The organism is Flavobacterium sp. CFS9, assembly GCF_041154745.1.
Classification (GTDB): domain Bacteria; phylum Bacteroidota; class Bacteroidia; order Flavobacteriales; family Flavobacteriaceae; genus Flavobacterium.
This window is the reverse complement of the sequence record NZ_AP031573.1, coordinates 1,958,832-2,016,502: the sequence shown is the minus strand read 5'-3', so window position 1 is coordinate 2,016,502 and position 57,671 is coordinate 1,958,832. Positions and strand designations below refer to the sequence as shown.

General features: G+C 36.1%; 57 protein-coding genes (2 of these 57 cut by a window edge). 41 read left to right on the top strand and 16 right to left on the bottom strand.

The window, feature by feature from the left end; all coding sequences use genetic code 11:
• From ACAM30_RS08900 to ACAM30_RS08890, 3 genes are all read left to right on the top strand, one after another.
• Positions 1-320 carry the 3' portion of a 50S ribosomal protein L25/general stress protein Ctc gene (locus ACAM30_RS08900; RefSeq protein WP_369618165.1) on the top strand. Its footprint begins 292 nt before the window's first position, so the window shows 320 of its 612 coding nt (coding positions 293-612); the start codon falls outside the window, past its left edge; the stop codon is at positions 318-320.
• A 258-nt stretch (positions 321-578) separates the two neighbouring features.
• Complete coding sequence (gene pth, locus ACAM30_RS08895) at positions 579-1,205, top strand: aminoacyl-tRNA hydrolase (RefSeq protein ID WP_369618164.1); 627 nt, start codon at positions 579-581, stop codon at positions 1,203-1,205.
• A 138-nt stretch (positions 1,206-1,343) separates the two neighbouring features.
• Positions 1,344-1,952, top strand: a complete 609-nt coding sequence (locus ACAM30_RS08890) for a superoxide dismutase (RefSeq protein ID WP_369618163.1) — start codon at positions 1,344-1,346, stop codon at positions 1,950-1,952.
• Positions 1,953-2,045: 93 nt separating this feature from the next.
• Here ACAM30_RS08890 and ACAM30_RS08885 read toward each other — a convergent pair whose 3' ends face one another.
• From ACAM30_RS08885 to ACAM30_RS08860, 6 genes are all read right to left on the bottom strand, one after another.
• The gene (locus ACAM30_RS08885; RefSeq protein WP_369618162.1) at positions 2,046-2,390 is read right to left on the bottom strand and encodes a hypothetical protein; all 345 of its coding nucleotides are present in this window, start codon (positions 2,388-2,390) and stop codon (positions 2,046-2,048) included.
• Between the two features lie 617 nt (positions 2,391-3,007).
• Positions 3,008-4,906 (bottom strand): amidophosphoribosyltransferase, encoded by a 1,899-nt coding sequence (locus ACAM30_RS08880; protein ID WP_369618161.1) that lies wholly within the window; start codon positions 4,904-4,906, stop codon positions 3,008-3,010.
• Positions 4,907-4,989: 83 nt separating this feature from the next.
• Entirely contained in the window at positions 4,990-5,913 is a 924-nt protein-coding gene (locus ACAM30_RS08875; protein WP_017494535.1) for a PfkB family carbohydrate kinase, read from the bottom strand.
• Between the two features lie 301 nt (positions 5,914-6,214).
• Complete coding sequence (locus ACAM30_RS08870; protein ID WP_369618160.1) at positions 6,215-7,132, bottom strand: alpha/beta hydrolase family protein; 918 nt, start codon at positions 7,130-7,132, stop codon at positions 6,215-6,217.
• A gap of 9 nt (positions 7,133-7,141) precedes the next feature.
• Positions 7,142-7,537, bottom strand: coding sequence for a hypothetical protein (locus ACAM30_RS08865; RefSeq protein ID WP_369618159.1), 396 nt, complete (start codon positions 7,535-7,537; stop codon positions 7,142-7,144).
• Between the two features lie 4 nt (positions 7,538-7,541).
• The gene (locus ACAM30_RS08860) at positions 7,542-8,108 is read right to left on the bottom strand and encodes an RNA polymerase sigma factor (protein ID WP_369618158.1); all 567 of its coding nucleotides are present in this window, start codon (positions 8,106-8,108) and stop codon (positions 7,542-7,544) included.
• Between the two features lie 308 nt (positions 8,109-8,416).
• On the opposite strand from ACAM30_RS08860, the gene ACAM30_RS08855 reads away from it, so the two are divergent.
• Entirely contained in the window at positions 8,417-8,764 is a 348-nt protein-coding gene (locus tag ACAM30_RS08855; protein ID WP_369618157.1) for a DUF6249 domain-containing protein, read from the top strand.
• A gap of 69 nt (positions 8,765-8,833) precedes the next feature.
• Here ACAM30_RS08855 and rnhA read toward each other — a convergent pair whose 3' ends face one another.
• Complete coding sequence (rnhA, locus tag ACAM30_RS08850; RefSeq protein ID WP_070906155.1) at positions 8,834-9,310, bottom strand: ribonuclease HI; 477 nt, start codon at positions 9,308-9,310, stop codon at positions 8,834-8,836.
• 166 nt (positions 9,311-9,476) lie between these two features.
• Positions 9,477-10,040, bottom strand: coding sequence for a phosphoribosylglycinamide formyltransferase (gene purN, locus ACAM30_RS08845; RefSeq protein ID WP_369618156.1), 564 nt, complete (start codon positions 10,038-10,040; stop codon positions 9,477-9,479).
• 175 nt (positions 10,041-10,215) lie between these two features.
• On the opposite strand from purN, the gene ACAM30_RS08840 reads away from it, so the two are divergent.
• From ACAM30_RS08840 to ACAM30_RS08800, 9 genes are all read left to right on the top strand, one after another.
• Positions 10,216-10,452, top strand: a complete 237-nt coding sequence (locus ACAM30_RS08840) for an acyl carrier protein (protein ID WP_007137004.1) — start codon at positions 10,216-10,218, stop codon at positions 10,450-10,452.
• A gap of 245 nt (positions 10,453-10,697) precedes the next feature.
• A complete protein-coding gene (gene fabF / locus ACAM30_RS08835; RefSeq protein WP_369618155.1) occupies positions 10,698-11,951 on the top strand; it encodes a beta-ketoacyl-ACP synthase II in 1,254 nt (417 codons plus the stop codon).
• Between the two features lie 9 nt (positions 11,952-11,960).
• Positions 11,961-12,701, top strand: coding sequence for a ribonuclease III (rnc, locus tag ACAM30_RS08830; RefSeq protein ID WP_369618154.1), 741 nt, complete (start codon positions 11,961-11,963; stop codon positions 12,699-12,701).
• Between the two features lie 124 nt (positions 12,702-12,825).
• Positions 12,826-13,314 (top strand): IPExxxVDY family protein, encoded by a 489-nt coding sequence (locus tag ACAM30_RS08825; protein WP_017496944.1) that lies wholly within the window; start codon positions 12,826-12,828, stop codon positions 13,312-13,314.
• A gap of 5 nt (positions 13,315-13,319) precedes the next feature.
• Positions 13,320-14,753 (top strand): pyruvate kinase, encoded by a 1,434-nt coding sequence (pyk, locus tag ACAM30_RS08820; RefSeq protein ID WP_369618153.1) that lies wholly within the window; start codon positions 13,320-13,322, stop codon positions 14,751-14,753.
• Between the two features lie 333 nt (positions 14,754-15,086).
• The gene (locus ACAM30_RS08815; protein ID WP_369618152.1) at positions 15,087-15,665 is read left to right on the top strand and encodes a DUF4136 domain-containing protein; all 579 of its coding nucleotides are present in this window, start codon (positions 15,087-15,089) and stop codon (positions 15,663-15,665) included.
• A gap of 352 nt (positions 15,666-16,017) precedes the next feature.
• Positions 16,018-17,214 (top strand): aminopeptidase C, encoded by a 1,197-nt coding sequence (locus ACAM30_RS08810; protein ID WP_369618151.1) that lies wholly within the window; start codon positions 16,018-16,020, stop codon positions 17,212-17,214.
• 239 nt (positions 17,215-17,453) lie between these two features.
• Positions 17,454-18,128: a hypothetical protein gene (locus ACAM30_RS08805; protein WP_369618150.1), complete on the top strand. Its 675-nt coding sequence runs from the start codon at positions 17,454-17,456 to the stop codon at positions 18,126-18,128.
• A 24-nt stretch (positions 18,129-18,152) separates the two neighbouring features.
• Positions 18,153-19,670, top strand: a complete 1,518-nt coding sequence (locus tag ACAM30_RS08800) for a Dyp-type peroxidase (RefSeq protein WP_369618149.1) — start codon at positions 18,153-18,155, stop codon at positions 19,668-19,670.
• Positions 19,671-20,191: 521 nt separating this feature from the next.
• Here ACAM30_RS08800 and ACAM30_RS08795 read toward each other — a convergent pair.
• On the bottom strand, positions 20,192-20,593 hold the full coding sequence (locus ACAM30_RS08795) for a helix-turn-helix domain-containing protein (protein WP_369618148.1): 402 nt from the start codon (positions 20,591-20,593) through the stop codon (positions 20,192-20,194).
• Between the two features lie 166 nt (positions 20,594-20,759).
• Between ACAM30_RS08795 and ACAM30_RS08790 the strand changes: the two genes are divergently transcribed.
• Together ACAM30_RS08790 and ACAM30_RS08785 are read left to right on the top strand one after the other, a co-directional pair.
• The gene (locus tag ACAM30_RS08790) at positions 20,760-21,038 is read left to right on the top strand and encodes a hypothetical protein (RefSeq protein WP_369618147.1); all 279 of its coding nucleotides are present in this window, start codon (positions 20,760-20,762) and stop codon (positions 21,036-21,038) included.
• A 132-nt stretch (positions 21,039-21,170) separates the two neighbouring features.
• Positions 21,171-21,854: a hypothetical protein gene (locus tag ACAM30_RS08785; RefSeq protein ID WP_369618146.1), complete on the top strand. Its 684-nt coding sequence runs from the start codon at positions 21,171-21,173 to the stop codon at positions 21,852-21,854.
• Positions 21,855-21,932: 78 nt separating this feature from the next.
• Here the strand turns inward: ACAM30_RS08785 and ACAM30_RS08780 are convergent, their stop codons facing one another.
• The 5 genes from ACAM30_RS08780 to ACAM30_RS08760 form a co-directional block, all read right to left on the bottom strand.
• Entirely contained in the window at positions 21,933-22,394 is a 462-nt protein-coding gene (locus ACAM30_RS08780; protein ID WP_369618145.1) for an OsmC family protein, read from the bottom strand.
• Between the two features lie 357 nt (positions 22,395-22,751).
• Positions 22,752-23,978: a DUF4374 domain-containing protein gene (locus ACAM30_RS08775; RefSeq protein ID WP_369618144.1), complete on the bottom strand. Its 1,227-nt coding sequence runs from the start codon at positions 23,976-23,978 to the stop codon at positions 22,752-22,754.
• Between the two features lie 25 nt (positions 23,979-24,003).
• Positions 24,004-26,364: a TonB-dependent receptor gene (locus ACAM30_RS08770; RefSeq protein WP_369618143.1), complete on the bottom strand. Its 2,361-nt coding sequence runs from the start codon at positions 26,362-26,364 to the stop codon at positions 24,004-24,006.
• 120 nt (positions 26,365-26,484) lie between these two features.
• Complete coding sequence (locus tag ACAM30_RS08765) at positions 26,485-27,144, bottom strand: hypothetical protein (RefSeq protein ID WP_369618142.1); 660 nt, start codon at positions 27,142-27,144, stop codon at positions 26,485-26,487.
• Between the two features lie 13 nt (positions 27,145-27,157).
• Positions 27,158-27,745, bottom strand: a complete 588-nt coding sequence (locus ACAM30_RS08760; RefSeq protein WP_369618141.1) for an RNA polymerase sigma-70 factor — start codon at positions 27,743-27,745, stop codon at positions 27,158-27,160.
• Between the two features lie 691 nt (positions 27,746-28,436).
• On the opposite strand from ACAM30_RS08760, the gene ACAM30_RS08755 reads away from it, so the two are divergent.
• Positions 28,437-29,126, top strand: coding sequence for an NUDIX domain-containing protein (locus ACAM30_RS08755; protein WP_017496929.1), 690 nt, complete (start codon positions 28,437-28,439; stop codon positions 29,124-29,126).
• A 47-nt stretch (positions 29,127-29,173) separates the two neighbouring features.
• On the opposite strand, the gene ACAM30_RS08750 is transcribed toward ACAM30_RS08755, so the two are convergent.
• The gene (locus ACAM30_RS08750; RefSeq protein WP_369618140.1) at positions 29,174-30,172 is read right to left on the bottom strand and encodes a GntR family transcriptional regulator; all 999 of its coding nucleotides are present in this window, start codon (positions 30,170-30,172) and stop codon (positions 29,174-29,176) included.
• A gap of 101 nt (positions 30,173-30,273) precedes the next feature.
• Between ACAM30_RS08750 and ACAM30_RS08745 the strand changes: the two genes are divergently transcribed.
• The 6 genes from ACAM30_RS08745 to ACAM30_RS08720 all read left to right on the top strand — a co-directional run bounded on the left by ACAM30_RS08745 (position 30,274) and on the right by ACAM30_RS08720 (position 39,889).
• A complete protein-coding gene (locus ACAM30_RS08745; RefSeq protein WP_369618139.1) occupies positions 30,274-31,329 on the top strand; it encodes an aldose epimerase family protein in 1,056 nt (351 codons plus the stop codon).
• 54 nt (positions 31,330-31,383) lie between these two features.
• Positions 31,384-32,547 carry a galactokinase gene (galK, locus tag ACAM30_RS08740; RefSeq protein ID WP_369618138.1) on the top strand — a complete coding sequence of 388 codons (1,164 nt, stop codon included), beginning with the start codon at positions 31,384-31,386 and terminating at the stop codon, positions 32,545-32,547.
• A 17-nt stretch (positions 32,548-32,564) separates the two neighbouring features.
• The gene (locus ACAM30_RS08735; RefSeq protein ID WP_369618137.1) at positions 32,565-33,620 is read left to right on the top strand and encodes a UDP-glucose--hexose-1-phosphate uridylyltransferase; all 1,056 of its coding nucleotides are present in this window, start codon (positions 32,565-32,567) and stop codon (positions 33,618-33,620) included.
• A 247-nt stretch (positions 33,621-33,867) separates the two neighbouring features.
• Entirely contained in the window at positions 33,868-35,553 is a 1,686-nt protein-coding gene (locus ACAM30_RS08730; RefSeq protein ID WP_369618136.1) for a sodium/sugar symporter, read from the top strand.
• Between the two features lie 423 nt (positions 35,554-35,976).
• Entirely contained in the window at positions 35,977-38,826 is a 2,850-nt protein-coding gene (locus ACAM30_RS08725; protein WP_369618135.1) for a T9SS type A sorting domain-containing protein, read from the top strand.
• Between the two features lie 457 nt (positions 38,827-39,283).
• Positions 39,284-39,889 (top strand): hypothetical protein, encoded by a 606-nt coding sequence (locus ACAM30_RS08720; protein WP_369618134.1) that lies wholly within the window; start codon positions 39,284-39,286, stop codon positions 39,887-39,889.
• 124 nt (positions 39,890-40,013) lie between these two features.
• On the opposite strand, the gene ACAM30_RS08715 is transcribed toward ACAM30_RS08720, so the two are convergent.
• Positions 40,014-41,264 (bottom strand): NAD(P)/FAD-dependent oxidoreductase, encoded by a 1,251-nt coding sequence (locus tag ACAM30_RS08715; protein WP_070906173.1) that lies wholly within the window; start codon positions 41,262-41,264, stop codon positions 40,014-40,016.
• 101 nt (positions 41,265-41,365) lie between these two features.
• Between ACAM30_RS08715 and hutH the strand changes: the two genes are divergently transcribed.
• From hutH to ACAM30_RS08620, 19 genes are all read left to right on the top strand, one after another.
• Complete coding sequence (gene hutH, locus ACAM30_RS08710; protein WP_369618133.1) at positions 41,366-42,886, top strand: histidine ammonia-lyase; 1,521 nt, start codon at positions 41,366-41,368, stop codon at positions 42,884-42,886.
• Between the two features lie 39 nt (positions 42,887-42,925).
• The gene (locus ACAM30_RS08705) at positions 42,926-44,161 is read left to right on the top strand and encodes a WG repeat-containing protein (protein ID WP_369618132.1); all 1,236 of its coding nucleotides are present in this window, start codon (positions 42,926-42,928) and stop codon (positions 44,159-44,161) included.
• Positions 44,162-44,245: 84 nt separating this feature from the next.
• Positions 44,246-44,977, top strand: coding sequence for a 3-oxoacyl-ACP reductase FabG (gene fabG / locus ACAM30_RS08700; protein WP_017496917.1), 732 nt, complete (start codon positions 44,246-44,248; stop codon positions 44,975-44,977).
• A 141-nt stretch (positions 44,978-45,118) separates the two neighbouring features.
• A complete protein-coding gene (locus ACAM30_RS08695; RefSeq protein ID WP_369618131.1) occupies positions 45,119-46,354 on the top strand; it encodes a beta-ketoacyl synthase in 1,236 nt (411 codons plus the stop codon).
• Positions 46,347-46,601, top strand: coding sequence for a phosphopantetheine-binding protein (locus ACAM30_RS08690; RefSeq protein WP_264531846.1), 255 nt, complete (start codon positions 46,347-46,349; stop codon positions 46,599-46,601). Before ACAM30_RS08695 ends, ACAM30_RS08690 begins: the two co-directional genes overlap by 8 nt.
• Complete coding sequence (locus tag ACAM30_RS08685) at positions 46,601-47,479, top strand: lipid A biosynthesis acyltransferase (RefSeq protein WP_369618130.1); 879 nt, start codon at positions 46,601-46,603, stop codon at positions 47,477-47,479. Before ACAM30_RS08690 ends, ACAM30_RS08685 begins: the two co-directional genes overlap by 1 nt.
• A gap of 350 nt (positions 47,480-47,829) precedes the next feature.
• Positions 47,830-48,732, top strand: coding sequence for a dialkylrecorsinol condensing enzyme DarA (locus tag ACAM30_RS08680; RefSeq protein ID WP_369618129.1), 903 nt, complete (start codon positions 47,830-47,832; stop codon positions 48,730-48,732).
• Positions 48,733-48,748: 16 nt separating this feature from the next.
• Positions 48,749-49,882: a beta-ketoacyl-ACP synthase III gene (locus ACAM30_RS08675; RefSeq protein WP_369618128.1), complete on the top strand. Its 1,134-nt coding sequence runs from the start codon at positions 48,749-48,751 to the stop codon at positions 49,880-49,882.
• Entirely contained in the window at positions 49,882-50,313 is a 432-nt protein-coding gene (locus ACAM30_RS08670; protein ID WP_369618127.1) for a hypothetical protein, read from the top strand. The genes ACAM30_RS08675 and ACAM30_RS08670 overlap by 1 nt, the downstream gene beginning before the upstream one ends.
• 10 nt (positions 50,314-50,323) lie before the next feature.
• A complete protein-coding gene (locus tag ACAM30_RS08665) occupies positions 50,324-50,788 on the top strand; it encodes an ABC transporter permease (RefSeq protein WP_369618126.1) in 465 nt (154 codons plus the stop codon).
• 23 nt (positions 50,789-50,811) lie between these two features.
• On the top strand, positions 50,812-51,216 hold the full coding sequence (locus ACAM30_RS08660) for a hypothetical protein (protein ID WP_369618125.1): 405 nt from the start codon (positions 50,812-50,814) through the stop codon (positions 51,214-51,216).
• On the top strand, positions 51,216-52,214 hold the full coding sequence (locus tag ACAM30_RS08655) for a BtrH N-terminal domain-containing protein (RefSeq protein ID WP_369618124.1): 999 nt from the start codon (positions 51,216-51,218) through the stop codon (positions 52,212-52,214). The genes ACAM30_RS08660 and ACAM30_RS08655 overlap by 1 nt, the downstream gene beginning before the upstream one ends.
• 7 nt (positions 52,215-52,221) lie before the next feature.
• Positions 52,222-52,974, top strand: a complete 753-nt coding sequence (locus ACAM30_RS08650; protein ID WP_369618123.1) for an ABC transporter ATP-binding protein — start codon at positions 52,222-52,224, stop codon at positions 52,972-52,974.
• Complete coding sequence (locus ACAM30_RS08645) at positions 52,964-54,253, top strand: ABC transporter permease (protein WP_369618122.1); 1,290 nt, start codon at positions 52,964-52,966, stop codon at positions 54,251-54,253. The genes ACAM30_RS08650 and ACAM30_RS08645 overlap by 11 nt, the downstream gene beginning before the upstream one ends.
• Positions 54,228-54,677 (top strand): thioesterase family protein, encoded by a 450-nt coding sequence (locus ACAM30_RS08640; RefSeq protein WP_017496905.1) that lies wholly within the window; start codon positions 54,228-54,230, stop codon positions 54,675-54,677. Before ACAM30_RS08645 ends, ACAM30_RS08640 begins: the two co-directional genes overlap by 26 nt.
• A 136-nt stretch (positions 54,678-54,813) precedes the next feature.
• The gene (locus ACAM30_RS08635; protein WP_369618121.1) at positions 54,814-55,992 is read left to right on the top strand and encodes a beta-ketoacyl synthase; all 1,179 of its coding nucleotides are present in this window, start codon (positions 54,814-54,816) and stop codon (positions 55,990-55,992) included.
• A 61-nt stretch (positions 55,993-56,053) separates the two neighbouring features.
• Entirely contained in the window at positions 56,054-56,671 is a 618-nt protein-coding gene (locus tag ACAM30_RS08630) for a 3-oxoacyl-ACP synthase (protein WP_369618120.1), read from the top strand.
• Positions 56,672-56,673: 2 nt separating this feature from the next.
• Positions 56,674-56,931, top strand: a complete 258-nt coding sequence (locus tag ACAM30_RS08625; protein ID WP_017496902.1) for a phosphopantetheine-binding protein — start codon at positions 56,674-56,676, stop codon at positions 56,929-56,931.
• Between the two features lie 142 nt (positions 56,932-57,073).
• Positions 57,074-57,671 carry the 5' portion of a beta-ketoacyl-[acyl-carrier-protein] synthase family protein gene (locus ACAM30_RS08620; protein WP_369618119.1) on the top strand. Its footprint extends 605 nt past the window's final position, so the window shows 598 of its 1,203 coding nt (coding positions 1-598); the start codon lies at positions 57,074-57,076; the stop codon falls past the right edge of the window.

Here is a 57,671-nt window from a genome sequence, read left to right as displayed (position 1 = left end):
AAGAAATCACAATGGAAGTTCCTGTAAAAATCGTTGGTACATCTAAAGGTGTTCTTGCGGGAGGTGTTTTACGTTTGAACCAACGTAAACTAAAAGTTAAAGCTTTACCTAAAAATCTTCCTGATTTTGTTGAAGCTGACATTACTCCACTTGAAATGGGTAACAAATTATACGTTACTAAAGTTGGTTCTCCGGAATACAAAATTATGCACCCGGACAACACTGTAGTTTGTCAGGTAAGAATCTCTCGTGCTGCTATGAAAGCTGCTCAAGAGGCTGCAAAAGCTGCAAAAGCTCCTGCAAAAGGAAAGAAAAAATAATTTTTTTCAATTCAAAATACAAAGCATCAATCGAAAGGTTGGTGCTTTTTTTTTGAGCTGCTGAGGCACTAAGATACTGAGTCGCTAAGGTTCTGAGATTCTAAGCTCCCCCGGCGGAAGTACAGCCACTATTGAAACTGTATTTAAAACATTATCTCATTTCCTAATTATCTAATTATCTAATCGCCCCATCCCCAAATTACCTAATTATTCAATCGACTCATTTTCTAATTCCCTAATTAACCTTACTTTTGCCAAATGATAAAATGGATGACAAAACTGTTTTCATCAACACAAAAAGAAGAGAACACTGATTATATGAAAAAATATTTAATCGTTGGATTAGGCAATATTGGTGCCGAATACGTAAATACACGACACAACATAGGCTTTAAAGTACTTGATTTTTTAGCAAAAAAAGAAAGCCTTTCTTTCGAAACCGTAAAACTGGGCGCTTTGGCCGAATATAAATTTAAAGGAAGAACCTTTTTTCTGCTCAAACCAAACACCTATATGAACCTGAGCGGTAAAGCCGTAAAGTACTGGATGGACAAAGAAAACATTCCATTAGAAAACATCTTGGTAATTACTGACGACCTAAACCTTTCTTTCGGAACTATCCGAATCAAACCAAAAGGCAGCGACGGGGGACACAACGGACTTAAAAACATCAATTTAATCCTAAACACACAACAATATACCCGTTTTAGATTTGGGATCAGCGATCAGTTCAAAAAAGGACAACAGGTAGATTATGTTTTAGGAGAATGGGACGAAGAAGAAAAAGCAAAATTACCGGAACGTTTAGAAGTCGCCTCAGAGATCATTAAATCTTTTGGCACCGCCGGTTTAGAAAATACCATGACTACTTTCAACGGAAAATAAAGAACCGCAAGCAGTTAAGATTCTAAAAAGCGAATCATCAATTAATCAAATAGAATAATAACAAAATAGTATTTTCTATTCCAAAGTTAAATGTCTAAATTTGGAATAAATAATTATAAATCATAAAATCATAATATCATGGCTTTTGAATTACCTCAATTACCTTATGCATATGATGCATTAGAACCACATATTGATGCCCGTACAATGGAAATTCACCATTCAAAACATCATAATGCTTACACTACAAATCTTAACGCAGCGATCGCCGGAACAGATTTAGAAGGTAAAACTATCGAAAACATCTTAATCAACCTAGATAAATCAAACGCAGCAGTTCGTAACAATGGTGGAGGTTTTTACAACCACAACTTATTCTGGACTGTAATGTCTCCAAATGGCGGTGGATTACCAACAGGAGATTTACTTGCTGCTATCGAAGCTTCTTTTGGAACTTTTGAAGAATTTAAAGCAAAATTTGCTAAAGCCGGTGCTACACAATTTGGTTCAGGATGGGCTTGGTTATGCGTACAAAAAGGTGGAAAATTAGACGTTTGCGGAACTCCAAATCAAGACAATCCATTAATGCCGGAAGTTGGCTGTGGTGGAACTCCAATCTTAGGAATGGACGTTTGGGAGCACGCTTATTACCTAAACTACCAAAACAGAAGACCTGATTATATCGAAGCTTTCTTCAACGTAATCAACTGGACAGAAGTTGCAAGAAGATTTGCTTTAGAGAAATAGTCGAAAATAGAGTACAGAATAAAGAGAAAAGACGAATGACCCAACGGTTATTCGTCTTTTTTTATCATTTAATTTTCCGTTGAACACTTCAATTTACATAATACTGGATATAACCAGCATGTAGATCAGCAGTGCCATAAAAAATAATATCAAATTAATATTACGCAATTCTTCCTCTTTCTTTATTTGCAAAGCTATGGTTTCAGCAAACATAAATGCAAACCATATCATCGGAGCAAATATACTAAGCAACAGAAATTCAAACTCATTTCTTTTACTCAAATTAAGAAGTGACAATAGCAGAAATGGTCCTCCTGCAATAATGACCAAAATTATAATTCGCACAAGTAAATGCCTGGCTACACTTTTTTCTTTTAACATTACATTATTTGAATTTGTGTTATCAGCCGCTGAAGATCTATTAAGTTTCTGATTCATTTTTTTCGAGCTGATCTTATTCTTTTTATTATTTACACAAGAAGCTTTTCGTTTCTAATTGAGCCCTAATATACTCCCAGAAACAGCAATAAAAAAATTACAAAAAATGAAATATGTGAAAACTAACCAGTTTTATGGTTTGACTTAATTCTGAGTAGAATCAATTTTAGAGTGTACTTGTCCAATTGTTAAAACCCTACACCTTTTTAAACAGAAGAAATCGCTTAAGATCCTGGAAGAATTCCCAGACTTTAATCCAATAAAAAAGGCGGAATCACTTCCACCTTTTTTGCCCCAAATCTACCATAAACTTAACCTACTAATGTTATGGTACTGTAAAGGTATGGCAGCTATTCGAATGAAAAAAACTTTCTAGACGAATGGCAAATATATCCGATAAAGTGAATGTAAAGTGTTACTTTAGAAATACTTGAGTTTATTCCAATAAAAAAGGTGGAATTACTTCCACCCTTTTTGCCCCAAATCTACCATAAACTTAACCTACTAATGTTATGGTATTTCAAAAGTATTGTAGCTTTCCAATTTCACCAAACAAATAAGACGAACGGCAAAAAAAATCGATGAACTGCACAATTTAACCTTTTGTTAGTATTTTATTAATACGCTCTCGCGTCTTTTCCTTCGTAAAAATTCATGAATGCTCTGTTAACCACACGGTTCCCTCCAGGAGTCGGATAATCTCCTGTAAAGTACCAGTCTCCTAAATTTTTCGGACAAGCAATATGCAAATCTTCTACTTTTTGGAAAATGATTTTTACTTCAGCGTTAATTTCAGGTGAACTTAACATCTCTGCTATTTTATCTGAAATTTCTTCAGGAGTAAACTGATCGTAAATTGCCGTAACGTAGTTTACAACATCAGTATCTACATAATTCTCCTGAGCTTTACACTTCGCATAAACCTCGTCAACAATATGATATAAATTTCGTTCTTTCAATAAAGCCAGAGCTGCTCTAAAAGCCACAAGACCTTCCAGCTTCGCCATATCGATTCCGTAACAATCAGGATAACGAATTTGTGGTGCCGACGAAACAATTACGATACGTTTAGGCTTCAAACGATCCATCATTTTTATGATACTCATCTTTAAAGTAGTACCACGAACAATACTGTCATCTATAATAACCAGATTATCTGTTGGCTTAATTACTCCGTAAGTAACATCATAAACATGAGCCACTAAATCATCACGACTACTGTCTTCTGTAATAAAGGTTCTTAGTTTAGCATCTTTGATCGCCACTTTCTCTGTACGAATCTTTACAGCCAATAATTCCTGTAAAGTTTCAGCAGTAAGTGTATTTCTGTTGGCTAAAATATAATTGTTTTTTCTTTGATTTAAAAAATCCTGAGCAGCTTCAACTAAACCGTAAAATGAGGTTTCTGCAGTATTCGGAATATAAGAGAATACCGTATTATCTGTATCACTGTCAATTGACTCCAGAACAGCAGGCAAAATTAATTTTCCTAAATTTTTACGCTCCTGATAAATTTCAGCATCACTTCCTCTTGAGAAATAGATTCTTTCGAATGAACATGCTTTTTTAACAGTTGGCTCTAAGATTTGATTCATAGAAACTTTTCCGCTTTTCTTAATAATCAAAGCATTTCCGGGTTCAATTTCCTGTACACTTTCAAAAGGGACATTAAATACGGTTTGAATAACCGGTCTTTCAGAAGCTACAACTACTACTTCATCATCCTGATAGTAATATGCCGGACGAATTCCTGCAGGATCTCTAAAAACAAAAGCATCACCATGGCCTAATAATCCGGCCATTGCATATCCTCCATCTAAGTTTTTAGCAGAGCGGGTTAAAATTTTTGCAATATCCAATCGCTCTGCAATTACCGGAGAAGCCTCTCTCTTAGAATACCCTTCGAGTTTGCAATCCTGATAAAGCTGCATCACCTCTTTGTCTAAGAAGTGTCCAATTTTCTCCATTACAGTAACAGTATCCGCCATTTCTTTTGGATGCTGGCCTAATTCTACTAAGTTCTCAAAAAGCTCCTTAACATTGGTCATGTTGAAGTTACCTGCCAAAATTAGATTACGGTGCATCCAGTTGCTTTGGCGCAGGAATGGATGTACACTTTCAATACTATTCTTTCCAAAAGTTCCGTAGCGAACATGTCCCAGAAACAATTCTCCTATATAAGGTATATTTGCTTTTTGTTTGGCAACATCCTCTGCATATTCCGGATGAGAACTCATCTCTTCATTAATACGCTCATTGATTTGCTTGAAAACATCCTGAATGGGCTGTGAATGATTGGAACGAACTCTGCTGATATAACGTTCACCGGGAGCCACATCTAATTTAATGCTGGCAAAACCGGCTCCGTCCTGTCCACGGTTGTGCTGCTTTTCCATCATCAGGTACATTTTCTGTATCCCGTAAAAAGCTGTTCCGTATTTTTCTTTGTAATATTCAAGCGGTTTAAGAAGTCTAACCAAAGCTATACCACATTCGTGTTTTAAAGCGTCGCTCATTGTGTTGTGTATTTTGTGTTGTTGTAAGTTGTGTGTATAAACGTAATAAAAAAAGCCCCGTTATTATTCGAGGCTTTTGGGCATTATATTTCTATGTCAAACTGAGTTAACGACTTAAACTGTTGTAATCGAATCGCTACTTCAGCTTTGCTTAAGCTTTCCATCCTTTCTGTTCCAAATTTCTCTACACAGAATGAAGCTAAATTTGAACCGTAGATTATCGCATTTTTCATATTGCCAAACGAAATGTTTTCACTTTGTGCAATGAATCCTGAAAAACCACCTGCGAAAGTGTCTCCTGCTCCTGTTGGATCAAAAACATCTTCTAATGGTAATGCCGGAGCAAAGAATACTTCTCTGTTGTGGAATAAAAGTGCACCATGCTCACCTTTTTTAATCACCACATATTTAGGTCCTAATTCCTGAATTTTGGCTGCCGCTTTTACTAAGGAATATTCTCCTGAAAGCTGTCTTGCCTCTTCATCATTGATAGTGATTACGTCAACACGTTTGATCACGTCTAATAATTCAGGTAAAGCACAGTCCATCCAGAAGTTCATAGTATCTAAAACTACTAATTTTGGTTTTTTCTCTAACTGATCCAAAACACTGCTTTGTACTAATGGGTGTAAGTTTCCTAACATCACCACATCGGCATCTTTATAGTTTTGAGGAACTTTTGGCTGGAAATCAGCCAATACATTAAGTTCTGTCACTAAAGTATCTCTGGAATTTAGATCATTGTGGTACAAACCGCTCCAGAAAAATGTTTTACCGCCTTTTACAATTTCGATACCTGAGATATCAATATTTTTTGAAGTCAGTAAATCCAAATGTTCTTGAGGGAAATCGTCTCCAACTACAGAAACAATAGCCGATTGCAGGTTGAAAAAAGATGCTGATAAACCAATGTAAGTCGCAGCACCACCTAATATTTTATCTGTTTTTCCGAAAGGAGTTTCAATCGCGTCGAAAGCAACCGTTCCAACAATCAATAATTTATTCATTTTATGAATTTCGAATTAGGGTGCAAAGATACTTCATAAGTTACAATATTGCAACGGTTTAGCTTCTCAAAATTTTCATAAAAAAACAGCCCCGATTCAAGAGTAAAGCTATTGTAAATGAACATATTAAAAATGATTTTTCAGATTTGAGATGCAACTTTTTTAAGAATAACTTTAATTATTTCACATCACATACCCTATCTTCTTTTTTTTAATAAAGATATTTTTTTGAATTCGGAATAAATTAGACGATCCTCAATCTGTCTTAGCAGGAATTAGCACTCATGCGCTTCTCTTTTTTTTACTTGCGATTCTTTCGCTCGCTTGTATTTTTAATCCAGTTGACAGCATCTTTCATAGGCTCTTCAGAGTCCGAAAATGCTGTATTGTGACCCAAATTTGGAAACAATTTATATCCGTACAACTTTCCTTTATGTTCTAAAACAGTAAGATGCTCAATCGATAAATTTACAGGAACCTGGATGTCCTTACCTCCGAAAATCCATAATCCGGGAATGGATAATTTAGACAGAACATCTATCGGATCTGTATCTATAAATTCATACCTGTCTTTATCATTCAATATATGCTTTCTTGCATCTTCTTCCGAGTGGGTATCCCAAAACTTTTTATCCCCATTAGTATAAAACTGAAATCTCAATTGCTCTTTAACCGTTATCAATGCTCCGCTAAATATTGTCATAAATTTAACTTTCTTATTTTTCTCTGCCGCCAATGGAATTATCCACCCAGCCTGACTACCACCTATTAAACCTATAGATATTTGCTTATTGGATAAATGTTCCGCTAAAGCATTTACTGCAGCACTGGCATCTAAAGACAAAAGATTCAAATTTGAAAAATCAACATTATTAGTTCCTACTTCAGGTCCGGCATATACCCCTGCTGATTCTCCTACTCCGCGTTTATCATAGGTCAAAACTGCAATTCCATTGTTGGCAAGGATTGTGGCAAAATTTATCATTCTTTTTTCTTGTCCGGATCCATGAACAATCACAACGGCTGCCTGTATGTTATCAGGGGTAAAAACAGTTCCGGAAAGTGAAATTCCTTCACTAATAAACTTTATTTCTTTGGTAGTAAAGTTTGAAGAAAATGCCGATGCATAACTAGTAACTAATAGCAAAAACATTAAAATAGAATATCTGTATGTTTTTGTTGCTTTTATCTGTTTAAAAATTGCTGTTCTATTTTTCATATTCAAAATCTATAACTGATATTTTTTATCAAAATAATTTTTCAAAACTCCAACCTGAATCAACACCATAAAAGGAACCACTAAAACAGCATATAAAACATTTTTAGATAAATGTATTCCTGAAAACAGCGTCGAAATCTTATCTGTATAGGCTTTTCCAATTTCCAGGTTATTGTCGGTTCCATCAAAGAATACTGCATAAACCATCAAAGCAATCAAACCTAAGCCAATCACAAACCAGGTCGATTTAGAAATCAGAGGTTTATACACTTTAGCTTCACTCTTTTCAACCAGCTGAATCTGAGCCATTATTTTCGAGGTAAAATCAATTGAAGGCGAATCTAAAGTGGTTTCGCTCATCATTTTATCAATAAGATTTTCTATATTTTTGTCGCTCTCTTTCATAACATTATACTATTTCCAGTTCTAATTGCTTTTTTAAAATTACCGCTAATTTTTGTCGGCTTCTGAATAATTTCACCTTAACATTATTGCCTGTAATTCCCATAACTTTTCCAATTTCTTCTAAACTCTGATCTTCGAAATAAAATAAAGTCAATAAAAAATTCTCTTCTGCCGGCAACGAGTTCAAACAGTTCTGAATCATTTGCTTTCGTTCTTTATCCTCTAAAGCACTCAAAGCATTGTCCATTGTTTTAATTAAATGTGCCGAAAATTCATCTATTGAAATATTCAGATCTTCTTTTTTATTTTTCTTCAAACGATCCAAACAGGTATTATACGCCACTTTGTAGGCCCAGGTTGAAAATTTCGAATCTCCTTTAAATTTACTCAACGAATTATAAATTTTAATAAAAGTATCCTGCGAAACTTCTTCAGCCTCTTCTCTGTTTTTAACCATTTGATGCGCCAGAGTAAAGATCATATTCTTATAACGGTCTACCAGCACAGCAAACGCATTGGTATCGCCCTGCAGGATTTTATCGATATAATGTTGATCTGGTATTGTACTCATATTATATAGGACGACTGTTTGTTGTTGCAGGTTACAAGAATTATAAAATAAATCGAAAAAAATAAATTCCTAATCTCAAATTCCTAATTCCAAGTTTCAGGTTTCAAGTTTCAGGTTTCAAGATCTAAAATCTGCTTATTGAGTATATTTATTAGTCCCTTATCAAAGTTTCGACATTCAAAATTAACTCATAATCAGCAAGTTTTGGAATTTGGATTTTAAAAATTGATTTTTTTTACCAAAAGCTGTAACCTAAATTTTAAAGCTGTCGTCCTATGGAGTATCAATCAATTTAAACAATAAAAAATATGGGACCAGAAATTTTAGTACCAATAAGCATGTTTCTAATGATCTTCGGGATTATTTACCTTATATTATCAACCAGAAACAGAGAGCGTTTAGCACTTATAGAAAAAGGCATTGACGCCAGCATCTTTTTAAAAGGAAGCGGAACAGGTGTTCCGGCCTGGAAAATATTTGTTTTGAATCTTGCTTTTCTATTAATAGGAAGCGGAGTTGGAATTTTCCTTGCTCTGATTATTACAACCTATACTTCACTGGATGATTCAGCAGTATATCCGTCTATTATTTTTATTATGGCGGGAGTTGGCTTGCTTGCTGGATTCAACAAAGCAAAAAGCTTAGACAAAGAATAAAAAATTATCCAAGCAATACCTTATAATAACAAAAGCGCCGGAAACTATTACTTCCGGCGCTTTACTTTTTTATGATTTTGAACCAATAGTTTCATAATAAACATCTACAGAAAGTTTTTTCTGCATCGATGCCATAACGGCCAATTCATCACAGCGTTCGTTCTGAGGGTGATTGTTATGCCCTTTAATCCATTTGAAATCGACCTGATGTTTGCGGTAAATAATCAGGAAGCGTTTCCATAAATCGGGATTTTTCTTGCCTGCATAGTTTTTTTTCTCCCAGCCAAAGACCCATTTCTTCACCACAGAATCAATGACATATTTAGAATCTGAAACCACTAAAACCTTCATATTGGGCTTTTTTAGCTTTTCAAGCCCAACAATTACAGCCAAAAGTTCCATTCGGTTATTAGTAGTAAGACGAAACCCTTCATAGAATTCTTTCTTATGCGGAGTTCCAACCAATTCCATCACCACTCCGTACCCCCCGTTTCCGGGATTCCCTTTTGCAGCACCATCTGTATATATATGTACTTCGTGACTCATTCTTTTTTAGACTTCTTAGATATTAGAATTTTAGATTATTAGACGATTCGATTGTTAGATTACCTGACTACTGGATTTTTAGTCTTGATTAATTTTAGAAAAACCTAAAACACATTAAGCATTAAAAAAAATCTAAGATGTCTAAAAATCCAACAATTTTAGATATTTAAGATTCTAATAATCTCGAAATAATTTCAGGAAAATACTTTTGTTCCAGTTCATGAATCTTTTCGGCCACAGTTTCCGCAGTATCTTCCTCGGTTAAGGCTACACTTTTCTGAAAAATGATCCCGCCTTCGTCATAATTTTCATTTACAAAATGAATAGAGATTCCGGTTTCTTTTTCCTTATTCTCTACTACAGCCCTGTGTATGTGCATTCCGTACATTCCTTTGCCTCCATAATTAGGTAAAAGTGCCGGATGTATGTTTATGATCTGATCGGGATATTGCTCTATTATGTTCTCTGGAAATTTCAACAAGAAACCTGCAAGAACTATCAGATCCGGACCTATTTCCTGTATTTTTTGTAATACATTTCGCTCTAAAAGTTCGTTTTTGGAGAAGATTTCGACTGGAATTTGATGATTTTTTGCTCTTTCTATAACTTTTGCCGAAGCGTTATTTGTAAAAACCGAAACGACCTTTGCCATTTTGGTTTTCGCAAAATACTTTATAATGTTTTCAGCATTAGTTCCTGATCCTGAGGCAAAAACAATGATTTTTTTCATAATCCACTTAATTTTTAGACTGCAAAAAACGGAATAAAAATCGAAAATAAATAGTCTTAAAAAGTCTTTCTTGAAATTAATTTTATAAATTAGTGTTACATTTATAAACTAAATAGTTGTTTTAAAATAAAGTTTTTTATTTTTGCCAACAAATTAAATTCTAAAATTAAAGATTATGTCAGACATTGCATCAAGAGTAAAAGCGATTATCGTAGACAAATTAGGTGTTGACGAAAACGAAGTTGTAACAGAAGCAAGCTTCACTAATGATTTAGGAGCTGACTCATTAGACACTGTTGAGCTTATTATGGAATTCGAAAAAGAATTTGATATTCAAATTCCAGACGATCAAGCAGAAAACATTGCTACTGTTGGTCAAGCTATTTCTTATATCGAAGAAGCTAAAAAATAATAATACCGCACCCGATTTCTAAAAATTCCAGTTTTTTGAAATTCCAAACTCCAGTTATTGGTATTTGTTTTTTTGAAATTCAAAATTTTTAAGGATCGGGTGTTATTATTTTTTCTCAAAATTAAATTTCGATTGATTTTCAATCAAAAAGATATATTTATATTGTAATGCCCATGGCTCTTAAGTAAACAGTACAATTTAAGAAAGCGTGGGTTTTATTTGTTTAAAGTACAAAATACATATTTATGGCATTAAGGCGAGTTGTTGTAACAGGATTAGGTGCACTTACTCCTATCGGGAATAATATCCAGGAATATTGGAATGCACTTGTGAATGGAGTTAGCGGAGCCGCTCCTATCACATATTATGATACAGAGAAGCATAAAACGAAATTTGCCTGTGAAGTAAAAAACTTCAATATTGAAGATTTTATGGATCGTAAAGAATCTCGTAGATTAGATAAATTCGCTCAATATGCAGTTGCTGCCAGCGATGAAGCTATTAAAGATGCAGGACTTACTAATGATAATATAGATAAGACAAGAGTTGGTGTTATCTGGGGAGCAGGAATTGGAGGTCTGGAAACTTTTCAGGAAGAAGTAATGTATTATGCTAAAGGAGACGGAACACCAAAATTCAATCCGTTTTTTATCCCTAAGATGATTGCCGATATAGCACCTGCACACATTTCGATGCGTAACGGATATATGGGACCAAATTATACTACTGTTTCTGCATGTGCTTCTTCCGCAAATGCATTAATTGATGCTTTCAACTACATTCGTTTAGGAATGTGTGATGTTATTATCTCAGGTGGTTCTGAAGCAGCTGTAACCATTGCCGGCATGGGAGGTTTTAGCTCAATGCACGCCCTATCAACAAGAAACGAAAGCCCGGAAACAGCTTCAAGACCTTTTGATGCAACCAGAGATGGTTTTGTATTAGGAGAAGGAGCAGGAGCATTGGTTCTTGAAGATTACGAACATGCAAAAGCCAGAGGAGCAAAAATTTACTGTGAAATTGGCGGTGGCGGTATGTCATCTGATGCTTACCACTTAACGGCACCACATCCGGAAGGAATTGGAGTTATTGCAGTAATGAAAAATACTTTAAGAGATGCCGGAATGAATCCTGAAGATGTTGATCACATCAACACACACGGAACTTCTACTCCTCTTGGAGACGTTGCGGAATTAAAAGCAATTAGTGCTGTTTTTGGAGATCATGCAAAAACAATCAATATTAACTCTACAAAATCAATGACAGGTCACTTACTTGGTGCTGCCGGAGCTATTGAAGCAATTGCTTCTATTTTGGCTATGCAACACGGAATTGTACCTCCAACGATTAATCATACTGTAGTGGATGAGAACATTGATCCTTCATTAAATCTTACCTTAAACAAACCTCAAAAAAGAGACGTAAATGTTGCCATGAGTAACACTTTTGGTTTTGGTGGACACAATGCTTGCGTATTGTTTAAAAAATTAGTGGACTAATTTCTGCATATGAATATTATCAAAAAAATATTTTCAAAATCCCGTTCTCAAGAAGACGGGATTTTTTTTGACACTATTCAGAAAATACTTGGATTTCAGCCCGTTTCTATTGATTTTTATAAGAAAGCATTTACACATCGCTCCTCCAACAAATTAGATGAATCGGGACATCCGATTAATTACGAACGTTTGGAGTTTTTAGGAGATGCAATGTTAAGTGCTGTTATCGCTGCGCATTTGTTTAACAAAGCACCCAAAGGCGATGAAGGTTACCTTACCAAAATGCGTTCTAAAATTGTGAGCCGCGAACATTTGAATGAACTGGGTAAAGACCTCAATCTCGTTCGATTTGTAGAAAGCAAAGTTCCTATTCAGCATTTTGGCGAAAATATCCATGGTAATATTTTCGAATCCCTTATTGGAGCCATTTACCTGGATAAAGGATATTCTTTTTGCGAAAGATTTATTCAAAAAAGAGTGATCACTCCTTATGTCGATATAGCACGACTTGAAGGGAAAGTAATTAGCTATAAAAGTTTAGTTATCGAATGGTGTCAGAAAGAAAAAAGAATCTTTCACTATGACATTTTTGAAGATAACGGCATTGATGGCCAACGCTTATTTGGCGTAAAATTAAGCATAGACGATAAAGTCATTGCAAGAGCACGAGCAACCTCAAAAAAGAAAGCAGAAGAAAAAGCTTCACAAAGAGCTTATTTTGCATTTCAGGAAAAAATAGACAAGAAATAGCTACAAAACACTTGTAACTATCTTAAAGCTATAACGTTTTCGTTTATAATTTAACAAAAACATACACTTCTTAACTATTGATGCTCCGTTAGAAATAGTATATTTACACTTTATTTTTCATGACATGGCTATTCATAGATTGGATTTAGACGAATTTGACGAAATTGATTATTATTTAATGGCAATTCACACTTCATTAGAAGATTACAGATTGGCCTATTTTATCAATAAAAACCTTCCGATAAACTTAAGTAAGAGCAAAAACGAGATCCATGCTCAGACTAAAGAAGGCGAGGCAAATTTTTCGAGATTTTATTATTATGACTCCGAAAAAGCAGTTTCATGGAATCTGATTCAGAATAAAAATGAGATCATTTCAGTGAGTAAAAATGATTCTCAAGATTTGTTTTCCAATGAGACAAGTGAGGTTTCAACAACAATTCATTTACTTCCTGAATTCAAAAAAGTAGATTTTTTCCTGAAAATTGACAATAGCGAAGAGGCTCTTGACTTTTCAGAAATTCAACAGCAATTAAACAAAATAGAAAGTATTGCGGCAATTTATGCTGTAGATACTGACAAGATAAAATCAAAAAACAATCTAATTTTTTAAAAAAAATGCTAAAAACAAACAAAAAAACCAAAATTGTTGCTACACTTGGGCCTGCATGTAGTACGAGGGAGATTATCAAGGATATGATCGAGGCAGGGGTTAATGTGTTTAGAATCAATTTTTCGCATGCTGATTACGACGGAGTAAAAGATAAAATTAATATTATTAGAGGTCTTAATGAAGAGTTTGGTTACACTACTGCAATCTTAGGTGATTTACAGGGTCCAAAACTTAGAGTTGGAGTAATGGAGGAAGGAACAGTAGTAAATGATGGTGATGTTATTACTTTTACAACTGCTGAAGATATCATAGGAAACGCTCAGAAAGTGTTCATGAAATATCAAAACTTCCCAAATGATGTTAATCCGGGAGAACGTATTTTATTGGACGATGGTAAATTAATCTTTGAGATTCTTACCACTGATAAAAAAACAGAGGTTACTGCTAAAGTAATTCAGGGTGGAGAATTAAAATCTAAAAAAGGAGTTAATCTTCCAAACACTAAAATTTCTTTACCGGCTTTAACAGAGAAAGATATTGCTGATGCGATCTTCGCAATCGAACAAAAAGTAGACTGGATCGCGCTTTCGTTTGTAAAAACACCTCGTGATTTACAAGATCTTCAGGAATTAATCGCAAAACATTCCGAACATAAAATTCCAATTGTAGCTAAAATTGAAATGCCGGAAGCTCTTGAGAACATGGATAAAATTGTAGCGTATTGTGATGCCTTAATGGTAGCTCGTGGAGATTTAGGAGTTGAACTTCCTGCTCACGAAGTACCATTGGTACAAAAAGATCTGATCCGCAGAGCAAAAACAGCAAGAATTCCGGTTATCGTTGCAACACAAATGATGGAAACAATGATTACGAGTTTGACTCCTACAAGAGCCGAAGTAAACGACGTTGCTAACTCAGTAATGGATGGAGCTGATGCTGTAATGTTGTCAGGAGAAACTGCTACAGGAAATTATCCGGTACAGGTTATTCAAAAAATGGCACAAATTTGTGAGGCAGTTGAGGACTCTCCGCTTATTCAGGTTCCGCAAAACACACCACAAATTAAAACAAAACGTTTTGTTACTAAAACAGTTTGCCATCAGGCAGCTTTATTGGCTAATGAAATCAAAGCAAAAGCAATTTGTACTTTGACAAATAGTGGTTATACTGCTTTCCAAATTTCAGCCTGGAGACCATCTGCACATATTTTAGTATTTACTTCAAACAGAAGAATCCTAACACAATTGAACTTGTTATGGGGAGTAAGATCTTACTTCTATGACAAAGACGAAAGCACAGATGATACTGTAACTGACGTTAACGAAATTGCAAGAGAAAGAGGATATGTTGTAAAAGGAGATTATTTAATCAATCTTGCTGCAATGCCTATTAAAGAAAAAGGAATGGTAAATACCATGAGAGTTACTGAAATAGAATAATTTACTTCTTAAAGTTTACATACAAAGCCATTCGATAATCGAGTGGCTTTTTTTATTCCCGCACTTTAATACGAATTGCGTATTTAATATAATCCAATTGCACTGGGCTAAAATAGAAGTGAAATTGCTATAACTTCATCAAAAGTAAATATAGGGAACGATGTAAATTAGATAAAATAATTTATCTTTGAGTAGAAAGCTATCATCTGAAAACTAATATTTTATAAAACCTCAACATACTATTTAACACAACTTTACCTATACTCCGGATTTAATCAATATTTTAATTATTTCAAATTTAACTAATTTAATCATTAATTTAAATACCACAAGATGAATATTAAAAGAAAGAATCTCCGTATAATCCCACTGTTTTTATTGGGTTTAATGTACAGCTGCTCTCCAACTGTACGAGTTACCACCGATTATGATCGTGACACCAATTTCAGCGAGTATAAAACTTTTGCTGTTTACGACTTAAAAGCGCAGGAAGGTCAGGTTAGTCAATTAAATGTTGATCGCGTTACAAAAGCCATCCGCAGCGAAATGCTAAGTAAAGGTTTTACGGAAACTACCGTTAGCCCGGATCTGAAAATCAATGCAATATCCATCTTAAAAAACAAAACTTCAGTATCAGCAAACACTGATTTTTACGGCTATGGCGGCATGTATCGCCCCTACAGATATTGGGGTGGTCCTATGATGGGAGGAGCTACTACAACTGTCAATACCTATGATTATGTTGATGGCTCTCTAATCATTGACATTGTATCCACAAAAACACAAAAACTGGTATGGCAGGGAATAGGTAATGCTAAAATAGACAGCACACCAAATAATCCTGAAGAATTTATTACGTCCTCTGTCAAAAAAATCCTCGTAGGATTCCCTCCCGGACTAGCAAAAAAATAGAATTATCTAATTGTAAATCATCAAAATACACTATGTTTAATTTACTGGTTTAACCGAAAATGTATCGTTTTTATCCCGTAGAGCTAAAGCTTATTTTTACTAAACTCATCTCTTAGCGTACTCGTAAGAGGCTATCTCACAGATCTTCTATTACTATCAAGCCCTACCGGTTGAAAAACTGGTAGGGTTTACTGCTGTTTATATTTTGCGTATTTTGTAAGTTTATATAGCTTAATAAAAACATTTTATAAAAATTAACGATTAGAGGTTAGTTTTATTAGTTAAAATTTAATTGTTTTGTAACAAATTAGAAACACGAGAGACTAATTTATCAAAATCTTAAACATAAATTATGAATACATTTTCATTCAAATCAGTACTGGCAGCTTCTGTATTTTTTGTTGGCGCAACTGGCTGTTTTGCACAAGACATTTTAGTGAATTCACTAAAAATGAATGCAAGCGAAAAAAGTAAAGATAGCTTTAAATTCACTGAAGTTATTAATCTTGGAACTACTTCGGTAAAAGCACAAGGTTCATCAGGAACGTGCTGGAGTTATTCAACCAATTCTTTCTTAGAATCAGAAATGATTCGTTTAGGAAAACAACCGGTTGAATTGTCTCAGATTTTTTCGGCAAGAAACGTTTATGTTGAAAAAGGAATCAATTACGTACGTATGCACGGTGCAGTTAGCTTAGGCGACGGTGGTGCATTACACGATGTAATTAATATGTATAAAAAATACGGAACCGTTCCGAGAGAAGTTTACACAGGATTAAACTACGGAACCGACAAAAATAAATTTGGCGAAATGGCCGCTCTTATCGAAGGAGTTTTGGCTGCTGTAGTGAAAAATCCAAACGGAGAATTAACTCCAAACTGGCAAAAAGCATACGCTGCTGTGATCGACTCTTATTTAGGAAAAACTCCTGAAAACTTTACTTATAAAGGAAAAAACTATACTCCGCAATCTTTTGCTAAAGAAGTAGTAGGAATCAATCCTGATGAGTATATCGAAATGTCATCTTTCACGACTTCTCCGTACTACCAAAAAACAACTATGATGGTACCGGACAACTGGTCGTTTGATCAGGTTTACAACGTAAAAGTAAACGACATGACTGATGTTATTGACAATGCTTTGAAAAAAGGATACACTGTAGCATGGGCAACTGACGTAAGCGAAAAAAGCTTTAGCTGGAAAAATGGTGTAGCTTATGTAGCTACTAAAAAATTCGACGACATGACGGCTGAAGAAAAAGCAGACATGTTCAACGGACCAAAAGCTGAACCGGAAATCACACCGGAAATGCGTCAGACAGCATTTGACAACTACACTACAACAGATGATCACGGAATGCACATCATTGGTTTAGCCAAAGATCAAACCGGAAAAGAATATTACATCGTTAAAAACTCATGGGGAGAAACAAACGATTACAAAGGTTTCTTGTTTGTAACTAAAAACTTCGTGAAATACAAAACGACTGCTTTAATGGTAAACAAAGGAGGAATTCCTTCTGATCTTGCTAAGAAATTAGGAGTATAATTACCTTAGAGTTTTAAAAAATAAAGAAGCGCTGCAATGAAAATTGTGGCGCTTTTTTTTTACCGCAAAATACGTAAAGGTTGACGCAAGGAACGTTAAGCGCTATTTTTTTGCCTAAATCAGGTATAAGTACTTGGATGAGTTGTTTTTAGTATCCATACATTCGTGTTGCTTAAGTCATTAAGAGGCACCTCCGAAAAGCCTGAACAGAGTAGGATAATCAAATCAACTATTAAAACATGTCAACATCACAAGTAATTACAGTACCTATTACAGAGCAACAGCATTTGCTATTTTTATTTCTTCCGTTAAAAAAAGGCCTTTTGGCAGAGGCACTAAAAGCTTCACAGCTAATTAGAGAAGCTGCAGCTCCTGCAACAGCACCAAACGGAGATCTCCGCAAAACAACCGGCGTTCATTATTTTACGATTTATGCACAAGAAGACGGAAAACCTACTCCGGGAATTCCGGTTCCGGGATTTCAATCTTTTCCGGGAAAAGACGTAATGGTGGTAATGTCAATCTATGACGGGCAATTTGATGCTTATATCAATGCTTTTTTTGAAATTGACGCCGTAGTAAATGGTTTAAATGGGCTGTTACATTTAATAGATGAAACAGGAATTCCCGGCGTAGACCCGGACGGACCAACCTCAGCAAGATATATCATCAAAAAGAAAGGGGTTAAAAAAAATGCAGCAGCATTCTTTTGTTTCCTGATGCGTTATAATTTTGGAGATCCTGTTTTTTCTGCCGGCGATAAAAACGGAAAATATACTTTTGGCACCAATTTCCCGGGTCTTACAGTCGCCAAGATTATTGATAAATATCCAAAAGCCAGTGAAATATGGCCACCTGCTCCAAGTGATGTCACTTATAGTTTTCCAAAAGCCCAAAAACCGGATTGCAAATAATTCTTAATCTTATTGCGATAAAAGATGAGCAATTCAAATCAGGCTGAGATGAATGATGTGCAGGGATTAATACTCAAAGGGTATAATTTTCCGCATATCAGGTACATTATTCTAAGCATAAAAGACGTTAATGGAGCCAAAAAACTCTGTGCCGGTCTTGCTTCACAAAACAATCCCAAAGGTTTGCATATTACCACTGCTGAACCCTGGAAAAATATGATTAAACCCAATTATTGTCTGAATATCGGGTTTACGTATTGGGGTTTAGAAAAACTCATAGGAGCAGCCAATTGTAACGAAATAAGTGATGATTCAAGTGCAGAAGTCTTTGCTTCCTTTAAAAAGGGAGCTATTGCTGACGCACCCGAAATGGGAGACACAGACGAAAGTGCTCCGGCTAACTGGTGGAAAAACGGAGGCTGGATACCAAAGCAAAAACCGGAGCCAGATGGTAGCGATCTTCATATTCAGTTAACGCTTTTTACTTTAACACCCGAAAACAGAGAAAAATATTATGCCGATTTGTTGCAAATGATTCCCAAAACAACGTCGGGAGCAGCTGTAATTCCGGTATACTATCAGGATTCAGATCCTATAACGGTTGATGGTAATTCAGATTATGTACATTTTGGTTATCGGGACAGTTTATCTCAGCCGCGTATTGATGATATTATATGGAACAAACCCAAACTAAAAAAATTAATGGGAATAAGCAGTATCGACGACAGACCAAAAGTTCCTCTGGATCGTTTTGTAATAAGTTCGGATGCCGATGATTATAATGCACATCCCCTTTTGGTAAACGGTTCCTTTGCGGCATTTAGATTATTGTATCAGGATGAAGCGAAGTTCAACAAATTCATCCATTCAGACCCTAAAACGTCACCCGAATTAATGGCTGCCAAAATGTGCGGACGCTGGCGCGATGGCACACCTCTTGTGGTCTCTCCTGACAAAGAAGATAAAACTTTGGGAGAGCCAAGCTCTAAAAATTTCAATTTTACGAACTTCAATTATTTAGCACCAAGTCCCAACCAGCAGGGCGATCAAAGCAGTGATGAAGATGGGTTAAAGTGTCCGTATGCAGCGCACATACGAAGAGCAAACCCGCGGGATGATTTTAATGTAACCGGAAACAGTAACAATGCCGAAACCCACAGAATTGTAAGACGCGCTTCGCCTTATGGTCCCGTATACGATCCTAATGAAAAAGCCGGTATACAAAGAGGACTCGTTGGATTGTTTATTGGAGCGGTTCTCGATTTTCAATTTCGTTTCGTTACGAAGCTCTGGTTAGAAATGGGCGGTTTCAGAAATCCCGATGATTCTCCAAATTACAGCGGTGTTGATCCTCTGTTTGGTCCGCAGGTTTCAGATGCCAATCCTTATGATTCCATTTTTGCTTTCAATAAAAACGATACCTATAACGAAGTTCCTGGTCTGACCCGTTTCATTCGTACTGATGGAAGTTTGTATTTGTTTTTACCGGGAATTACTGGTTTAAAATATATTGCAGAAGGAAAAATTCCGCCCTCATCATAGATTGAGAATTCCTTTTGATCTTACTGAGAAATTAGGGGTATAATTACCTTAGAATTTTAAGACTAAAGAAACGCTGCAATGAAAATTGTAGCGCTTTTTTTTAACCGCAAAGAATGCAAAGGTTTACGCAAGGAACGCGGATTATGCAGGTTCGCTTTGCGAAGACGCTGATAAAAACGGATTTCTTAGGAAGAAGAATTATTCTGTAATCAATAATAAAAAAATCCGCGCTGATCCGTGCTTTCGTGAAACGAATCCGTACAATCCGTGTGCTATTTTAACCGCAAAGTGCCCAAAGGTTTACGCAAGGAAGCTGTAACAAATTTTTATTTTATTCCAATTTGTTACAAAAGCTGTAACATTTTTTAAAAAATTTCAATTTTGTTTCAAAAAGCGTAACAAAATATTTTTAGTTTCAATTTTGTTTCAAAAACTTTAAAAGGTAAACAGACAAGCTAAAACAAAAAAAGAGATCTCAAACGAGACCTCTCTTTTATATAAATGATAAGTTTAAAAAAGAATTACTTCCCTTTCAATAATTTTTCTAAATATTCTACTTTCTCTTTCTCTGCCTGAACCAAACGTTCGTAAAGTTCTACTACTTTATCGAGGGGGTTGAATGAGCATTGATGATTTTGACTGAAAGCTCCTTGGCTATTGCTAAAATCAGTATCATTAAAGGTGTTGAAATAATTAATCATATTTTCTTCAGAGAAATTTTTAATAGCTTCTGCCGTTACACCAAGTGCTTTTGCAACTTCTACAAGTTTTTCTTCGTCAATAGTCTCACTGTTTTCCATAGCAGAGATAGCTTGTTGGTTTGTTCCTAACGCTTGCGCCAATGCTTCCTGCTTCATGTCTCTAAGTTCACGAATACGGCTAATTTTTCGCCCTATATGATTTGGTTTCGTTAATGTGCTCATAATTCAAAGATAATAATTAAGTATGATAACACGCATCGTAAAAAACAGATTTAGTGCCGTGTAATACCGCTAAAAATGATTCGGTACAGTACAATCTATTCTTTAATTGCGCCTATCAAACAAAAGTACGTTTTTTCGTATAATTATTAATCATAAACTTAACGCCATGACAAAAGAAAATCAAAGCCCTAAAGATCAAAATACCGTAATAACTGCTGTAGCCCAGTTTTTATCGACACTCTGGATGGAAGGAGAATTTAGAGACCAGCCCGCTTATTTAACCGAGATTTTCGAAGAGATTCTTAAAACCGAAATTGGAGACGATCTCGATCTGCGAACCAAAATGATCAGCTGTATCAAAACCAGTAAAATGCTGGCAAAAGCCTTAGATCCTTTTACCGATCAGGAAATCGAAAAAGCCAGCCTTAAAATCAGGAATATTTAGAAGGATTAAGCAGCCCAAAAGAGCGTTTTAACGTTTTTAAAAGGTCGTTGGTAGATTAAATAAGATATACCTAAGAACTATAAGTACCTTTAAGTAAAGTTTTGATATTTTCAACAAACTAATTTAAACATCATGAAAACGTATGCAACACTTCTACTCGCTATGGTGCCTATTTTTTCGTTTAATGCTTTTGGTCAGCATTCAGCTCCCACTCCAACAGCAATCGAAAACGCAACTTTACTATTGGACGGCACCCCTAAAGACGGACTTGTTATTGTGGGTTATTATGTTGAAGAAACCGTTCATATGGCTTTTGGAAAAAGAATTACCCAATACGAAGTTCCAAAAATAAGTATGATCGATACCTACAATCTGGGTCCGAACAACACCCGAACAGTAACTCCCATTTATGGAAAAGCAAAAGTAAAAATAGCTGAAGAGAGCTTACAGCCTAAAACTGTTTCTAAAACGGTTTCCGATGTCATTAACCCTGTTAAAGTCACGGTAATTGCTCCCACTGAACCTCAGAAATACATCAACGTAGATGTTGTAACTACCTACAAAAAAGTAATCGACAAGGGCTACAAAACACCAGAAATGCTCGCAAAAGTTGCTGACAAAGCTTATTTTGAAGGTGATCTGGTTACGGCTGCTAAATATTACGGCCAGCTTATTGAAATGACTGCTGATCCAGAGGCTATGCATTATTACCGCTATGCACAATCCTTAAAAGGAATTGATCAGATCGAAAAAGCCAATGAAATAATGAAACTGTTCAAAATTAAAAATTCGGTTAGTAAAGTTGCCCGAAAATAATATAAAAATAAAGTTGAGACTTCTGCTTATTTGCTGTTGCTTTAAAATCATACAAGTTCAATAACAGGAATACAGGTTCTAAGCCTCGCAACTCCCATGATGCGAAACAGGAAAGTTGCAGGAATTGGCAATGAAACACAATTGATTGGCTTTAGTATGAAGCCCATTAGCCAGTTCAATCTGATCGGCGTTTGCGATTTTTACTTTAGGATTGAGATGAACGGCAACAAAACGCCCGCTTCCGTCTGGAGAGACTTCAAGTGTCGCTTCTGCATCATCTGAGTATTCCAGAACTTCTATTCCGTTTTGAGCGCATACATACAAATACGACATCATGTGACAGGAAACGAGACTGCTCAACAATAAATCTTCAGGATTATACAACTCAGGATCTCCTTTAAAAGCTTTCGCTGCCGAAACATTTAAAACCGGTTTTCCTTCGATGGTAATCTGATGGCTTTTGATGTAAAATCTTTTTGTTGCGTCTTCGCCTTTTGGTTTAAAAGTCCATTTTACGGCTGCCTTGAATAAATGTTTCATCACGATTGTCTTTTTGTTCTTGCGAAGTTAAGATTTTATATGGTTTGCGAATTAGTCTTATCTGAATGTGACGTTTTTTACAAACTCACCTTACCGCATTGTCATTTCGACCAGAGAGAGACTCGAACGATAACAACTGACGAAGTAAATCGCATGCGAAATTTGACAAAGATTGGGATTCTAGGAGCGGAGTTTCTTGTGTGATTTCTCCCTCCGGTCGAAATGACACAAACGGGTTAAATTACTTCTTCAATTCATTGTCATTGAAATGCTGGGGCAATTCAAACTTCTTTAAAACAAAAAATGGCCGGAATTGCTTCCGGCCATACTTACTCAATTCAAAACCTGAGTTTATATTTATTTTGTTGGGTGTGGTGCTATTAAATTAACTGTAACAGAACCTCCTCCATCTAAAGTAGTTCCTTTTTTGAAAGCTCCTGTAGCAGGATCAACTTCATAAATTGCAGCTACAGCATCAACAGGACTAATTGCAGTATAATATTTCCCTTTAAATACCAATGGCGAACGTACCATTGAAACTGGGCTTAAAGGTGTATTAATCAACGAAACTGTTTTGTTTTTCAAATCAATTCTAACCAACTGTCCTACATTTTTTAAACGGTCTCTTACGGAAGTCATTAACTCTTCGTATTGAACGGTACCAATTGCAATTCCGTTACCCACATAATTTATTCCCATCAAACAGGCTTGTTTTCCTAATGGTGTGGTTACATCAATAAAATAATCTTTATCAAAATCTGCTGCGCCTTTTTTAATACGTACCACTCCTGATTTTCCACCTACTCCAGTCCAGAATTTACCGGCACTCGCTACGAAGTAATGGTTTCCTTCTTCGTCTTTGTCTAATGAATTTAAGTAGTCATAACCCACTCCACCTTCAGTTGCAGTACTTTTGATTACTTTTAAGTTATTCATTGCAGGATAATCGTAAACCAAAGCTCTTACGCCATCAACTGTATACGATTTTGATTCGTTATCGTAAAAATAACCTCCCAAAATAAGCTTACCGTTGTCTACAAATGCTCTTCCCACAGAAAACTGAACTCCTTTTTTAGCTGCATCATAAGGTACAGCCAATGTTCCTTTTGCTTCGATCGTGAAGTCGCTTAGTTTGATTCTGGCCCAGCCCACAGTACCATTATTGATATCCAGTCCGCCAAGAACCAGCATGGTATTATCGTCTACAATATTCAAGGATTGAAAGTAATTCGGAACCACTCCGTCTGTAAGTATTGCTCCTTTTTCTTTTAAACTTCCGTCTTTACCCATTTCGTATTGAATGAATTTTTTCTGCGGAAGGTTCATCAAATAAACATACTGTTTGTGCCAGATATAACGAGATCCGTTAGCCTCAATACCTTTACCTTTAAAAGTTAAAGATCCTTCTGCCAATGAAGGTACTGATGCGATATATTGCAAATCCTGAGTCCAGCTGGCAATTGTAAAATGCTGTGCACTTTCGGCTTCTACTTCATCTGACTTTGAACTGCAAGAGCTTACGACTGCAGCAAACATAGTAACAGCAGAAACCATAAAGGTTGTTTTCTTTAAGAACGATTTCATTTTCATTGATTTTAAATTTAATTGGTTATTGTAAAAAATATCGTAGTTTCAAACTGAAAAACCTTCCCGGCTTTTGCAGTAAGTAATTGTCATAAACTTGTTTGTCTAAAATATTACGACAGGCAAAATTGGCACTGTAACGTCCGTTTCCAAAAATGTAACCAAAACCGGCATCCTGAACGAACTGGGTTGGAATGTACATTTTCTCTCGTGCTTCCCCCAGACTAGGCCAGCCTAAATAATACTGATGAACATAATGTGTGCTAACAAAAAAGGAAATTTTCGGTTTCATTTGAAGCATCTCATCCAGGAATACTCTCGCCTCTGCATTTGCCATTAAATAAGGGGTGTTTCGCAATCGGTCTTTATAAACATGATTGGGCGCACCGTTCCCCTCAAAGCGCTGCATATTTCTAATATCCTGATAGGTAAAATTGAATGAGGTTTCCAACCATTGCTTTCGGGCATAATTGGCTTCAACCTCAACCCCAAGGGTACGTATTTTTCCTAAATTTTCATAGCGGGCGGTTCCCATCAAATCTCCCTCTGTTAACCAAATCAGATTTTTGGTATCTCTGAAAAAAACATTAAGACCAAAATTTATATTCTGAACCGTATTACGAATTGTTTTCTGAAGGGATGCATTCACATTGAAGCTTCGTTCAGGCTGCAAATCCGGTGAATTTACTATCGTATTACCATTACCCAGAAGCTCTATGGCTTCCGGTAACCGGGCAGTATTTTCAGCCGAAAATTTTATGGTATAGTCTTTTGGTAACAACAATTTAGAGGTGTATCCAAAGGCCCATGCATTGTCTTTCGTATTCTGATAAAAGGTTTCCTTAGAGCTTCCTCCATTGTAATCAAATACAACAGCATTGGCTTCATAAGCAAAATACTTTGTAAAGAAAATATTCTTCCAACGGTCGTCGAATGAAGAAATCTCATACGATAAACCCGCAACATGTTTGTTCAGATCCTGAGGCTGTCTCAGCGGAATTGTCCAATCTGCTTCGGCAATAGCATCACTGCCTTTTCTTCTGGTAGCGGTAAACACATAATTTAAATTGACCTCCTGATTCTCTCGTATGCGATAGACAAAATTAATTCTGGCCAACTGTGTACGATCCTGAAAAGAGTAAATGGATTTTCCCGATCTGATTCCTCCCAATTCTCCGTCTACTGTTCCGATAGGTTTTCCGGTCCAGTTGTATTTATAAGAACTGGTATCTGTTGTTGTACCTCTTAACTTGTTTATAGAAGCATAGAGGTCTACATCTAAGTTTGAAAATAAAAATCCTTTCTTAGAATAGCGCAGAGAAGGCATAACAAACTTCTCGTTATAGCGCACGTCTCCATACACATAAGCCATTGTTCTTCCTGTTTGGATCCCTCTGTCCTGATCTGACAAAGTAAACCCTAACAGCAAGGCATCTGCCCATTTGACATTGGTAAAACCAATATCAGTTCTAATGGTGTACGACTTATAATCGTCATTAAATCTTTTGAATCTTGGATAACCCGGAATAGGTCTTCCATTTTCTCCCGCAACTTCTACCGTTGGACCCCAAACGGGATAATTATTGTCTGAATAATTAAAAAAAGAATTCGTTTGCAACGTAAAACCGGATTCATTTCTCCATTTTCCCGATAACGCTGTACGATAGGTATTGAATGAACCAATGGTTTGCGACACATCGATATAATTTTTAAGACGACTGCGTGTTACAAGGTTTACAGAACCTCCAAGTGCATCGGCACCAAAAGAAACCGGAGTAACTCCTTTATAGATTTCGATTCTTTCGAGTGTATTGATGGAAAAATTGTTGATGCTGAATGATGATCCGAAATTTTCCATCGGAATCCCATCTACAAAAAACTTTACTGCTTTACCGGATAATCCATTAATCGAATAATTGGTTTCAGAGCCCATTCCACCGGACTCCTGTACGCGAATACCGGATACTCCATCCATTAAACGATTCAAATCGACATCACGTTCAGCCAGTTTTTTTGTATTGATAACAGAAACGGCAAACGGCTGTTCTTTGATTTTAGTTTCAATCGTTTTGCCAAACAAATCAACAGAATTTAACACAACCGAATTCGATTTTAACGCTATAACAATTTCTTCTTTCTGATTCTGTTCGACAACAACAGCCATTTCCCGGATTTGATAACCCGTCATCGATACCACTAACTGATATTTTCCTGATGCAATATTTTGAAAAACAAATTTCCCTGAGCTATTACTTTTCACTACCACAGCAGTATTTTGCAATTGAATTTCGGCACCGGCAACAGGCTGATTGTTATCGTCAAGTATATAACCTGTAAAACTGGCATCCCCATTATTCTGAGCATAAACTGCAGTACCTACGATCATTAAAATAACCGTTAAAAAAAATCTCTTCAATTGCATCACTGATAATTTGTTCCCTAAACCAATAACTTCTCTATTTAGTTGTATCGGTTTTTCTTCTCTATTCTTTTTATTTCTATTTCCTTATAGCTTAAAACGTTCCGACAGTCTGGAGCTAAATACTCTTGGTAAACCTTCGGCAATTTCATCTCTGGTTGCCGTTATTACCTCATAGTCGGCATCTGTCATGGCGAGATAGGTTTGTCCTTTTTGCAATTTTACCTTGTCCTGATACACCGTTGTACAGCCTGAAGTTCCGGTACCAATATTAAATTCCTGCACTTTTGCTGAATCGCTGATAACTGAAACGGCTCCGCAAAACTTAACATCGTTTGCCTGTCCCAAAAGATCCATTGAAATGTTGCATTGACTTCCCGGTTCAACCAAAAAAGATAAACTTCCAATATTTATCTTCTTAATCTCCTGACCGTTTAAATTGTTCACTAAAATCTGTGAAGCAAAAGTTGAGGAATTGTAGTAGTGTAAACTGACAATTCCAAATAACACACAGGCCGCAGTTGTTAGTGCAGCATAGAGGAATCTGTTCTGAGATTTTGGTTTTGCGTGAATGGTCCTGGAGGCAATAGTGCTCCAGATCTCTTCTTTTAGTCCGTCTCGTTGCGGAGAGGTAATAATTTCTCGTTCTAAATCTATAACACTTAACCATTGCTCCACTGTTACCCTTTCGGCAGCATTGCATTCCTTTCGCGCATATTTTTCTAATAAATCGGATGTAATAAACACAGTCTTGGTTTTATTATATAATGATGTAGTTGCACAAGTCCTCGCTAACCCTACACAGGGGAGTAAAAAAAATGACCAAACTTCGAAAAACTTTTAAATGGTCGCGAATGTGCCGAAGTGCTCTTGTAATATTTCCTTCAACGGCTTTCTCTGTAATAACAAGAGAGGCGGCAATAGAACGGTTATCCATCCCGTCTTCCCTGCTCATTAAATACACCTGTCTGCAGCGTTCCGGAAGTGTGCTGATGGCCAGCTGTAGTTCCCGAAGCAGATCTTTATGTAAAATATGCTCTTCTGTATTGTTGGATACTTTATTTATCTCAGCAAAATGAGTACTTTCGTACTTCTTTTTAGTGACCTGCTTTCGATGATATTCTAATATTTTTAATTTTGCAGCACCGTATAGATAGGCTCTGATAGAAGTTTCGATTTGTAATTGTTCCCGTCTTTCCCAGATGCTGATGAAAATTTGCTGTACAATTTCCTTTGCAGCTTCTTCGTCACCGGCATGATGTCTGCAAAAACAAAACAGTTCATTCCAATACAAATCATAAATCTCCGGAAAGTTTCTGGCGTTAATGTTTAGATATTGCTTTTCCATAGAAATAAAAATATGACACAAAACTATCTTATTTAGACTAAATAAAATTAAGAATATTCAAATTTTGTACTATATTTTTAAATCTGCTTGTATAATATTCTAATAATTTGCCTTTTAAAGAATAAAAAAAAGATAGTGCTATAAGCCCTATTTTACTGGGTTTAAGCCAGTATTTACCCCCGTGACACAAGAAAATACCGCAATCTTTTCTCTACTGTGGATTGTATTTCCATTTGACAAGTCCTATCAGAATCGTCTTTCTTTTTCAAAAATATTTATTTGTTTGACCGCCTTATCCCCGATTCAAAAATTGGCAAATTAACTAAATATCGCATTGTCACATCGAGAACAAAATCATATTTTACAAAGTCAATTTAACTGTAAAAAACTTTTGGAGACTATGTACTATAAGCAAGAATAATCTTATTATTTTATTGCGTAAAAGTGACGCTTTGCCCTGTAAAATGGTATTTTATTTCAAAAAACTTGTGAAAAAGGTTAAAAAATGACCGCTTTAATAATGATTTTAGCATTAAAAATCTATTACTTTTGTAAAAGGAGTCTCAACTGAAGCAATTAATGTAACTTTTACAGACGGTTACATTTATTAAGTGTCTACACGACATTTAAGAAATTAAGAATTGAGAAACGAAATTAAAAGGATTATATATTTACCACTAAAAATTTGAATATGCTTAACAGTTATAGCTCTGCAGATAAAGTTTTGTTAGCAGTAGATTGTATTATTTTTGGGTTTGATCGCGAAGGTTTGAAAATTCTTTTAATCAAAAGAGGATTCGAACCTGAAAAAGGAAAATGGTCTTTGATGGGAGGTTTATTAAAGCAAGACGAAGTACTCGACAATGCTGCGATACGAGTTTTGAAAATGTATACGGGATTAAACGATGTATATATGGAACAGCTTTATGCCTACAGCGAAATTGATCGTGACCCCTTAGAAAGAACCATTTCGGTTTCGTACTATGCTTTGATTAATATTGAAGATCACAATGCCGAGCTTATTGAAAATTATCATGCGCAATGGTTTAGTGTTGCCGATGCTCCGAGTTTAATTTTCGATCACAACGAAATGGTGCAGCAAGCCATCAGAATATTGCGTTACAAAACTTCGATCAAGCCAATTGGTTTTGAATTACTTCCTGAGAAATTCACCATGCGCCAATTATTAGAATTGTACGAAGCTATTTTGAGCAAAGAACTGGACAAGAGAAACTTTATCACTAAGATTAATACTATGGGAATTCTGAACAAACTGGACGAAAAAGACATGCAGTCTTCCCGAAAAGGATCTTATCTCTATACTTTCAATAAAGAAAAATACGAAGAGAAACTGCGCAACAATTTTGTTTTAAACTTGTAAAATAATCAGACTGTCATTTCTTAAATTTGGAAGTGCGGGCTGAAAAATTATAACGAGTTTCGAATCAAAAGAGACGATTTATTTTCTATCTGCTGCTTGTGTCCGTGAAGCACCATATCGGCTAAAATCTCTCCCATCATTTCAAAATCGGTCGAAATGGTGGCAATGCCGTTAGCCACAATCTTTTTCAAAGGAGTTTCGTTATAAGAAATAATTCCGAAATCCGTTCCAAGTTTAAGGCTTTGCGATTGGGCATTTTCAATAACACGAACCAGATCACGATCGTTGGGTATAATGTACAAATCACCTGTATTGATTTCTCCGTTTGTAAATTCTGTGATGATATCAAACTTAAAATCATACTTTGTACAAAAAGCAATAAAACCGGTTTTCATTCCCAACGGTTCTCTAAATCCCGGAAAAATCAGAATGAGCTTTTTGTACTTATTCATTTGTGATTTCCCTTTTACTAAACCTTCAAAAATATCTTTTTCGTGATTTTGATAAACTGCCGGATACAATTTCAAATCCGGATTGGTCTGGTCCAAGATGATAACCTCCCCTACTGGTAGGTTTTTTATCATATCTGCCACATCGGTTAAATTGGTGGGCATGATGATGTACTTGGTGTAATTTCCGTTACTGTCAGTAATCAGTTTTTGAAATACCTGAGCATTAAAATGATGAAAGAAAATATCAACCTGAACGTTCTTTCCAATGTTCTGTATAAACGAATTATAGATGTCTTCTTTGAAACTGTTTAACTCATCAAAAAGTAAAAAAATCTTTTGCTTGATATTGATTTCAACGCTTTTAACATAATAGCCTTTACCCGGAATGGCATAAATTATCCCTCTTTTTTTAAGCTCATCGTATCCCAATAATACTGTATCACGTGACAACGAAAAGGCCAGACAGACTTTATTGACTGACGGAAGCCGATCGCCTTTTACCAGTTTTTCTTCCTCAATTGCCTTCTCAATAGAGAGAATAATCTGCTTGTATTTTGGTAAACCAATATTGCTTTGGATGGAAATTATATTCATAAAAAATGGATTTTGGCGCAATATACAAAAAACTGGTAGGTACTGGTATGCAAGAACAGATTTTGTTTCTATTTTTGGGTTTCATTTTTGGTAAAAAAAATATGAAAATAAAACAAATATCACACCTTTCGAACACATCTGCCATGGAATCATTTGGTTTATTGCCCGATAACGAAGAAATTCTTTCTTTTGAATTGAGCAACAAAAACGGAATGAAAGCAAAAATTATCAATTACGGTGCAACACTAACCTCTTTGTTAATTCCGGTTGCAGCAGGTGGGTTTGTTGATGTTGTTTTAGGTTTCGATACTCTGGAGTCTTATCTGGCTTCTTATCATTTACCAAGCGCTCCTTATTTTGGCGCTACCGTTGGGCGTTATGCCGGACGAATCGACAAAGGTATTTTTAGCTTAAACGATCAGACATTTCAATTGAATACCAACAACAATGGCAATGCCTTACATGGCGGGTACATTGGCTTTGGGCAAAAAACATGGAACATTACCCATATTACTTCGGGCGATAATCCTACGATAACTTTAAGTCTTTTGAGTGAGAATTTAGAGGAGAATTATCCCGGGGCTTTACAGGTTGATTTGACTTATACTTTAACGGAAGAAAACGAATTAAAACTAGAATATAAAGCGACCTCAACAGAAGATACGATTGTGAATCTTACTCATCACACTTATTTTAATCTTGAGGGACATCATCGGGATTTGTTAAACCAGACGCTCTTTATTGATTCTGACAGAATGCTGGAAACCGATACTGAGAATATTCCAACCGGAAATTTCATTGCTCTTTCTGATCATGATTTTGATTTCAGAATGGCTAAAAGATGCCCGGAATTTATTGACCATTCGTTTGTAATTGAATCCGGAAAAGCGGTTTCCGCCACTTTATCCAGTATCGGAAACAATTTGCAGATGAAAGTTATTACAGATCAGCCCAGCGTACACATCTATGTAGGCGGAAATTGTTTTGGATCTGTAAAAGGGAAAGAAAATGCAGCTTACCATGCATTTAGCGGAATTTGTTTTGAAGCACAAAATTTTCCGGATGCTCCTAATCATAAACATTTTCCGAATTCGGTTTTACGAAAAGGAGAAACCTATCATCAAAAAACCCTTTACCGATTTGAAAATATAAACTAATGCTTGCTAAAAACCAACCAAAAACTAAAAGCTATTTCTTTCAACCACTACCCAATGAATGATATTTTAATACAAAACACAACCGCTTTTTTTGAGAAGTCTTTTGGGGCCGCTCCGCAAAAAGTGGTGCTCTCTCCCGGAAGGATCAATATTATAGGAGAACATATTGACTACAACGACGGCTATGTTTTACCTGCGGCCATCGACAAGATCATTTGTTTTGCTTTTGAAAAGAACAACACCAACAGCTCTAAAATAATAGCCATTGATTTGAACGAAGCCTTTGAAATTGATTTAAAAGCAGAAATTCTTTTAAGTGATAACGTCTGGACGAATTATATCAGAGGCGTAATCAAACAATTACAGGACAATGGTTTTGTGTTTGAAGGTTTCAACTGTGTCTTTAGCAGCAACATTCCGGTAGGTTCCGGTTTATCCTCTTCTGCTGCTTTAGAATGTGGAATGATTTTCGGAATTGCATCGCTTTTCGATTTAGAAATCAAAAAAGCCGACATTGCTTTATTAGGGCAAAAAGCAGAACACTGGGTGGGGATCAATTGTGGTATTATGGATCAGTTTTCGAGTGTTCACGGTCTTGAAAATAAAGTGATCAAACTGGATTGCAATACTCTGGATTTTGAATATCACAACGCCGATTTCAAAGATTATGCTCTGGTTTTATTTGACAGTAATGTAAAACATTCTCTTTTTACCTCTGAATACAACACCAGAAGACAGGAGTGCGAACAAGGGCTGGCGATTATAAAACATCATTTTCCTCAAATCAAAAGTTTTAGAGATTGTAGCGAAGAACAGCTTTTGACGTTGCAGCATCAAATGTCGCCAACCATTTTTAAAAGGGTACATTTTGTAATAAAGGAAATTGATCGTGTTGAAAAAGCCTGCGAAGCATTAGATCAGGGAAATATTACACTTTTGGGACAACTACTTTTCGAAGCACATTATGGTTTATCGCAAGAATACGAAGTTAGCTGTAAAGAGCTGGACATGCTTGTAAATACGGCAAAAACAGACGATTTTATTATTGGATCACGCCTAATGGGGGGTGGTTTTGGGGGGTGCACCATAAATTTTATTAAAAAAGGACATGAAAATGAGGTGAAAAATAAGTTTTCAAATCTTTATTTAAATACATTTGGGATTGAATTAAAATTTTATGATGTAACAATCTCTAATGGAACAAGACTACTTCTTTAACATCACAAAAACTATAAATGAAAAACTTTGACATCAACGAAGATCCGCACAGACGTTTCAATCCATTACTAAACGAATGGATTTTGGTATCACCTCATCGAGCCAAACGTCCGTGGCAAGGGCAAAACGAGACTCTTGCAACTGAAACTCTTCCAAAGCACGACCCAAACTGTTATCTCTGTCCGGGTAACGTTCGCGCCAACGGAGAACACAATCCGAACTACAAAGACAGCTTTGTCTTTGAAAATGATTTCGCCGCGATGAAACAGGACGAAATTATATTTGAGGAAGATATCAAGCATACTTTTTTTAAAACCAAACCCGAACAGGGAATTTCAAAAGTAGTCTGTTTTTCACCGAAGCATGATCTTACTTTACCGGAGATGGAAATTGACGAAATTGAGAACATTGTAAAAGTCTGGCAAAAAGAATACGCTGAACTGGGAAGCATCAAATACATCAATCACGTTCAGATTTTTGAAAACAAAGGAAGTATTATGGGCTGCAGCAACCCGCATCCTCATGGTCAGATCTGGGCACAGTCGTCACTCCCAACTCAGGTTGAAAGAACACAACAAAATCTGAAATCTTATTTTGATAAGAACAACCGAACGCTTCTTCAGGATTATATCCAGGCAGAATTAAAAACCGGTGACCGTGTCGTAATCGAAAACGATGATTTTATTGTTTTAGTTCCGTTTTGGGCAATCTGGCCGTATGAAACGATGATTGTAAGCAAAAGAGTTGTAAATAAAATTACTGATTTTACGGAAGAAGAAACCAATTCCTTTGCTGTAATTTTAAAACAACTGACCATCAAATACGATAATTTATTCAGTACCTCTTTTCCGTATTCATCAGGAATCCATCAATCACCTACAGATGGTTTAGAACATCCGGAATGGCATTTCCACATGCATTTCTATCCGCCCTTGTTGCGATCAGCCACAGTAAAGAAATTTATGGTTGGTTATGAAATGTTAGGCGAATCTCAAAGAGACATTACCCCTGAAAGAAGTGCCGAAGTTTTAAGACTACAGTCGGACGTGCATTACAAATCAAAAATAAAATAAGACTTTAACCTATTTTGCCCCACAAATTGTTACAGCTTTGAAAACCATACTTAAAAAAAATAAGTACGCCTTAGCTCTTTTTTACCCTTTAATACAGAATCACATTAATAAATCAAATCAAAAACGAATAATCGACCCAAATCAAAAAAATAAAAAAAACAATATTTAAACCACCTCAGACAAATATTGTTTTTTACCCTTTACTAATCAAACAATCACTATCTAATTATTAAAAATAGTACTATCAATGAACCAGAACCTTGCTTTCGCAGATTATGCGGTTTTTATTATTTACTTCATCGTAGTTTCGGTCTACGGATATACCGTTTACCGAAAACGTAAACAGGACGAACAAGATGCTAAAGCTTACTTTTTGGCCGAAGGAAACCTGACCTGGTGGGCTATTGGAGCTTCTTTAATTGCTTCAAATATCTCGGCAGAACAATTTATCGGAATGAGCGGCGAAGGTTTCTTTTTAGGAATTGCCGTTGCAGCTTATGAGTGGATTGCTGCCATAAGTCTTATTGTTGTCGCAGTTTGGTTTATTCCTGTGTACCTAAAGAATAAGATCTATACGATGCCACAATTCTTAAAAACACGTTATAATGATTCTACTGCTTTAATCATGGCTGTTTTCTGGTTGTTCTTGTACGTTTTTGTAAACTTAACTTCTATTTTATATTTAGGAGCTGTGGCCATTAACGGTATGGCCGGAGGAGAATACCTGCATATTATCATGATCGGATTGGCATTATTTGCCTTATTCATCTCTCTTGGAGGTATGAAAGTTGTTGCCTATACGGATGTTATTCAGGTTGCGGTTCTAATCATTGGAGGTCTGGTCACCACTTATATTGCTCTTACCACTGTTGGACAATATTTTGGAGTAGGACAAAATGCAATTGCCGGATTTAAAGTTTTAATGAAGGAAGCACCGGAACATTTTAAAATGATTATTCCAAGACCAACTGCAACATCCTCTCAGCTTGATATCAACAAATACCTGACTTTCCCTGGTTTGATGTCTTATCTTGCCGGTATCTGGATCATCAACCTGAATTACTGGGGATGCAACCAATACATTACGCAAAGAGCCTTGGGTGCCGATTTACAAACTGCACGAACCGGTATTTTGTTTGCCGGTATGCTTAAATTATTAATGCCTATAATCGTAATGTTACCAGGTATTGCTGCCTATGTTTTATACCAAAACGGACATTTACCACAATTAGTCGGAGGAAAAGACGGAGCTTATTCTGCCATACTGACTTTCCTTCCAACCGGATTAAAAGGCCTTTCAGTAGCGGCACTAACCGCAGCAATTGTAGCTTCGTTAGCCGGAAAAGTAAACAGTATCTCGACGATCTACACTTTGGATATTCACAAAAAATATATTCAGAAAGAAGCTGGCGAAAAACAACAAGTGAACATTGGAAGAATTGCCGTTTTTGGAGCGATGCTTTTGGCAGTGTTATTTACCTGGAATGATATTTTAGGAATTGGAGGCGTTGGCGGATTTACCTATATTCAAAAATATACAGGCTTTATCAGTCCGGGAGTTTTTGCCATGTTTGTTTTAGGAATGTTCTGGAAGCGAACTACGGGAGCTGCAGCTGTGGTAGGGGTAATTTTAGGTTTTGTATTGTCTGTACTCTTCAACGAATATGCTCCTGCCTTATTTGGAAATGAGACCTTATTGTACACTGCATATCCAAACGGAAAGGGAGCTTTTGAAATCCCTTTTCATATTTGTATGGGATTATCATTCATCTTTACGACTTTGGTGATGGTTTTAATCAGTTTTGCAGGTCCTAAAGTAAATCCTAAAGCATTCGAAATCGATTCCGAAATGTTTAAAGTAAAACCACAGACTACTGTTTTAATTGTCATTACATTATTGATTATTGCAGCCTTGTACATTAAATTTTGGTAGTTTTATTATCTTCTTTTTTGAAAAATAAAATCGTACGGGGAAAATCACATTTTTTAGAAATTATGTTATTAATCTAGGAAAAACACACTTTTTTAACCTCTGTTAATCAGATATTTAAGCACATAATTTTATTAAACCCGACAAGTTTTAGAGCTTGTCGGGTTTTTAATTTTGATAGGTCACCGCCTTATTTTACACTATTTCTCTCAAAATTATCATCCCAAAATTCTTTGCTTTTTTTTCCGAAACAAAAAAGTAAATAACTAAATTTTAAATACTTAACCTACAATAATGAGTATTTGAATAAAGTAATTTCTTACTACATTTGAAATTCGTATTGCTTTTTTAAACTTCAACATATTATCTACAGAAATGAGCAATACATCGAATTAATAGAATGTATAACAAAAAAACCTTTTTATTATGGCGAAAAATTTAAAACTTTTATTGTTCTGTATTATTATCTATTGTATTCCCAATTTAGCAGAAGCACAGTTGGGTACCTCCTGCGGCATTCCGGCCTGGTATGCCGTCACGCAATATTCAAGTAACTCTTATGTCCGGTACAATAATATTGTGTACAAAAGCAATTCCTGGTCTCAGGGAGCCGGCAGTACTCCCGGATCAAGCAGTTCATGGTCGGCAGTAGGAAGCTGTGACGAGCAATTAATTATTAATAATCCATCTCTGGCTTATACCGCATGCAGTACCGTTTCTGACTGGAACAGCGCAACACCCAACTACAATGTAAACAACATTATAAGATACAACAATGGTGTCTATAAAGCCAAATACTGGGTCGCCGGAACAGAAATTCCTGATCAGTCTTCTGCTTACACTTTTCTGGGTGTGTGTATCAAACCCATAGCCATTTCTCCTGCCTACGCAGATGGACAAATTATTATAAAAAACACATTATCGGCCATCAATCTTACCGCATCACTTAATCTGTACGGTTTATCGGCAACACAAAATAAGGTCGAAATAAAAAAGACAACAGAGTCTTCTTATACAACTTACAATATGAGTTTATCCGGCACTACGATATCGTACAACTGGACCCCGACCGCTTATGGGGATTACAATATTCGGTATACCGTTGTAAATTCAGTTGGAGTAAGCACCATAGTAAACACCACTATTAAAATTGCGATTACTGCTCCAGCTGTTATAAACATTACAAGTCCACTAAATTCTACATCCTATTCTCAACTTAATTTCTCTCCTATAAGCATTACTTTTACTATTCAGCCTTCGTCCGGAAGTTCAATTAGCAGCATACAGTTTAAGGACCTTACCGCCGGAACTAGTTCTAATGTGATTACCAATTCGCAAAATTCTTACACCTTTAATTGGACCCCTCAGAATTACGGAAGCAATTCACTGCAAATAGCAGCCACTGACAACAACGGGACCACAGCAACATCCGGTTTACAACTTACTATTGTGAATCCTGCCACACAAAATATCTCCTTTGCTTCTCTTCCAAATCAAATAAAAGCGATTAGTGGAATACAAAAAACGTTCGTATTCGATAAAACTATTACTTCCTTAAAAAGAAGAAACGTTACCGTATTTGATTACACTATTACTGGAAATACTTTAAAAATTATCCCTAAAAAAGCGGGCAGATCCGGACTTCAAATAACCACTTCAGATGGTTCAATATATCATCTTGGTTTAAGAATAGACAATACCAATGGAAGCGTTTCAAAATATCCTGATTATGTTGCTGTAGGATCTGTATCCGAAGACACTAACGATGATGTCAATTTTTTCAACAATGGTATTGACGACAGCAATCTGCTCAAAAATAACAGAATGGAGGTCAGATATATTTATATCAACGGAGGTCCAATAGCCGGATGGAATACCTGGCAGCCTGACAGAGCTATAAAATTTGCGAGGAATTCTGTAAAAATGGGACTTATTCCTTTCTTTGTTTTTTACAACATTCCTGACGGAAGTGAATCTTATGAGCTGGATCTGGCACACGTAAAAGATCCTGCCTATATGACGGCTTATTTCAGTAATCTCAACCTTTTTCTGAATCAGGTTAAAGCTGAATTAGGAGATGAGTTTTTCGGAGTGGTATTAGAGCCCGATTTTCTGGGCTATATGCAGCAGTATAACGAACCTATAACTACTACAACAGCCGTAAATGCAACGAGTATTGCCCAAAATGTCGGTACTTTAAAAACCTTAGTAGAAAGAATCAATTTTGAGCTCAACAAGAAGAGAACAGACGAAAACCTGAATATGGAATTTGGATGGCAGCTCAATCTTTGGGCAAAAGCCGGTGTAGCCGGTCCAAAAGGAATTATCAGAGAAACAGATACCGGTACCTTTACTACCCAACTGAATAAAATTAAACAAACCGCTTTGGATATTTTTCAATACACCAATAGTATGGGAATTATGTCTAATAATGCAGACTTTATTTCTATTGACAAATATGGTCTTGATGCCATGGGTGCCGGAAGCACCGGTAATCCTGCCGATCCCTTCTCTTATACCTGGTTCTGGAATAATGACCACTGGATGAATTACCTGAATTTTGTTCAAAAGCTTTACGAAGCCTCCGGCAAACATGTTGTCCTATGGCAAATCCCGGTAGGACATATCAATGGTTCAGAAACCATAAATGAACGAACAGCAGGTCCTTTCCAAATTTTAAATAATACCAGCCAACACTACGAAGATTCTGCTACGACTTTTTTCTTTGGGGATACTGTAAATTTCTCCAATGACGCGCTTCGTTATAACTATTTCAGTCAGAATAAACATGCCGATCCTAAACTTCTGGTTAATCCCACTACAAAAAAAGTGACTTTTGGAAATCACTTTGCAGAAGTAAAAAATAGCGGAACCAAACTTGTCTTAATGGGAGCAGGTGTAGGAGCTAGTACGGATGGAATTGGAAACCCGGGAACTACGCTGACTGATGATCATTTTTGGATTCAAAAATTACAGGATTATTATATCAATCAAACTTCCGCCACTAGTAAGTCCAGTAACGCTGCTACTGTAAATGATGATCTAACTTTTGATTCCTCTCTGATTATCTACCCTAACCCGACTAAAGAAGAACTGAACATCAACACAGAAGAAAAAGTTGAAGTCGTATATGTTTTTGATATGAATGGTGAAAATGTTATCACCCTGAAAAATAAAACTAAAATCAATCTCTCCGAACTTAAAAACGGCTGGTATATAGTAGCTGTAAAACTTGAAAATGGTAAAAAGATTTCTAACAAAATATTAAAAAATTAAACAGGATCTTAAACCTAAAATTATTTTTTAAATAATATAAATAAAAGGAGGCGTTAGTGAACGCCTCCTTTTTTTGTTTTGGTGTATCTGTTTCCTTATGTAAACCTTTGCATGCTTTGCGGTTAAAAAAACAGTACACGAATTGCACGGATTAGCGTTCTTTTTTTAAGGGCTAATTGGGGCACAGCATTTTGATGTAACAAAACAGGAAATAAAAATATTTTGTTACAGTTTTTGAAACAAATTTGAAATTTTATAAAAATTGTTACAGCTTTTGAAACAAATTTGAATAAAAAAATAATTTGTTACAACTTCCTTACGTAAACCTTTGCGCACTTTGCGGTTAAAAATATTTTTGAACTTTAGCCCATAAATCATTTTATTTTAACAGGAAAAATATTTATACCAACATTTTAATTACTTTTAACACAATAATTAACCAAAAACAAAACAAAAAATGAAAAAATTAATCTTTGCTTTATTTATTATTTCCGGAGCAGCTTTTGCACAGGATATGGAAGTAGTAAAAGGAAATTTTGACTTCTTAAAAGATCAAAAAGAAATCAATACCGAATTTGATTACAGCAACTTCACGATGATGAAAGAAAAAAAATCGGAAGCGCAGTATGTTAAGGAACATAAAGCCGAATTGGATGAAAAGGCAAAAGGCAACGGAAACATTTGGGAAAAAAAATGGATTAGTGCAAAAGACCAAATCTGGACTACCAAATTTTTAGAAATCGCAAATATTGTTTTAACTAAAGAAAAAAAGGATTTGAATTTTCAGGAAAATTTAAAAACTCCTTATACTTTAATTGTTACAGCAGTATGGATCTATCCGGGTTGGGATGCCGGGATTATGAAACAGCCCGCAAAAGTAACGACCAACTTAAAATTTGTTGAAACCGCTAATAAATCAAATGTCCTTTTAGAAATTACAAGCGAAGAAGCTCCGGGTGATCAATGGGGCAGTAATTTCAGCAACGAAACCAGAATTGGTGAAGGATTTGCCAAAACCGCAAAATCAATGTCTAAACTTATAGTAAAAAAAGCATATAAATAAAACGATAAGAGGAGAGTTGTCATAAAACAACTCTCCTCTTTATTTCCCTATATTAATTTTAAAAAACGATAAAACCTAAAATATGACGCTGCAATAGAAACAATCACCTAAACAAAAGCCCTGATTATTCAGGGCTTTGTTCTTTTTGCATATTTAGTAAATAGGCCATATTCTTTATCACGTGATCGTGTTTTTTTACAAACGGATTTTCTTCGTTCCAAACATATCCTGCCAATACCGAACAGATCTTTTCTTTCACATCCGGATTTTCCGGCTGATGAAAAAACAAAGTCTGAAGATTCCCAGTGTACCATTCCTGTACATACGTGGTAAAAACAGCTATCCCCCTTTTCATATATCCGGTGAATTCTGTTTCCCAATCTACTTCGATTCCCTGAGATTCTTTAAGGTACAACTTGGCCGCCAGCATTCCGGATTCGGTTGCAAAGGCCACTCCAGATGAAAATACCGGATCTAAAAATTCAGAACTGTTTCCTGTTAAAGCAAAACCATCACCGTACATTCTTTTTACCGCTCTTGAATAATTCTCCAGTTTTACCGGCTCAAATAAAAATTCGGTTCCTTTAAATCTTTTGATATAATAATCTGATTTCTGAATCGCATTTCTTAAGGCCTCCGCATTGTCTTTATTTTCTGAAAGCGAATTAATAAAATCGGTTGGTCCAACAACCCCCAGACTGGTATTTCCGTTTGAGAAAGGAATTACCCATAACCAAACTTCTGTTTCGAGAATATCAAAAGAGATTTGAGTTCCTTCTTCTCCTTCTTCTCTGTTAATATCTTTTACATGTGTAAATATCGAAGAGTGCGGATCTAATTTTGAAGGCGTATCCAGGTCTAAAAGTCTTGGTAAAACACGACCGTATCCACTGGAATCAATAATGAATTTAGCATGTATTTCTTTTAGATTTCCATCCTTATCTTTTACAATTGTTTTAGAATTTTTACCCTCAAAAGAAACTTCCAGAACTTCTGTTTCAAATTCCAGATCAATTCCTTTTCGAATCACTTCCTGTGCCATCGTGTTGTCAAAATCAGCACGCGGTACCTGCCAGGTCCAGTCCCAGCCTTCACCAAATTTTTTACTGAAATCGAAAACACAAATTTCTTCTCCTCTGATAAAACGAGCGCCAAGTTTTTTTTCAAAATTCATGGCATCAAGACTTTCAAAAAGCTCAGCCTCAGCAAAATGATCCATTACCCGGGGGATAAGACTTTCCCCAACTACAAGTCTTGGAAACTTTGTTTTTTCAACTACTTTTATCTTAATGTTGTTTTTGTGAAGATACGATGCCGAGACACATCCTGATGGTCCTGCGCCAATGACTAAAACATCAACAAACTCCTTTATCATATTAATATTATTATCAATTATTAACCTACATTTGCCATCATCAAAATAACTACATTTATTTTGATAAATAAAATTAAATTAGCACAACCAAAAACGATTTAATGAACACAATTAATGAATATTTAAGTTTAGCAGAATTCGAGTCTATTATTTTTGGAAATAATAAAGTTGTCATCAGCGATATTGTTTTAAACAGAGTGAATGAAAGCTTCAATTTCCTAAAAGAATTTTCAGGAAACAAAGTAATATACGGTGTCAACACAGGTTTCGGACCGATGGCTCAATACAGAATTAAAGAATCTGATCAAATACAATTACAATACAATTTAATCCGAAGCCACTCTTCAGGAACAGGAAAACCTTTAAGCCCTGTTTGTGCGAAAGCAGCAATTTTGGCTCGTTTAAATACTTTATCATTAGGTAATTCAGGGGTTCATCCATCTGTAATTCACCTGATGGCAGAACTGATCAACAAAGACATTACTCCTCTTATTTTTGAACATGGCGGTGTAGGTGCCAGTGGAGATTTAGTACAATTATCACACTTAGCTTTGGTTTTAATTGGCGAAGGCGAAGTTTTCTATAAAGGAGACCGAAGACCAACTGCGGAAGTTTTCGAAATCGAAGGTTTAAAACCTATTCAGGTAGAAATCAGAGAAGGTCTGGCATTAATCAACGGAACTTCGGTAATGACCGGAATTGGAGTTGTAAATGTACATCTTGCCAAAAAATTATTAGACTGGTCTTTAAAATGTTCCTGTGCAATCAACGAATTGGTTCAGGCATACGACGATCATTTCTCGGAAGAATTAAACCAAACCAAACGTCATAAAGGACAACAGGAAGTAGCCTCCAGAATGAGACAAAATCTTTCAGACAGTACCTTGATCCGTAAAAGAGAAGATCACTTGTATTCCGGAGAAAACACCGAAGAAATTTTCAAGGAAAAAGTTCAGGAATACTATTCTTTACGTTGTGTTCCTCAAATTTTAGGACCGGTTTTAGAGACTATAAACAATGTCGCTTCGATTTTGGAAGACGAATTTAACTCGGCAAACGACAATCCTATTATAGATGTAAAAAACAAACACGTTTATCACGGAGGAAATTTCCACGGCGATTATATTTCGCTTGAAATGGATAAACTAAAAATTGTTATTACCAAATTAACCATGTTGGCAGAACGTCAGTTAAATTATTTACTGAATTCAAAAATCAACGAAATCCTTCCTCCATTTGTTAACTTAGGAACTTTAGGATTCAATTTCGGTATGCAGGGAGTTCAGTTTACTGCTACCTCAACAACTGCCGAAAGCCAGATGTTGTCTAACCCAATGTACGTTCACAGTATCCCGAACAACAACGACAATCAGGACATTGTAAGTATGGGAACTAATGCTGCCGTTATTACTTCAAAAGTTATCGAAAACTCGTTTGAGGTTTTAAGTATCGAAATGATTACCATTGTTCAGGCTATTGATTATTTAGGACAAAAAGATAAAATTTCATCGGTTACCAAAGAATGGTATGACGATGTTCGAAACATAATTCCTGAATTTAAAGAAGATCAGGTGATGTATCCTTTTGTTCAGAAAGTAAAAGATTACCTGATTCACAGTTAATACTTATTTTTACATTATTAATATTGAACCTTTAAAATCATGAAAAAGACACTTATTATTTTATTTGCATTCACTATTCAATTTGTTAATAGTCAGGAATTGGCGTTAGTTAAAAAAGATTCAAAAATTGGATATCTTTCCAAAGACGGAAATTTTAAAATTGAGCCTCAGTACAAATCCGCAAGAAGTTTTTCTGAAGGGTTAGCAGCTGTGGAGAATAATGGAAAATGGGGGTTTATAGATGCTAAAGGAGCCTGGGTAATTCCGGCCGATTTTAAAAATGTTAAAGATTTCAACAGCGGAATTGCAGTTGTACAAAAAGACAAAGACTGGGTTTATATCAATACAAAAGGAGAAATTCAAAACGCTCCTGTGTCAGACAAACTTTTTGATTTCGAAAATGGCGTAGCGTTCATTCGACAAAATGGCAAAGTAGGATTAATCAATTCGAAAATGGCCGTTGTTTTAGAACCAAAATACGATCAGATCAAATCTTTTGAAAACGGTTTTGCCAGAGTTGAAAACAATAAAAAATGGGGAATTATCAATACTTCCGGTAAAGAAATAATCGAGCCTGCATACGAAGAAATAGGCAATTATTTCAAAAACACAAGCTGGGCAAGAAAAGATAAAACCTTTGGAATAGTGAGTTCAGGAAGTTTTATTCCGGTTGACGGAGCTGAAAAAATCTGGGATTTTGACACGCAGGATCTGACTTATGCCAAGAAAAACGGCAAAATTGGATTCATTGACTTAAGAGGAAATTGGGTGATTACTCCAATTTATGACAAGGCGAAAGCGTTCTCCAAAAACTTAGCCCCGGTTTGTGTAGGATCCAAATGGGGATATATCAATCCGAAAGCGGAGTTTGTAATCGAACCTACCTACAGTGATGCTGAAGTTTTTAGTACTGACGGACTGGCTCCGGTGAAAGAAAAAAACTGGGGATTCATCAATCAAACCGGAAAATTAGTTATTCCAACCCAATACAATATTACAGCAAACGGTTTTGTTATCGCACTGTTCGTAAAACAGGACAAAGGCTTTATCGATGGTCTGGCCCGGGTAAAAAATGAAGGAAAATGGGGATTCTTAAAACCAGACGGGACTGTATTAGGCAACCAATGGTTTGAAAATGCTGAACTGTTTTCACAATCAAAAGAAAGAATCAGCACGGCAGAAATAGCTACAGAAAAACCAAAAGCAGAAACAAAAACGACTGAAAAGTCAGAAACAAAAACTACCAAAAAACCGGTAGCCAAAAAGAAGAAATAAAACCTATTAACCTATAAGTTCTGCATATGAAATTGCTCATCAATAAGTGATTTTATATCAAACAAATAAAAATAAATTCTGAATATGAAATGTGTATTAGTAACTGGCGGTTCACGAGGAATTGGAAGTGCTATTTGTAAAAAATTAGCCGTTGATGCAAATTATCATATCCTGATTAACTATCACTCGAATAAAACTGCTGCTGAAGTAACGCTTCAGGAAATACAAAAACTAGGAGCAACGGGAGAGATCTTAGGTTTTGATGTTTCCAATTTTGAAGACGTACAAAAGACATTAACACAATGGCAGGAAGCTAATCCGGAAGCAATTGTAGAAGCAATTGTAAACAATGCCGGAATTACAAAAGACGGTCTTTTTATGTGGATGAGTCCCGAAGACTGGAATGGTGTAGTAAACACCAGTTTGAACGGATTTTTTAATGTTACGCAATTTTTTATTCAAAAAATGCTGCGCAACAAATACGGCCGAATTGTCAATATGGTTTCCGTTTCAGGAGTAAAAGGAACAGCCGGACAAACAAATTATTCGGCTGCAAAAGGCGCAATTGTTGCAGCCACCAAAGCACTGGCCCAGGAAGTTGCCAAACGTAATATTACGGTAAATGCTGTTGCACCCGGTTTTATTAAAACGGACATGACCAGCGAACTGGATGAGAAAGAATTATTAAAGCTGATTCCGGTAAACCGATTTGGAGAAGCGGAGGAAGTGGCAGATTTGGTAAGCTTTTTGATTTCAAAAAAATCAAGTTATATTACAGGAGAAATCATAAATATAAACGGAGGAATATATTCTTAGAAAATATTTCAAACAGATAAAAACATAGATCGCTATGTGTATTCAAATAAGTGAAATGCTTGTTTTGAGTTTACAAAAACTATCTTTCTATCTGTTAAAAAATTATACATAACGGATATAAAATTACTTTGAAATACCACCATGAATAAAAGAGTTGTAATTACTGGAATGGGAATTTATTCTTGTATCGGAACTTCTTTAGATGAAGTAAAGGAATCTTTATACCAGGGAAAATCAGGTATTCAGTTTGATTCTGAAAGAAAAGAATTTGGTTTCCAATCGGCCCTTACGGGAATGGTTCCGAAGGCTGATTTAAAAAATCTATTGACCCGCAGACAGCGAATGAGCATTGGTGAAGAGACCGAGTACGCTTATATGGCTACGATCGAAGCATTAAAAAATGCCAATATAGATGATGCCTTTTTTGAGGAACGCGAAGTGGGAATTATGTATGGAAATGACAGTGTTTCAAAAGCTGTTATTGACGCTACAGATATTGTACGAGAGAAAAAAGACACTGCCTTAATAGGTTCGGGAGCTATTTTTAAATCGATGAATTCAACGGTAACCATGAATTTATCAACGATTTTTAAACTTCGCGGTATCAATCTTACCGTAAGTGCAGCCTGTGCCAGCGGATCACACTCTATAGGACTTGCTTATTTTTTAATCAAAAGCGGATTTCAGGACGTTATCATCTGTGGAGGTGCACAGGAAATCAATAAATATGCCATGAGCAGTTTTGATGGTTTGGGTGTTTTTTCGGCCAGAGAAAACGAACCGGAAAAAGCTTCCCGTCCGTTCGACAAGGACCGCGACGGATTAATTCCGAGTGGTGGCGGTGCAACGTTAATTCTGGAAAGCTATGAATCGGCTATTGCCAGAGGCGCTACCATTATTGCTGAAATTGCCGGCTACGGATTCTCTTCAAACGGCGGACACATCTCGACACCTAATGTCGAAGGCCCGTCTATAGCCATGCAACGAGCGCTTGATGATGCACAGCTAAAAGCAACTGATGTTGATTATATAAATGCTCATGCAACCTCAACTCCTGTTGGAGACGGAAACGAAGCCAAAGCTATTTTTGAAGTTTTTGGAGAAAGAAATCCATATGTGAGTTCTACCAAATCTATGACAGGTCACGAATGCTGGATGGCAGGAGCAAGCGAAGTAATCTACTCTATCTTAATGATGCAGCACGATTTCATTGCCCCGAACATCAATTTGGAAAACCCTGATGAAGATGCAGCTAAATTAAATTTGGTCAAAACTACTTTAAACAAAAAATTTGACATATTTTTGTCCAATTCCTTCGGATTCGGAGGAACCAACTCTGCGTTGGTGGTTAAAAAGTTTAAATTGAACAATGAATAAAGAAGAGATTATAGCAAGAATTAATGGTTTTTTGGTTGATGAATTTGAAGTAGACAATGATGATATCGAACCGGATGCTAATTTAAAAGAGACACTTGGATTAGATAGTTTAGATTATGTAGATTTAGTAGTCTCAATCGAATCTAACTTTGGTGTAAAACTGGTAGAAGCTGATTTTGTTGGAATTGCTACTTTTCAGAATTTTTATGACCTTATTGAAACCAAACTAAAAGCTAAAGCTGTTTAATGAGTCAATGGGATGGCAAATCAAAAGGAACAGTTTTAGGCTATAGAATATTCGTTTTTTTAATACAAAAAGCGGGTGTTAAGGCTGCTTATGTCCTGCTTTATTTTGTTGCTTCGTATTACTTTTTGTTTTTAAAAAAAAGCAACAAAGCCATTTTCTATTACTTTAAGGAAAGGCTTCAATATTCCTGGTTCAGATCTAAAAAAATGGTCTTCAGAAGTTACTATACTTTTGGACAAACGATCATTGATAAAATTTCCATTTCGGCAGGAATGCGAAACAGATTCACCTATGAATTTGACGGAATTGAGGTACTGAAAAAACTTTTGGCAGAGAAAAAAGGAGGTGTTTTAATTAGTGCCCATGTTGGAAATTTCGAAATTGCCGAACATTTCCTTGGTGATATTGATCTTAATTTTCAAATCAATCTGGTTACTACCGATCTGGAACATTCTGCCATCAAAAATTATCTGGAGAGCGTCACCCAAAAACCTACTGTAAAATTCATCATTATCAAAGACGATTTGTCTCATATTTTTGAGATCAATGCGGCGCTGGCCAATAACGAATTGGTTTGTTTTACCGGCGATCGCTACTTTGAAGGTACCAAATCTCTTTCGGAAAATATATTAGGTCAAGAAGCTAATTTTCCTGCGGGTCCGTTTTTAATTGCTTCACGATTAAAAGTACCTGTTGTTTTTGTCTATGTAATGAAAGAACCGAACCTACATTATCATTTGTACGCCAGAGAAGCTGTCTCGAAACATCGTGATGAAAAAGGATTACTGAAAGAATATGTACAAAGCGTTGAGACTATTCTGCAAAAGTATCCTTTGCAATGGTTCAATTATTTTGACTTCTGGAATGATTTGAAATAAAACTTAAAAGATCTCGCAGAGACACGAAGTCGCGAAGCTTTTACTCCGTTTTGTCCTTTCAAGGAAACAAAACTCGAGCGATAGCGAACTGGCGAAGCAAATCATACCCGTTTAGCGACAAAGATTGCCGACTTAGTTTGCGGAGTTTCTAGTGTGATTTCTCCCTTCGGTCGAAATGGCAAACTGTACTTAAAAATTCATTTCAAATTAAAACTTTGCCTCTCCTTGTCTTTGCGAGATTAAGAAACCCAACAAAAAATCCATGGTCCAAAAACAATTCATTTAAACAAGAAAATTCGTTTAAATAAATTTGCCTACTTTTGTTCGCAACCAAAAGCAAATAAACCACAATGAAAAATGTTCTCGTTATTTATTATACGCAGTCTGGACAACTGGGAACAATCGCACGAAATATTGCAAAACCCTTCCTGAATTCAGAGGAGATCAATGTAACTTTTCACGAAATACAACTGCAGAAATCTTTTCCTTTTCCTTGGAATAAAGATGCTTTTTTTGACGCTTTTCCCGAATCATTTCTGCAAATTCCGACCGAACTAAAACCGGTTCCGGAAGAAATTCTTAATACAAAATACGATCTGATATTGTTTCATTATCAGGTTTGGTATTTGTCCCCTTCCATTCCGATCAATTCTTTTCTGAAAAGTGCCGAAGCCAAAAAAATACTAAACAATACACCTGTTATCACCATAAGCGGTTCCCGCAATATGTGGATTATGGCACAGGAAAAAATCAAAGTTTTACTAAAAGAAGCCAATGCACAGCTTGTTGGAAATGTAGCTTTAGTAGATCGTGTTGGCAATTTAATCAGTGTAATTACGATTGTAGAATGGATGTTTTCGGGCGTAAAGAAAAAATATCTTGGTATTTTTCCACTTCCGGGAGTATCGGAAAAAGACATACAGGAGTCGGATAAATTTGGAGAAACAATACTTTCTGAATTTAAGCAAAATCAATTACAGAACTTACAGCCCAAATTGGTTGCAATTGATGCCGTTAAGATTAGTCCTTATTTGGTTACCGTTGATAAAACCGCCAATAAAATTTTTACTAAGTGGTCGAATCTGATTTATAAAAATCAAAAAAACAGAAAAACACTTCTTAAAGTATTTAATGTTTATTTATTCCTTGCAATATGGTTAATCTCGCCAATAGTGTATATATTGCACCTTATTACCTACCCCTTTAAGTTAAATACCATAAAAAGAGAAACTCAATATTATCAAGGAGTTTAGAAGACGAAATTAGATTATGTTTGAAGTATATATTACCAAAGCTGCAAAATATTTGCCAAACGAAGCCATTTCTAATGATGAGATGGAAAGTTATTTAGGCCTCATTAATGATGCTGCCTCTAAAGCAAGACGTATTATTTTGCGCAATAATAAAATCACAACTCGTTATTACGCAATAGATAAATCGGGGAAAAGCACGCATAACAATGCCGAATTAACCCGAAATGCCATTCTGCAACTGTTTGATGAAAACTTTACAGCACAGGATCTTGAAGTACTTTCATGCGGAACCTCAACACCTGACATTTTCCTTCCTTCGCATGCTGCAATGGTACACGGTTTATTGAAAAACAAATCTGTAGAACTTAATTCGTCAACAGGAGTTTGCTGTGCCGGTATGAATTCTTTAAAATTTGGTTTCCTGTCGATAAAATCCGGAAACTCTAAAAATGCCATTTGTACAGGATCTGAAAAAGTTTCGACCTGGCTGAATGCTCAGATGTACAACCACGAGGCAGCCAATTTGAAAAGTCTGGAAGAACAACCTATCATTGCTTTCAAAAAAGATTTTTTACGATGGATGTTATCTGATGGTGCGGGAGCGTTTTTGTTAGAAAACCAGCCAAAAGGAGCTATCTCATTAAAAATCGAATGGATGGAAGCCTTTTCGTATGCTTACGAATTGGAAACTTGTATGTACGCCGGTGGTGATAAATTAGAAAATGGCGAGATCAAAGCCTGGAGCGATTATGCACCGGAGCAATGGTTAAACGAATCTGTTTTTGCCATCAAACAAGATGTGAAGTTACTGGACGAATTTATTCTTTCCAAAGGAGCGGAAAGCATGAAAGACGCTATGGATAAAAACAACATCACTTCAGATCATGTCGATTATTTCATTCCTCACGTTTCTTCTAACTTTTTTGTGGAAGGACTTAAAAAAGGACTAACTGAAAAAGGAATCGGTATGGCCGATGAAAAATGGTTCATGAATCTTTCAAGAGTTGGAAATGTTGGTTCTGCTTCTATTTACCTGGCCTTGGAAGAATTAATGAATTCAGGAAATCTGAAAAAAGGAGAACGTATTCTATTATCTGTTCCGGAAAGTGGAAGATTCTCTTTTGCATATGCTTATTTAACTGTTTGCTAATGGAAACTGCTTTACTTTTAGAAAAAAACGCTGTCGAAAATTTATTGCCTCAAAAGTTTCCTTTTGTTATGGTTGATAAAATGTATTCGTTTACTGAGACCTCATTGGTTGCCGGATTAAAAATTCAGAACGATAATATTTTTTCCGACAACGGTACCTTTTTAGAAGCCGGTTTAATCGAGCATATGGCACAATCTGTGGCTTTACATACAGGCTATCAATTTTTCCTAAAAAACGAAACAGCTCCAACAGGCTACATTGGATCGATCAAAGAAATTGAAATAAAAAAGTTGCCCAAAGTCAACGACACGATTCAATCGACCATAACTATTTTACAGGAGTTTGCCGGGATTACTCTGGTAGACATTGTAACGTATCTGAATAATGAAGAAATTGCGAACGGACAAATGAAGACCGTTTTAGCCAAATAATATAAGAGGGATGAAAACCGGAGTCGACATACAAAACTATCTGCCCCACCGAGCGCCATTGCTTATGGTGGATTTAATTTTGGATATAAATTCCAGTTTTGTAGAAACCACGTTTTTGATCCGTGAAGACAATATTTTTGTTGACAACAACATTTTTATTGAAGCCGGGCTCATCGAAAACACCGCACAAACCTGCTCTTCCATTGTAGGCAAAAAATATTTTTTTGACGATGACGGAACAGAAAATGAAAACGTAAATGTAATTGGTTTCATCAGTGCCATAAAGAATCTGAAAATACATGCACTGCCAAAAGTTAATGACACTATTATTACCAAAGCAAATTTAGTTTCAAAATTTGTGGGTGACGATTATACTTTATGCACCATGAGCTGCGAAAGTTTAGTAGGTGACAAACTACTTTTAGAATGCGAAATTAACCTGTTCATTCAACAAACGATTTCGGCTATTTCATAACTTCTCCCGAAAACAAAAAGGCCATGGAAAAAGAAAACGTACCACAAGACAAAGGCAATCTTACCAAAAATAATCTCAAAGAACTGCTTTACGCCACCGATGAAAACGGTAACTATACCACAACTTTAAGTACCGGTTGGGAACCTAAAACCATCGCACTATCCAATTCGATTGATGACATAGACGAACGAATTGCAGAAGCAAAACAACAGGTAGAAAAGGGTGAAGTAAGTCCGATTTGTTATTATATGGAGCTTAATAAAATGGATCTTACGATTCTTTCCAGTTATGTTGGAATGTGGAAATGGCGTGTAAAAAGACATTTTAAACCCTCTGTTTTCGCCAAATTGGGCGACTCTACTTTACAGAAATATGCCGATGCTTTTGAAATTTCAATAGCTGAATTAAAAAATATTAAAACCGCGTAATGCAAACTAATTTTACACATCATCAATCTGCCCATTGCGAAAATGGAGTAGCTTCGAATTTGTTAAAAAACAACGGACTGAATATCAGTGAACCAATGGTTTTTGGTATTGGCTCCGGACTTTTCTTCGTATACCTGCCGTTTATAAAAGTCAATCACGCTCCGGCCATTAGTTACAGAACTTTACCCGGGCAGATTTTTAACAAACTGGCGAGCCGTTTAAACTTAAAAATAAAAAGACAAAAATTTTCCTCTGTAGTAAATGCCAACAAGGCCCTAGACGAAAATTTAAAAAATAATATCCCAACCGGATTACAAGTTGGCGTGTACCATTTGAGTTATTTCCCTGATGAATACCGCTTTCATTTTAACGCACACAATTTAGTGGTTTACGGAAAAACCGAAACCGATTATCTGGTGAGTGATCCTGTGATGGAAACCGTTACCACCCTGACACATGACGAACTGGACAAGGTGCGTTTTGCCAAAGGAGCTTTTGCACCAAGAGGACAAATGTACTATCCGATTCAAATTCCGAAGGACGTTGATTTAAAAAGTGCCATTATAAAAGGAATCAAAAATACTTGTCGCGATATGTTAGCCCCAATGCCTATTGTGGGTGTTCGCGGAATCAAATTTGTTTCCAGACAAATCCGAAAATGGCCTGTAAAACACGGTACTAAAAAAGCCAATCACTATTTGGCACAAATGGTTCGTATGCAGGAAGAAATAGGTACAGGAGGCGGAGGTTTCCGATTTATCTATGCTGCTTTTTTACAAGAAGCTTCAGTTATTCTGAACAATGAAGAATTAAAATCCCTTTCAAAAGAGATGACACAGATTGGCGATTCATGGCGTGATTTTGCTGTTGAAGCCTCAAGAATTTACAAAAACAGAAGCGCCAAAGAAGATGCTTACAATACAATTGCCGATGAACTTTTAGACATTGCCAATCGCGAAGAGATCTTTTTCAAAAAACTAAAAAAAGCTATTAGCTAAGAATATTTTGCAATCCATAATAAAAATAGAGTCCCTTTCGAAAAAGTACAAAAATGCAGACCAGTATTCTTTGAACGATGTTTCGCTGGAGATTAATCAAGGACAGATTTTTGGGTTATTGGGGCCAAATGGTGCCGGAAAAACCACTTTAATCTCCATGCTCTGCGGACTGATTAAACCAACCTCTGGACATTTCACTATTGATAATCTGAATTATACCCATCATTCCTCCAAAATCAAAAAAATCATTGGTGTGGTCCCTCAGGAATATGCTTTGTATCCTACATTGACGGCCAGAGAAAATTTACATTATTTTGGCAGTATGTATGGCCTTAAAGGCAGTTATCTCAAAGACAAAGTCATCGAAACCTTAGATCTTTTAGGATTATTAAAATTTGCCGATAAGCGCATCGAAACGTTCTCAGGCGGTATGAAACGCAGAGTCAATTTGATTGCCGGAATTTTACACAATCCCAAAGTTTTGTTTTTAGACGAACCAACCGTGGGTGTTGATGTACAATCAAAAAATGCCATCATAGACTATTTAAAATTCTTAAATCAAAACGGAACCACCATTATATACACGTCACACCATTTAGCAGAAGCGGAAGACTTCTGTACTCATATTGCCATTTTAGACCGAAGCAGAATTTATGCCCAGGGCACTCCTTCAAGCCTAATTGCTTCTACTGAAGAAGCCCGCAATCTTGAAGAAGTTTTTATTTCATTAACCGGTAAAGACTTTAGAGATGGTATATAAAATTTGGATGTCGGTCGTAAAAGAATTCCTCCTGCTCAAACGAGATCTGGGCGGTTTGATCATTTTATTCATCATGCCTTTGGTTTTGGTGATTACCGTAACCTTGATTCAGGACAGTACTTTCAAAACCGTTAGCGATAACAAAATTCAGATTTTACTGGTCGACAACGACAAAGGTTCAGTGTCTAAAACCGTTTTTGATAATCTGGAGAAAAGTCAGCTTTTTAGTGTAGTCACACAGATTGACAATAAATCCATTACGGAAGAAATTGCCAGAGAAGCCGTTTACAAAGGAAAATTTCAGCTGGCCATTGTAATTCCGGAAAAACTAAGTGTTGATCTGCAAACCAAAATTGATCAGAATGTCGAAAACATTGTGAGCAAAATGGGACTGACAGAAACCGATACTTCGGCTCAGGCCAAAAAACCGAAAGTAATTAAAGAAAAAGAAGTCAAATTGTATTTTGATCCTGCGGTTCAAATGAGCTTTAAGAATGCCGTGATGAGTTCCATCGACAAGATGATTTCACAGATCGAAACCAAGTCCATTTATACCACTTTTCAAAATCAACTGGGAGAAGGAAATGCCGAATTTGAACAAAAAAGTTTCATCACTTTCAAAGAAATCATCCCGAAAATAAACAACAAAGAAGTGCGTCCGAACTCCGTACAGCATAATGTTCCGGCCTGGACACTTTTTGCTATATTCTTTATTGTAATTCCATTGTCTATCAATATTGTAAAAGAAAAATCTCAGGGAACATTTGTTCGTTTATTGACCAATCCTGTTTCTAATATTGTGGTTATAATCGGTAAAACCATCACCTATTCTGTCATTTGTATGATCCAGTTTTACATGATGGTCGCTGTGGCAATCTTCTTATTTCCGCATATTGGTTTGCCTCCTTTGAATGTTGAAGGCCATTTATTTTTAATGAGCATTGTGGCCTTATTTTCAGGTTTCGCTGCCATTGGCTTCGGAATCTTATTGGGAACGGTCGCAAGCACGCAGGAACAATCGGCTCCTTTTGGTGCGACAAGTGTTATTATTTTGGCAGCCATTGGCGGCATCTGGGTTCCTGTTTTTGCAATGCCGGGCATCATGCAGCTTATTGCCAAATCATCACCGATGAACTGGGGATTAGAAGCTTTTTATGATGTTTTACTGCGCAACGTATCTTTCCTTGAAATCATCCCAAAAATAAGTTTGTTATTTTTGTTCTTCATTATCACAACATCCATTGCATTATTCTATGACAAAAAGAAAAGAACAGTTTAACGAAGCAACCGAACTAACCGTTTCGCATGAAATCAGAATTCGTTTTAACGAAACTGATCCGCTTGGAATCGTTTGGCACGGCAATTATATCACCTATTTTGAAGACGGACGTGAAGCTTTTGGACGCCAACACGGGCTTACCTATTTGGATATTGCCAAAACAGGCTACACAACTCCTATCGTAAAATCAAAATGCGAACACAAATTGTCTTTGCGTTATGGCGATGTCGTAACAATAGAAACTACGGTAATTGACACTCCCGCTGCAAAAATGATCTATCGTTTCAGAATACTGGACGATAAAGGTGAAGTAGCCTGTACCGGAGAAACCGTTCAGGTATTTTTAGATCAGGAAGGAAATCTAATGCTGACCAATCCTCCTTTTTATGAAGAATGGAAAAGAAAAGTCGGACTGTTAAAATAGCTACGAATTCACGAATTTAAAAATAAAACAAGCAGTATTGATCTGCTAAATCTGCGTGCCACAAAAAACACAGATTACACCAATTAAAACATAAAATCTGCGTGTCCTAAAAATCACGCCGAAATAAAATCATAAAATGTTAAAAGAAATATACATCACGCAAACCAACTGCATCACACCATTAGGTTTTGATGTCGAATCAAACGTTGAAGCGATTCTTCGAGGAGATTCAGGCATTCAGCTTCAAAATGATATTTCTTTAATGCCCAATTCCTTTTATGCCTCGATTATCGATGACGAGAAACTCAACAGTGCTTTTACAAAAATTAGTTCTAAAACCCAATATTCCCGTTTAGAGAAAATGATGATTTTGGCTTTAGAGCCCATTGTCAAAAACTCGGGAGTTGAACTGAATTCCAAAGCAGCCTTTATCCTTTCGACAACCAAAGGAAATGTAACGGCTTTAAAAAATGATACTGTTGACAGTTTTAATAATGCACATTTAGATGTTTTGGCAAAAAATGTTACCGCTTTTTTCGGATTTCAAACGCAGCCTATTGTGATATCGAATGCCTGTGTATCCGGAATTTTAGCCATTTCTGTTGCCAAAAGAATGATTCAGTCAGAACTTTATGACCATGCTTTTGTCGTGGCGGGTGACGAAGTTTCAGAATTTGTTTTGTCCGGTTTTAACGCATTTCAGGCCATGAGCGATTTACCATGTAAACCCTATTCTAAAAACAGAACCGGTGTAAGCCTGGGTGAAGCAACAGCCGCAGTGTTAGTTACTACCGAAACCGCAAATGCCAAAATAAAAGTGATCGGAGACAGTTCGATAAACGATGCCAATCATATTTCGGGGCCATCAAGAACCGGTGAAGGTTTGTTCAGAAGTATTCAGAATGCTTTGAAAGAAGCCCAAATTGAAGCCCACAAAATCGATTATATTTCAGCACACGGAACCGCAACGCCTTTCAACGACGAAATGGAAGCCATCGCTTTAAATCGTTTAGGTTTACAAAATGTACCGATCAATAGTCTGAAAGGATTTTATGGTCATACCCTGGGCGCTTCGGGATTATTAGAAACGGTAATCGCCATTGAATCTGCCAATAAAAATAGGCTTTTCGAATCAAAAGGGTTTGATGAAATGGGTGTTAGCGAATCCATAAATGTAATTGAGAAAAATGAAGAAACAACAATTGATTTTTTCCTGAAAACAGCTTCCGGATTTGGAGGTTGTAATACGGCGGTGATATTTGAAAAGATAAAAAAGGATAAACACGAATTGCACAAATTTTCACAGATTAATTAGTGTAATTTAAATCCCAAAATCAATTCGTGCTAATTTGTGCAATTAGTGTTAAATTAAAACAATGACTCCAAACAAAACTTACATACAATCCTATTGCACCATTGAAAACAACGAGATTGTTTTGAACGGAACTTCGGTATTCAAAATTGACCCAACGAATTTTGGTGATTTCTCGAAACAGGCTTATCGCAATTTTGACCTGCAGTATCCAAAGTTTTTCAAAATGGATGCTTTGAGTAAACTGGCTTTTTTAGGAGCCGAATTACTTCTGAGTCCGATAACTTCTGATGAAAAAGAGAACAATATTGCCTTGGTTCTGGCCAACAAATCCTCAAGTTTAGATACGGATGTGAAATATCAGGAATCTATTTCCGACAAAGAAAACTACTTCCCAAGTCCGGCAGTTTTTGTCTATACCCTGCCAAATATTTGTCTCGGTGAAATAAGTATCCGACATCAGCTGAAAAGTGAAAATTCTTTCTTTATATTTGATGCCTTTAACACCGAATTTATGTCCAATTATTCTGCTATTCTTCTGAATACAAATAAAGCTGATATAGTTCTTTGCGGCTGGGTAGAATTTTTTAACGACGATTACAAGGCGTTCCTTTGTACGATTAGCAAAGAAGAAAGCACAAAATATACCAACGAAACTATCAATACATTATACAATAAATAATCATGGAAGCATTAAAAGAAGAATTAAAAAACAAAATCATTACTACTTTAAACCTTGAAGATATTGCGATCGAAGATATTGCAGATAACGATCCTTTGTTTGGAGATGGTTTAGGTTTAGACTCCATTGATGCGCTTGAATTGATCGTGATTCTGGATAAAGATTACGGAATTAAACTGGTAGACCCGAAAGAAGGAAAAACCATTTTTCAATCCATCGAAACGATGGCGGCTTACATTAGCGCTAACAGAACTAAATAGATTTTTAGATTGTTGGATTATTAGACTTTTAGATTTCTTAAATGAGAATATTCAAAGATCTAATTCAAAATAGTTTTTAAGACTTTTATGAACCCAAAAGAATAGTCCAACAATCCAATAATCCAACAATCCAATAATCTAAATGAAAAAAGGTGTTGCAATAACCGGAATGGGAATTATCTCCTCGATTGGAAATTCAGTCGAAGAAAATTACATTTCGTTAATCGAAAATAAAGTTGCGGTAACGCGTATCGAGAATATTGAAACGATTCACGCTGCTATAAATAAGGTAGGGGAAATTAAAAAAACCAATGATGAATTGGTTCAGGAATTAGACCTTACTCCCGATAATAACTTTTCGAGAACTGCGATGATTGGTACTTTTGCAGCGAAACAGGCTGTTAAAAATGCAGGAATTACAGCAATAAACGAATTCAGAACCGGACTTATCTCTGCGACAAGCGTGGGTGGAATGGATATAACCGAAAAGCATTATTACGATTATTTCAAACATCCTGAACTTGTCAAATACATTACTTGTCATGATGCCGGTGATGTAGCCGAAAAAATTGCAGATGAACTGGGTTTAAAAGGGATTGTAACCACTATAAGTACGGCTTGTTCATCGGCAGCAAACTCGATTATGCTGGGTGCAAGACTTATAAAATCAGGAAAACTGGACCGCGTGATTGTGGGAGGAACTGATGCTCTCGCCAAATTCACGATCAACGGATTCAAAA

What these genes read in the sequence shown, in the direction of transcription:
- pth (WP_369618164.1), top strand. Translation starts at nt 579, where the DNA reads ATGATAAAATGGATGACAAAACTGTTTTCATCAACACAAAAAGAAGAG.
- ACAM30_RS08890 (WP_369618163.1), top strand. Translation starts at nt 1,344, where the DNA reads ATGGCTTTTGAATTACCTCAATTACCTTATGCATATGATGCATTAGAA.
- ACAM30_RS08885 (WP_369618162.1), bottom strand. Translation starts at nt 2,390, where the DNA reads ATGAATCAGAAACTTAATAGATCTTCAGCGGCTGATAACACAAATTCA.
- ACAM30_RS08880 (WP_369618161.1), bottom strand. Translation starts at nt 4,906, where the DNA reads ATGAGCGACGCTTTAAAACACGAATGTGGTATAGCTTTGGTTAGACTT.
- ACAM30_RS08875 (WP_017494535.1), bottom strand. Translation starts at nt 5,913, where the DNA reads ATGAATAAATTATTGATTGTTGGAACGGTTGCTTTCGACGCGATTGAA.
- ACAM30_RS08870 (WP_369618160.1), bottom strand. Translation starts at nt 7,132, where the DNA reads ATGAAAAATAGAACAGCAATTTTTAAACAGATAAAAGCAACAAAAACA.
- ACAM30_RS08865 (WP_369618159.1), bottom strand. Translation starts at nt 7,537, where the DNA reads ATGAAAGAGAGCGACAAAAATATAGAAAATCTTATTGATAAAATGATG.
- ACAM30_RS08860 (WP_369618158.1), bottom strand. Translation starts at nt 8,108, where the DNA reads ATGAGTACAATACCAGATCAACATTATATCGATAAAATCCTGCAGGGC.
- ACAM30_RS08855 (WP_369618157.1), top strand. Translation starts at nt 8,417, where the DNA reads ATGGGACCAGAAATTTTAGTACCAATAAGCATGTTTCTAATGATCTTC.
- rnhA (WP_070906155.1), bottom strand. Translation starts at nt 9,310, where the DNA reads ATGAGTCACGAAGTACATATATATACAGATGGTGCTGCAAAAGGGAAT.
- purN (WP_369618156.1), bottom strand. Translation starts at nt 10,040, where the DNA reads ATGAAAAAAATCATTGTTTTTGCCTCAGGATCAGGAACTAATGCTGAA.
- ACAM30_RS08840 (WP_007137004.1), top strand. Translation starts at nt 10,216, where the DNA reads ATGTCAGACATTGCATCAAGAGTAAAAGCGATTATCGTAGACAAATTA.
- fabF (WP_369618155.1), top strand. Translation starts at nt 10,698, where the DNA reads ATGGCATTAAGGCGAGTTGTTGTAACAGGATTAGGTGCACTTACTCCT.
- rnc (WP_369618154.1), top strand. Translation starts at nt 11,961, where the DNA reads ATGAATATTATCAAAAAAATATTTTCAAAATCCCGTTCTCAAGAAGAC.
- ACAM30_RS08825 (WP_017496944.1), top strand. Translation starts at nt 12,826, where the DNA reads ATGGCTATTCATAGATTGGATTTAGACGAATTTGACGAAATTGATTAT.
- pyk (WP_369618153.1), top strand. Translation starts at nt 13,320, where the DNA reads ATGCTAAAAACAAACAAAAAAACCAAAATTGTTGCTACACTTGGGCCT.
- ACAM30_RS08815 (WP_369618152.1), top strand. Translation starts at nt 15,087, where the DNA reads ATGAATATTAAAAGAAAGAATCTCCGTATAATCCCACTGTTTTTATTG.
- ACAM30_RS08810 (WP_369618151.1), top strand. Translation starts at nt 16,018, where the DNA reads ATGAATACATTTTCATTCAAATCAGTACTGGCAGCTTCTGTATTTTTT.
- ACAM30_RS08805 (WP_369618150.1), top strand. Translation starts at nt 17,454, where the DNA reads ATGTCAACATCACAAGTAATTACAGTACCTATTACAGAGCAACAGCAT.
- ACAM30_RS08800 (WP_369618149.1), top strand. Translation starts at nt 18,153, where the DNA reads ATGAGCAATTCAAATCAGGCTGAGATGAATGATGTGCAGGGATTAATA.
- ACAM30_RS08795 (WP_369618148.1), bottom strand. Translation starts at nt 20,593, where the DNA reads ATGAGCACATTAACGAAACCAAATCATATAGGGCGAAAAATTAGCCGT.
- ACAM30_RS08790 (WP_369618147.1), top strand. Translation starts at nt 20,760, where the DNA reads ATGACAAAAGAAAATCAAAGCCCTAAAGATCAAAATACCGTAATAACT.
- ACAM30_RS08785 (WP_369618146.1), top strand. Translation starts at nt 21,171, where the DNA reads ATGAAAACGTATGCAACACTTCTACTCGCTATGGTGCCTATTTTTTCG.
- ACAM30_RS08780 (WP_369618145.1), bottom strand. Translation starts at nt 22,394, where the DNA reads ATGAAACATTTATTCAAGGCAGCCGTAAAATGGACTTTTAAACCAAAA.
- ACAM30_RS08775 (WP_369618144.1), bottom strand. Translation starts at nt 23,978, where the DNA reads ATGAAATCGTTCTTAAAGAAAACAACCTTTATGGTTTCTGCTGTTACT.
- ACAM30_RS08770 (WP_369618143.1), bottom strand. Translation starts at nt 26,364, where the DNA reads ATGATCGTAGGTACTGCAGTTTATGCTCAGAATAATGGGGATGCCAGT.
- ACAM30_RS08760 (WP_369618141.1), bottom strand. Translation starts at nt 27,745, where the DNA reads ATGGAAAAGCAATATCTAAACATTAACGCCAGAAACTTTCCGGAGATT.
- ACAM30_RS08755 (WP_017496929.1), top strand. Translation starts at nt 28,437, where the DNA reads ATGCTTAACAGTTATAGCTCTGCAGATAAAGTTTTGTTAGCAGTAGAT.
- ACAM30_RS08750 (WP_369618140.1), bottom strand. Translation starts at nt 30,172, where the DNA reads ATGAATATAATTTCCATCCAAAGCAATATTGGTTTACCAAAATACAAG.
- ACAM30_RS08745 (WP_369618139.1), top strand. Translation starts at nt 30,274, where the DNA reads ATGAAAATAAAACAAATATCACACCTTTCGAACACATCTGCCATGGAA.
- galK (WP_369618138.1), top strand. Translation starts at nt 31,384, where the DNA reads ATGAATGATATTTTAATACAAAACACAACCGCTTTTTTTGAGAAGTCT.
- ACAM30_RS08735 (WP_369618137.1), top strand. Translation starts at nt 32,565, where the DNA reads ATGAAAAACTTTGACATCAACGAAGATCCGCACAGACGTTTCAATCCA.
- ACAM30_RS08730 (WP_369618136.1), top strand. Translation starts at nt 33,868, where the DNA reads ATGAACCAGAACCTTGCTTTCGCAGATTATGCGGTTTTTATTATTTAC.
- ACAM30_RS08725 (WP_369618135.1), top strand. Translation starts at nt 35,977, where the DNA reads ATGGCGAAAAATTTAAAACTTTTATTGTTCTGTATTATTATCTATTGT.
- ACAM30_RS08720 (WP_369618134.1), top strand. Translation starts at nt 39,284, where the DNA reads ATGAAAAAATTAATCTTTGCTTTATTTATTATTTCCGGAGCAGCTTTT.
- ACAM30_RS08715 (WP_070906173.1), bottom strand. Translation starts at nt 41,264, where the DNA reads ATGATAAAGGAGTTTGTTGATGTTTTAGTCATTGGCGCAGGACCATCA.
- hutH (WP_369618133.1), top strand. Translation starts at nt 41,366, where the DNA reads ATGAACACAATTAATGAATATTTAAGTTTAGCAGAATTCGAGTCTATT.
- ACAM30_RS08705 (WP_369618132.1), top strand. Translation starts at nt 42,926, where the DNA reads ATGAAAAAGACACTTATTATTTTATTTGCATTCACTATTCAATTTGTT.
- fabG (WP_017496917.1), top strand. Translation starts at nt 44,246, where the DNA reads ATGAAATGTGTATTAGTAACTGGCGGTTCACGAGGAATTGGAAGTGCT.
- ACAM30_RS08695 (WP_369618131.1), top strand. Translation starts at nt 45,119, where the DNA reads ATGAATAAAAGAGTTGTAATTACTGGAATGGGAATTTATTCTTGTATC.
- ACAM30_RS08690 (WP_264531846.1), top strand. Translation starts at nt 46,347, where the DNA reads ATGAATAAAGAAGAGATTATAGCAAGAATTAATGGTTTTTTGGTTGAT.
- ACAM30_RS08685 (WP_369618130.1), top strand. Translation starts at nt 46,601, where the DNA reads ATGAGTCAATGGGATGGCAAATCAAAAGGAACAGTTTTAGGCTATAGA.
- ACAM30_RS08680 (WP_369618129.1), top strand. Translation starts at nt 47,830, where the DNA reads ATGAAAAATGTTCTCGTTATTTATTATACGCAGTCTGGACAACTGGGA.
- ACAM30_RS08675 (WP_369618128.1), top strand. Translation starts at nt 48,749, where the DNA reads ATGTTTGAAGTATATATTACCAAAGCTGCAAAATATTTGCCAAACGAA.
- ACAM30_RS08670 (WP_369618127.1), top strand. Translation starts at nt 49,882, where the DNA reads ATGGAAACTGCTTTACTTTTAGAAAAAAACGCTGTCGAAAATTTATTG.
- ACAM30_RS08665 (WP_369618126.1), top strand. Translation starts at nt 50,324, where the DNA reads ATGAAAACCGGAGTCGACATACAAAACTATCTGCCCCACCGAGCGCCA.
- ACAM30_RS08660 (WP_369618125.1), top strand. Translation starts at nt 50,812, where the DNA reads ATGGAAAAAGAAAACGTACCACAAGACAAAGGCAATCTTACCAAAAAT.
- ACAM30_RS08655 (WP_369618124.1), top strand. Translation starts at nt 51,216, where the DNA reads ATGCAAACTAATTTTACACATCATCAATCTGCCCATTGCGAAAATGGA.
- ACAM30_RS08645 (WP_369618122.1), top strand. Translation starts at nt 52,964, where the DNA reads ATGGTATATAAAATTTGGATGTCGGTCGTAAAAGAATTCCTCCTGCTC.
- ACAM30_RS08640 (WP_017496905.1), top strand. Translation starts at nt 54,228, where the DNA reads ATGACAAAAAGAAAAGAACAGTTTAACGAAGCAACCGAACTAACCGTT.
- ACAM30_RS08635 (WP_369618121.1), top strand. Translation starts at nt 54,814, where the DNA reads ATGTTAAAAGAAATATACATCACGCAAACCAACTGCATCACACCATTA.
- ACAM30_RS08630 (WP_369618120.1), top strand. Translation starts at nt 56,054, where the DNA reads ATGACTCCAAACAAAACTTACATACAATCCTATTGCACCATTGAAAAC.
- ACAM30_RS08625 (WP_017496902.1), top strand. Translation starts at nt 56,674, where the DNA reads ATGGAAGCATTAAAAGAAGAATTAAAAAACAAAATCATTACTACTTTA.